This is a genomic window from Psychrobacter sp. UBA3962, from assembly GCF_002385225.1.
GTDB lineage: Bacteria > Pseudomonadota > Gammaproteobacteria > Pseudomonadales > Moraxellaceae > Psychrobacter.
In genome coordinates this window covers 1-54992 of the sequence record NZ_DGDC01000029.1, presented here as the reverse complement: position 1 = coordinate 54992, position 54992 = coordinate 1, and the positions used below count along the sequence as shown (strand labels likewise).

The following is a 54992-nucleotide window of genomic DNA, read 5'->3' as shown; positions in this document are numbered from 1 at the left end:
TGAAAAGCTAGCACGCAATTTTAAATCTATGCTTTACCTAGCTTGTACTATTATTCTCTGTAAGTTAAATGGAGGACGCGCCCTAATATAGCTCCAGATTTTTCTCAAGATTTTTTGCTGAGCGTCTTACCTAGCTATTGGCAAGAATGGATTTTACCGCTAGTGGGAGGCCCCTTCCTTCTTTTGTTCTTAGCTGAGTGGTTTTATCAGTCCAAAAGGGGCCAAGGTGATAACTTTACCCTACGACGGGCAGTTACAAACTTCAGTCTAGGCGGGTCATACTTAGGGTTTGAGCTGATAGTTCAAGCTTTGGTGGTTATACCTATATGTTTGTGGCTGTATCAATATCGTCTGTTTACTATTGAAGTAACCTGGCTAACCTTTATCCCTATCTTTATTGCCGTAGAGTTCTGTTATTACTGGTTTCATAGAGCCTCACATAGAGTAAACTGGTTCTGGTCAGCTCATGTATTGCATCATTCGGATGATCGAATGAATTTATCAACAGCGATGCGACAGAGTTTGTTGTATTCAGTCACAGGCTGGTGGGTGTTCTTTCTGCCGCTAATGTTGCTTGGCGTTCATCCAGTTTGGGTCTTTTTCTTTTATGCTTTAGATCTTATCTATCAATTCTTTATTCATACTGAAACTGTTGGAAAATTTCCTAAATGGGTTGAGTATATCTTTGATACGCCTTCTAATCATCGTGCTCATCATGGCGCCAATGGAGAATATATTGATAAGAACTATGGCGGGGTGATTATTATTTTCGACCGAATGTTTGGAACCTACGTTGAAGAGGATAGGATTAATAATCCAGTCAAGTATGGAGCGGTTGGTGAACCTAGTCACGATAATATATTTCATTTAATATTCGATGTTTTTATTCGCATGTGAAAGCGGTTTTTTAAAGCGAAAGGCTTTAAGAATAAATTAGGAGCATTTTTTAGACCGCCTTCTGCAAATTAACATTAGTATTGAAAGTGGTAAGAACCCGAGTTTGATATAACAGATGTTATGTGAATGGACTTTGATTGAACGTATTTTAAAATTCAGTTAATAAAAAATTTTCCCTAGATCGTTCAACTATCAGGTATCGTTCAACTGTTAAAGTAGTCTATGCATTGTTAGATAAGCTGATTTACCACAAACAATTAACCAAGCTCGATAGTTGTCAAAACCAGAATAAAACCCCAAATAAAACAAGCCATAAAACTTTAAACATTAACCAAAAAAAAGACTCCCCTATATTTATAGGAGAGTCTTAATTGTTATTTTGCAGGCTTAAACCAGTACTTTAGCTTAAACTGAAATTTTAGTCAGTGACTGGCTAAGCTGATGATTGCGTTAAACTTAATGTTGACCTAAATTCTAAAGGCTGGGAAACGGCTGTTGATCACACTTTCCGCTTCAATCAGATTCATAATCTCATCAGCGATGTTCTCTGAAAGCTCTAGATTAGTAGAGAAACCAACACAAGAAGAGTTAATTTCGCCCAAGACATAGACATCTTTGCCTTTGTCATCGGTGTCTAAAATAAAGTCAGCAGTCCACAATAGTGGCAACGCATAGCCGCCTAAACGAGCTTGTAACATCGGAATACTAGACTCTACTTCGTCGACCATTTCCTGCCATTGCTCAGGCTTATCATAGCGATAAGTGGCGCCAGAGAATAGGGTGGCAGAAAATGCATCAGCAGCCTCATCGGGCTTTTTATGCACCACAGACACCGCTTTATCACGTAGCATTAACACCCGGATTTCGCCTTCTTTAATACGCGGTAAAAAGGGCATATCTAAAATCAGTCCGTTATCACCTTCTAGATACTGATAGCAAAATTCGATGAATTCGCCCAATGTCTTTTCTTCCACATGGTTGTCTAAGGCTTCAGTCAGCTTTAATACCGCATCTTCTGGAATCTCGGCCACGTCTTTATATTTTTTAGGGTCTTTTAATTGAACGCGCCAAATGCCTTCACCGGTAGAGCCACGGTTTTGTTTTAGTACTCGTTCCCCTTTGGCCAATGTGGTTGGGAACTGGTTTTTTAGCTCATCATACTCATAGTAGCAGTAGACGTCTACAGGAACTAACGCCGTGCCTTTTAGGCGTTCCACCACGTTTTTGGCACCATAGTTAATCATGACGTCAGGATGAGGTAAGCCTTTAACGCCTTGGTGTACCAATTCACGTAGCATCTGGAAGTAACCTGTTTCATCTTTTAGATTACCTGGATTGATACGGCTCACATACGCATCGGCTTTATCGATGGTATAACGGTAGATTTCACCCCGATTTTCATCACTATAAAAAATAACCTCAGCGGTCCAGCCCCGAGCTTTCAAGGATTCAATAATAGGGTAGGTGTCGCGGCGATAGCCATATTTGCTCTTATCAGAGCCACCACGAGCTTCAAAAATAACAACGTGTTTTTTCATACTAAAATCTCTGTTAATGCCAATAATTATCTAGGGTTAATAAGCGAATTGCTGATTAATGAGTGAGTCAATAAATAGGTAACTGTATAACTGTGGCTAAGAATGGAATCTATAAGGTATTAAATAAGGGACTAAGGTCATCAAGGTAATACTTAGAGGGGGATGGTTCGAGGTTTGTTTTTTGGAAGGCGCAAGTCTATAGAAGAGTGAAGTAGAAAACAATACAGAAAACTAACTTTTTTAGATTTTTTTCACAGTAAGTTTCTGTGATGCCCCTAATTATGACCTTAGTAACACCAGCGCCCTCAGTGATATCAGCAGTGGTTAAACAATAATAAAATATTATGAACTTATGATGACAAAAAAAGAGGGCCAGCACGCTATAAATAGGGGCGTTGTCTGGTTAAGGGGTTTTACCAAAACAACTTCAGTTAAGGCGCTTACTATTTAACTGTTATGCTGAATATAGCTACTGACTAACTCATTAAATTCACGGGCTTTACCAATATGAGGCCAATGTCCCGCTTGGCTATAGAAGTGGGCATCTGCACTAGGCATGACATTTAATAGCTCCAAGCTACGTGATAAGGGAACCACTTTGTCATTCACCCCATGGATTAGCAATACTGGCAGGGTAAGCTTGGCTAGGCCCTCGAAGTCCAGTGCAAAATGAACACGGTCTCGATCTCGTGCTGCCAATAAGGTAGGCCTTAATCCGCCGGCTTGCTCTTTTAGAGCCGCTTGATAACGTAAGCGTACTAAAGTGTCGCACACCACCGCATCATTACAGATATTTTTTTGTAAGTCCTGTTTAATAAGAGCCTCTGAAAGGGTGCTTTGCGGTTTGGCAGTAGGGGCGGCTTTGGGCTTATCGATTTGCTTAGCCCCGCCCGTCCCGATGGATATCACGCCATAAATTCGTTCGGGATGATCTAAGGCCAGTTGTAAGGCTATCCACCCTCCCAATGAGCTGCCCATTAGCCAAGCTTTCTCAATATTCAAAGCATCCATCAAACGTAAAGTGTGATCACCCCATTGCTTGATGCCATAGGTGCTGTCCGGGTCAATCACCGTTTCGCCATAGCCGATAGAGTCAAAAGCGATAGCACGATAACTCTGACTAAGATGAGGCATATTTTGCCACCAAGTCATGGCTGCTGAAGTGCCTGATCCTGAGCCATGCAGTAGCAGTACAGGTAGGCCCTCGCCTTGATCATAATAGTGGGTGATCTCTTGTGACGCGGTTTGAATCCATTTATCTTCAAGATTAAAAAACTCGTCAGTTTTTAACTTTGGAGGAGATAAGGTCATTGAGTGTCTCGGCTTTTATAGCTATGCGACAAAAGCCCTATTTTAGCTTAATTTGTAACGCTTGAGGCACCTTTTTTATTCATATGCCTTGTTTACCACTGGTTCAGACTAGGTCTGACGACTAAATAAATGGTGTTAAATAAATTACGTAAGCTAATGAATGCAGAAAGCTAAGGTTGTTAAACTAACCCCTTATAAGTGACCGATAATCACCACTAAATCAAAAATATTAGGAATAAAATGCAGCGACGTAAATTCATTAAGTCCATGGGCCTTGGGCTGGGAGCGGTCAGTACTTCAGCTGCCATGAGCGGCTGCCAGACTTTGGCTGGTAATAATTATCAACCCCTCTCCGCTGACACCCCTGTCAAAAAGGCAGGACACTTTAATAATATTGTTGTTGGCAGTGGCTATGGGGGCGCCGTTTGTGCTTTACGTCTAAGTGAGCAAGGTCACCCAGTATTAATTTTGGAAATGGGTAAGCGCTGGGATAGAACTCCTAATCACAATACCTTTTGTAAAATGATCACTGCCGATGAGCGCTCTAGTTGGTTTAAAAACTGGCCAAGTGCTCCGATTCCGATTCCAAGAAGAATAAAAAAATACCCAGGTGTTTTAGATTTGGTTGAGTATGACGAGATAAAGGTATTTGCGGGTCGTGCCTATGGCGGTGGCTCTATCGTCAATGGGGCGATTGCCATTCAGCCAAGACGCTCACATTTTGAACAAACCTTTCCTTGGATTGACAGTGAAGAGATGTACAACACCTTTTTTCCACGAGCCTTAAAACAATTGAAGGTCAGTCAAATCCCAGAAGATTTCTTTAATAATTCGGAACATTATGAGTTTACTCGGGCCGCTGAACGTCAAGCCGATAAAGCAGGACTAAAAACTGAATTTTTTGGCAACAGCTATGATTTTGATTATATGCAGCAAGAAGCCAAGGGTGAGGTGTATCCGTCAGCCCTGGGCGGTGAAGTTATCTATGGTAATAATGCCGGCAAGTATTCGCTAGATTTGACCTATCTAAAAGATGCGGAAGCTACTGGCAATGTGACGGTTAAAACCCTGCGTAAAGTGAATGCTATTAAGCAATTAGACGACGGTAAGCTCGAGCTTGATGTGCACGTAATTAATGAAGAGGGCGGTGTTGATACCATTGAGTATTACAGCTGCGACAAGCTGTTTTTAAATGCCGGCAGTACCGGAACCTCAGAGTTACTATTAAAAAGCCAAGCGGCAGGTACATTGAATAATCTCAATGAGCATATAGGGCAGCATTGGGGGCCCAATGGCAATATCATGACCGGGCGTAACTTCGTGTATGCTGCCGGTGAAGCCCAGTCTACCATTCCGGTGAAGGGAATTAATCTATGGGATGGGGATAGAGGCGGCTCAAAATATAAGATATTTGCTGAGATTGCTCCATTGCCCTTAGGACTTGAGACTTGGACCACTTTGTATTTGGCCATTACTGATAACCCTGAGCGCGGCAATTACTATTATGACAAGGCCTCAGGTACGGTGAAGTTAAATTGGAAGCGCTCACAAAATGAGTATTCGGTTAATGCCGCTAAAGAACTCATTGAAAAGTTAGCCAAAGCCAATGGTGGCCGTCTCTCAAGCTTACTGTTTACCAAAGGCTACGGTGATAACTTCTGCTATCACCCCTTAGGCGGTTGTGTGCTCGGCAAAGCCACGGATGAGTTTGGACGGGTCAAAGGTCATGAAAATATTTATGTCCAAGACAGCGCTTTGATCCCAGGCAGTGCTGGCGTCAACCCTTATGTCTTCATTACTGGGCTTGCTGAGCGTAATATGAGCTATATTTTGCAGCAGGATTTTGAGTTATAAATTTGATAGATCTCTGATTTTTAGATGGTAAACTAAACATTCAGTTAATCTAATCTAGAGTATTAAAGGATTATTAAAGGATTAAAGATATGTTGAAGAAAACCATAATAACTGGACTAAGTATTGGCGTTCTAAGCGCGTGTGCCACCCTCAGTATGGATGAAAAAAAAGACGGCAAAATTAAGTATTATGAAACAGATGGCTCAATGCAAGAGCTGGTATTTGGTAAATACGCTTATACTATTGGCAAGCAACTGAATGAAAACGATGTGGCAGGTTATTTTGTCAATAAGCACACCGGGCGAGAACATAACATATTTAAATATAGTGATGAAAAATCTTTTAGTTTAATTAATCTGAATGGTGACAAGCCTGAAAATATTTCCGTAGTAAACAAAGAGACATTCAATACTTTAGGGAATTGTAATAAAATTAAGTTTTACGAGTTTGGCAAAGGAATTATCGAATCTGCAATATATCAGTCGAATAATGGGTTATGTAATGATTTTCAAAAGCCACAAGGCATTAAAGTTGATTTTGTGACCAATTATTATCCAGATATTAATCAAATGCCAAATGATTTTTTTACAACGTTTGCTAGTGCGAAAATAAGCGCTACGGCAAATAATGAATTACTGAAAAAAAGCTATACTATCACTACTAACGACCCGAAAATTAAGGCCGAAATAGAAACAGCATCCAAGGGCAAAAGAGATAAAGAGCTAGAGGCCGATGTTGCAAAATTAAGAAGCTTTATAAATCATATGTGTCAGAGCAGATAATGTAAAAAACCTAGAAAAGTAACTACTCTTTGAGTTTTCATTTTTGCTAACTGATAGCAGGCAAGTATTTTAAGATATCAAACAAACGATGGAAACTGTAGTTATAAATAGGATTTGCTATGAAACTAAGAATATTAAAATCAGAAGTAACCAACCCCTGGTTTAACCTCGCTACCGAAGACTGGATATTCCAAGAGCTAGACTCTGATACCCACATTCTGTTCTTATGGCGTAACGCGGAGACCGTGGTCATCGGCCGCTCCCAAAACCCGTGGGTGGAATGTAAAACCGATAAAATGGAACAAGATGGGGTTTATTTAGCGCGCCGTCAAAGTGGTGGTGGGGCGGTATTCCATGATTTAGGCAACACCAACTTCACTTTTTTATCGCCCAAAGAAGACTATAACCAAGATGCCAACTTCCAAATCATCGTTAATGCTCTAAAAAAACTGGGTATAGAGGCGACTCAATCGGGTCGTAATGATATGCAAGTGGGTGAGCGTAAGATATCAGGCAGTGCCTTTAAGCATGCAATTGACCGTAGCTTCCATCACGGCACCTTACTGGTTAATGCCAATATGCAAAAGCTGGGCGATTATCTAAATCCACACCCTCTGAAGCTACAAGCCAAAGGCATTAAGTCGGTCCGCTCGCGCGTGGCAAACTTAGTGGACTTTAATGACACAGTTACTCATGAGAGCTTGTCGGAAGCCATTATCGAAGCTTTTTGTGAGTATTACGGGCAAACGGTAGAGGTTGAGGAATTAGATGAGGCCTCCTTAAAAAGCGAGCCTCATCTCAACAAATATTATGAGCAGATGGCGGATTGGGACTGGCGTTTTGGTAAGACTCCGGCCTTCTCACACCACATTGAAACTCGCTTTGATTGGGGCATCGTTGATCTGCATTTAGATGTACAGCAAGCGGTGATTACCGAGGTGGTTATCTTCTCTGATGCGTTAAATGTTGAGCTGATTGATGAGTTAAAGCAGACCTTAACGGATACGAAGTACACCATCGCTGAGGTGCAAGCCAAGCTACAAGCACTGAAGAGAGAACGGACTGATTTGGCCGATCAGGTAGCTGACTTTGAGCAATGGTTGGTCGGTCAGATGACAACCTAGGTCAAGCTGTTATCGGATAGCAGTGATTGTCAATGTAGATCAATAAAATAAGCAAGGAGGGTTTAATGAAAGCGGTCTTATTGGATGAGGAGAGATTTGCTCAAGGCATTGAGTTAACCACGCCTGAAAAGCTTGGTGAGCTGATTCGTTATCGTGGCACTCTACAAGACAATTCGGTGATTATTGAACGTTGCCAAGATGCGGATATCATGATTGTGGGTAGCTTAAGAATTGAGCGTGAAGTGATCCAGTCTTTACCCCATCTAAAGCTAATTCATCTGACCTCTGTGGGCACAAACCAAGTGGATATTGAAGCCTGTGATGATAACGGTGTTAAAGTGTTGAACTCGCCTAGCTTTGCGACTGCAACGGTGGCCGAACATACCTTTATGCTGTTGCTCAATGCCATGAGGGCAGGGGTTAACTATCACAATAAAGTGATGGATGGTAGTTGGAAGCAAAAAGGCAGAGCAGGGGTTATACAGGCTGAAATTGTCGATTTAGAAGGTTTGACTTTAGGTCTGATTGGGCTGGGGGACATTGGTAAACGAGTTTCTAAGATTGCAGAAGCTTATGGCATGAAAGTGCTTTGGGCCGAGCGTAAAGGCAGAAAACCACGTAATAATGACTATACTGATTTTGATACAGTTTTGGCGCAGTCAGATGTCCTTAGCTTACATTGCCCCTTAACTAAAGAGACTAAGCACCTTATTGATGAAGAGGCTATTGCCAAAATGGCTAGAAATCCAGTGGTGGTTAATGTGGCCCGCGGGCAAGTCGTCGACACTCAAGCGATGGCGCAAGCCATTAAAGGTGGGAAGGTTTCAGGTTTTGCCACTGATGTGTTTGAGCAAGAGCCTGCTGATGAGAGCGACCCTATTGTAAAACTGGCGAAACAATCTCACCCCCGTGTCATTTTAAGTCCGCATCTGGGTGCAGGCAGTAGAGCTTCTCAAGTGAAATTATGGCAAGTATTAACTCAGCAAATTAATGAATTTGTTAGCCAAAATTAGCTGCTGCGCTTTGATGGATATTGAAGACTGATAATCATAAAAGGTAGGGTTGATTTTGGGATGTTTGCTAATCATCAACGTAGATTTACACTAGCTAACTTAAAAAAGGGTCAGTCATCTTGTAGTATAGATTGAAATAATAAGGTAGAGAGATTTTAAATCTTCCTGTGTTAAATAATAAGTTAAATAATAAAAATTTATAACAGCTATATTTACCTGATTATTTTATAACTACTAAATATAACCAAATTGTATAGCTAGAAGGAGTGTCATTTTGTTTGATATCAAATCATTATTAACCCGTACGGTTGAAAAAGAGTTGCTGGATGTGGACGATTATATTTTTATCCCTGAGCGTTACGACTTAGAAGTTGATGATGGCATACTAACCTGTGTCCTAAACAGCGATGGCCGCGTAGATATTTTCTTCCAAAAACATGGTATTACCGATGTACGTTCTGCTGCGCGTAAGCATGCTTACACTGGTTTTGACAGAGAGCTTAACCTTGGTATTTATGATGATGTCATTGAAGATTTGATTAAAGATGTTAATAAAATCTTAGAAGGTAAATCTCGTTTTTTTAAACAAGAAAGAGAATTGCCAGCGACTCCGGCCTTAGGTTTGCAGTCTTATGCAGACAGTGATCATCATTAATTGGCCAGACGATTATTGATCTAAAGGTATTATCCAACGAAAGCTTTTTATACCTGTTGGCAGAAACTAAAAACTGGGCCCATGGCCCAGTTTTTTTGTCTAAAAAATAACTATAATCTCTTAGAAATCTATAAATAAAAAGCTCATAAATAACAGGTCGATAAATAGTTTGAAGGGTTAGAGAGTTTCATCAAGATATAAATATGCATTCTTGATTTGGCTAACTTTAATAAAAAGCTTCAATAAAAAAGGCACAGCCATAAAAACTGTACCTCTTATTAAACTATTAAAGATAATACTATCTACGCTTTGCTAAAAACCAGATCCTTGGGCAAACGTGACTTAGGTAAGGTGGCATTAATGTCGTTATCATTACGATAACCCAGCGCCACCAATCCTACCGTGGTATAGCCTTTCTCATTTAATCCGAACTCTTCATCAAGCGCCTGAATATCTACCCCTTCCATAGGCACCGCATCAATACCTAGCAGTCCTGCACCAAGCAACAATGCTCCCATACTTAAATACACTTGCTTACCCATCCAATGTGCTTCATTGAGCTTATTATAGCGATGGATATCTAAAAACATTTTACGGCCTTGGTGCATTTGCGTTTTATACTCTTCCTTAGCAAAACGACCGTCTTTATCTTCTTGCTCAAGAATCGTTTCTAAATACGCATCATCGGCATACACACGTGTCGCAAACAGCACCACATGTGAGCAATCAAGAAGTTTATTCTTGTTCATCTCAAATATATCTTGCGTACCCTTAGTCATGCGCCGTTTACCGGCGTCATCATCAGCAATAATATAATACCAAGGTTGAATGTTTACGCTAGAGGCTTGCAGATGCAGAATGTCTTTTAACTGCGAAAAATCTTCGTCAGAAATTCGCTTGTTGGCATCAAATTCCTTAGTACTATAGCGCCAGTTCATGGCTTCAGAAATAGTTTTCATAGATAGAATGTCCGTTTATAAGTTTTAATTTATTTGTCTATTTATTTGCTAGTTTATATGGTCAAGGCTTGGTGTTTTAATTGTCTTAATCAATCTTGACGAAAAACAATATTGATATATTTCAATATTTTAGAAAAATTATAGAGTATAAATCAGACTATAATGTTGATAAACCTAACTGATTAAGTAGCGTTTCAGTATATTAGTGTGATGAAATTTTTAAGCAAGATGGTCTGTTAACCCCCTTCTTTTCATAACAGCTGTCTTATAACTTGTACGCTAACTAAACCATCCCTCGAACCCTCGCCATAATTCCACGTCCAATAACCAGTCGTACATAACTCACTGCAATAAGTAGTAACACAGCTACCAACATCAAAGCACCAATACCGAAGCTGTCCCAAGGAATGCTAAAGCGTAAGTTAAACCAGTGCACAATGACCAAATAAGCAGCACCACTAGCCAATACCACGGCGAACACGCCTGCACTAATCCCCAATAAGCCAATCTCAAGCATATTAATCTTATATAAATCGCTGGTTTGCATGCCCAGTAAACGGAATGAGGCACTGTCACGTAAGCGATCTTGCGACGTCGATAATAGGGACGTAATCAGCACCATAATGCCGGTAATAATGGCGAGTAGGGTAAACACCTGCACCAATCGACTCATCTGACTCACAAAGCCCTGAACTTGCTTGGCAATAGCGCCACCGTCAATGGTAGTAATGGCAGGGAATTGACGGGCAAGGTCAGTCTGTAATTGTGGAATGCTATCGGCAGCGACTTTGGTAGTCGCAAACTGAATTTGCGGCGCGTCTTTCAATACCTCTGGCTCAAATAAGAAATAAAAGAAAGGACTAGGGCCACTCTCATAACGCTCGCGAATACTGGTAATCTGACCGACGATTTCAATACCTTGAATATTAAAGCGCACTTGGTCGCCCATACCCACATTAAGTAACTCAGCAGCGATATCTAATATCGATAACGGCACGACTGATTCTGAGGGTTCATTCGATTTTGAGTCATCGATTGGACCGTATAATTGATCCTTAGTGACTGATTCTTTAACAAACTCGGTATCCATTACCTTGTCTGCATAGCTTAAATTAAATACCCGAGTCGGATCATCTTGAGTGCCGCCAACAGGTTCAATCTCGCTAGCAGGGACGCCATTGGCCTCAGTAACACGGGCACGTACCACGGGGAAGTAAGTAATAGGCTGTTTAACCACAGCCTCTAGCCCCTTATGTTGGTCGCTTTGAATGTCTAATAAAAATAAATTAGGCGCATCTTTAGGATAAGCCTGCACAAACTGCGTGTTGAGGCTATGATTGAGCAAAGTAATCATGGTCAATACCGCCACTGATAAGGCTAGGGTGACAAAAAACAGTCCCGATTGATTGCCTTTGCGAGACAGGTTATGCACGGCGGTACGGGCCATCCAACCGGTCTTTCTACCAAAAAGTCCTTTGCTGGCAAGTTTGGCCAATAGCCATAACCAACCTCGACCGATTAGCCAAAAGCCAGCAGCCAATAACAGCATAGCGCCCAGTACTTTTAGCCCGGTCAATAAAGAGCTAAATTCGTAAGCCATCAAACCAAAGCTTGCCAGCAGCACCAAGCCGTACCAATAAAGAGGCGGATGTTGGCGATGATTGTCTGTGGCTTGCTTTAAGACTGCCGAAGGCTTGGTATGGGTCACTGCATAGAGGCTATGCTGTACTACCAACAAGGTAATGACCAAAGCCACCACACTGATTTTAAGAAAGCTTAACCACTGAATAGACAGGGTAATATGTGGCGGTAAAATGGCAGTAAGATACTGAGCACCTACCTTTAACATACCTAAACTGAGTACGCCTGAAGCCAAACAGGCCAATATCGCCATGGCAATAAATAACTGGTAATAACTGCGCTTGATAGAACTAACTGACTCACCTAGCGCACGACGTATGGCATTGGGGTTTTGTTGTAAGCTAACAAAGGCCTTGACCACACTCAACAGCGCTACTGCCGATAAAAACAGCACCGCTATTACCAATAACTTAAGAAACATCAGCACATTATCAGATACTTGAGTCACTGAAGTATCTGTCTCGTCAGCGTCTGTGAGTTCAATCTCTGGCTGCGAGGCAGTGATTTTCTGTAGTTCAGCTCGCTGCTTGGCCATTAGCTCAGGGCTACCCGCCAGCTCAATGCGGTAATCAACCCGGCTGCGCTGTCCCATCAAGTTGGTAGCGGCCAAGTCAGTATCAGACATCAGCACTCGGGCGCCGAAGCCAAACGCAGTCAAAGGGCGGTCCGGCTCAGCGATCAGTTCATCGGCAATGGTAAAGACCGCATCACCGATTTTGACCTTATCACCAATTTTTAAATTCAGCCCAGTCAGTACTTGAGCCTCGACCACCACTTGCTGTGGCTTCAATTTTTGCCACAGCGGTTGCCCCGAGGCCAGCTCAACCTCACCATATAAAGGATACTGCTTTGAAACTGCTTTGATTCGGGCCAGTAGGGTAGCGTCGTTTGACTTTGGCTGTTTATTGATTGTTTTATTAGACCCTCTATCCGCTGCCACGCTGGATACCATCGCATTAAACTGATAGTCGTAAACCACACCTTCTGGTTGTGTCTGTTTCGCCTCGTCTGTCTCTGACTCTAAAGGTTTTAATATCTGTAATAGCTCAGGTGTCCATGCCTCTTTGCTGCTCAATATTAAGTCACCACCCACCAACGCGCGCTGATTATCAGAGACATAATCGCGTACCGACTGTTGAATAGAGTCGAGTGTTAAGTAAGTCGATAACGACAACACCATCGCCAATAAGAACAGCAACGGATATATCCAGTGGCGCCACCAACTACGCTGTAAGGATTTACTACCTAAATTTGAATAAGAGGTTGGACGAGTAGGAGAGGTATTTGTGGTCATAGTGGTACAACGACTTGTCTTTTATTGATAAGGTCTAGAGATATCAGGGGGCGTCTAGAAGGGAGGAGAATGATGGTATACCGTTTCACAGTTTATGTCAGTGGCTTTATTTTAGCTAATAAATAGTTAAGGTTAATTAAATGTGTCCATTTGTTGAGTTAAATTCTAAAGTTTTGTTTGAGAATAAGGTACATTCAACAAGTTTTTTATTTTTGACTCATCTACTAGGTTTAAAGGCCAGTAAATAAAAAGATAGAGCGATGTGCTATTTCATAAAAGCACTATCAAAATCGGCTACCAAGCTATTGGCTTGCCTGCCCAATCAACAAAGCAGCCGGTATCCTCTACCGTTAATTGGCTTAATACTGTCAGTAAATTATCGGCACATTGTTGAGGCTGAAAAAGCTTTTCATCAGGCACATTGGTCTGGAAAGGTTTGGATAAAGGGGTATCTACTGTACCCGGCTGCATTACAGCCACGCAGACATTTTTTAGCGACCGTTGCCATTCGATAGAAAGTGTTTTCATCCCCATATTTAACGCTGCTTTACTCATGCGGTAGCTGTACCATCCCCCTAGCTTATTGTCACTGATGCTACCGACTCGTGCTGAAATAGTGGCATAAATAGCAGGGTCTGTTTCGCTCGGGTCGCCTGCTTTTAACCTTGCTTGTAATAACGGCTTTATGTGTTTCGCAATCAATAAGCTGGGTAGGGCGTTGACTTTCATATTGTCGATAAAGAACTCTGGATCAAGTTGCCTGACTGCTTTTTCGGGTTGATGACTTATGTTGTGTAGCAGTCCAACCGCATTGATGACCCAGTCGATATGATCAACGTGTTCGCTAATTTGCTCGATGGCTTGTTCTATACTCGGCTCAGAAGTCACATCCATCGCCAACCAGACAACTTTATCTCTAGTATCAGTATTTTTAGTATCGGTAGATTTAGTATTAGGGTCTTTGATGTCAGGGTAGTTGGTGATGGGTTGACGACGATGATAAGTGGCAAATATTTGCTCAACCTTATTATCCTCAAGCATTCGTTCTAGCAACGCTTTACCTATACCACTGGTGCCACCGATGAGTAAGACTTTTTTATTAGGTTTCATGGGGCTCCATTGGTAGGGTTGCTAAGCCTCTTCATAAGATTGTATTCTTGCTTTTATAACTGCAAGGTTAAGAACGGCCTGCTTAGTTCGTGATCGTACCATCATGAATGATAATAACTTGATCGGCATGTTCCGTTAACGCAGGGTCGTGAGTAACCACAACCAAAGCCGTGCCAGACTGCTGCTGTAACTCAAGCAATAAGTTCATGACTTGCTGCGCATTTTGCTCATCCAAATTACCAGTGGGTTCATCAGCGAAGATTATTTTGGGACGAGCCACCAAGGCCCGAGCCAGTGCAGTACGCTGTTGTTCACCCCCAGAGAGTTGATGCGGTAAGCTATCACGGCGATGGGTCAAGCCAACAGCCACCAACAGTTGTTCAACTCTATCTGGATCAGGCTGGCGAGCAATATCCAACGGGAAAGCGATGTTCTCAGCCACAGTCAACGTTGGCAACAGATGAAACGATTGAAACACAAAGCCCATATCCTGCTGCCGCTTTTGAGCCAACTCATCTTCAGACAGTTTGGTTAAGTTCTGACCATCAAGCCATACTTCACCACTATCGGGATAATCAAGCCCTGCGAGCAGCCCAAGTAAGGTCGACTTACCTGAGCCTGACTTACCCATAATCACTGCAAATTCACCAGCCCCAATGGACACATCGACATCCTTGATAATGTCAGTTTTGGTATCGCCAATCATTACGCTTTTGCTAAGATTTTTGGCATGTAATAAAGGCAATGAATTGGAAGGGGTAGAGGACATAAGTAGGGTCTCGTCTGGCTTATAAAGGGTTGGTTAACTGGGTTTTATACAGGGCTACGATCGATTATGACGGTAACTTAAGGCTAAGGTTTAGGGTCGTGGTCATAAGTTTTACCTTGGCGATAAGGGGTTTTATTAACCTCATCAATTTCCTGCTGTAACTCTCTAAATCTAATTTTTAGTTCCTCTGGCATTTTTTGGGGTAGCTCATTAAGTTTTTTCAACTTGAACGACAGATATAGGCTAAAGATACCGGTAGTAATAAAGGCCAAGCCGGTCCAAATAATGATGGTCATACCCGCAAAGGTAGGTCTCCATACCATAAGCACACCGAAGATTAAGCCAATAACCCCTAAGGCCATTAACCTGGCCCAGTCACTAATCCCATAGTCTTTTAAGTCTAAAGAGAAGCTAATGGCACTAATGGCCCGGAATATAATTAGGAAGCCCACATAGAAGCTTAAGGTTAGCATTGAAACTTCTGGATTGGCCAGTAATAAGCCGCCGACTACCGTAGTTAAAGTACCAAAGGCAAGCATCCAGCCCCAGTTATCCATTTCATTTTTATTGGCCAATGAGAAGCTGATTTCTGAAATACCGGCAAATAAAAACGATAAGCTAAATAAGATAGAGAGGGCCACATAAGAGGTAGCAGGAGCCGCGAAGGTATAAATACCCACAGCAATGAATATCGAGCCCACAATGGCTGGGATGTACCAATGTTTAATGGTTTCGGTAAAGGTTTTAAATATACTTTTTCTCATAATTATTCTCTTATATTTATTATCGAAAGGCTCATTTAGAATCTAGATTATTGTAGTGACTTTTATTAAAAGTTATTCAAGGTTATTTACTATCTGCCTTTGCTTCGGTTTCAGTAACCTTTTCAATAACAGGGGTTAATACCGGCAAAATATTGTTATTAACTATCTTGGTATAGCCTTCAGCGGTCGGATGGATAACATCGGATTGATTGAGCTCAGCCACCCCGCCTACGCCTTCCAAAAAGAAAGGGATAAAGGCAATATCATACTCTTCAGCCAATTTTGGGTAGATAGCAGAGAAGGCTTTCACATAATCGTCGCCTAAATTATCATAAATCTGCATGCCACCCAGTACCACCACACTGCCTTCGCTTTGAAGACGTTCTATCGCTGTACGTAAGTTATTCTCTACTGTCGCCACTTCAATGCCACGCATGGCGTCGTTGGCGCCCGTGGTCAAAATAGTGATGTTAGGCTTGGTCTTTAATACCCAATCTAGGCGGTTAACAAGTCCAGTACTGGTCTCGCCGCTTAATCCTGAATTGATGACTTTGGCATTAACATAGCCAGCTTGCTGTAACGCGGTCTGTAATTGAGCGGGATAAGCTTCATTTTCGGCTACGCCCAAGCCTTCGGTGAGGGAGTCGCCGAGCGCTAGAATAGTAATAGGCTGTTCAATGCGCTGTGCTGCAGAACCTGCGACTGAATCAGTTTGAGCAGCCGTAGTTGGCTGAGCTGGGGTCTCTGAGGCCGCTACTGGGTCAGTTTTTTGGTCAGTGCTGTCGACTTTTTCTGAGTTAGGTTGGCACCCCATGAGCACTAGGCCTGTGAACAAACTTAGTGCCAAGGGTTTCAGTATAGACTTTGAGAGAGGAGGGGACATAGAAAAACCTTGCTGTATAAATTGATTTAACTTATACCTCTATAGTAGCAAGCTTATCGGTTGTTTACTGTCCCAGATTGGTTAAATAAGTGTTATTAATAACAAGCATTATCAGTAAGGGCTATTCGGCCTAAGTGGCCCAAGCCCACGCCTCATTTAAGCTTGATTGTCATAAAGCTCACGCACCACTTCACCAATTACTTTAATGCCGGCCTCCAAGGTCTCATCGCTGGCGGCAATACTCATGCGGATACATTGATGGGCATGAGGATAGTCCGTCGTGTCTAGGCCCGGATAGAAGTGCTCACTAGGCACAATTAAAGTTGCCTTCTGTTTTAAGCGGTCATATAGCTCGGTGGTGCTAATCGGTAAGTCTTTGAACCATACCCATAGGAAAATTGCCCCTTCTGGCTTATGAACCAAGACCGGATAATCCCCCATTTCTTCTTTGATATGAGCAATGGCTTTTTTTGCTTTTTTGGCATAAAAAGGCTGAATGGTATCGTCACACAGCTCTTTTAAGCGGTCGTCTTCAAGCAGAGGGCCGGCAATGGCAGCACCAAAACGAGTGGGGGCAAGGTTGACCACCGCATTCATGGCACTTACTGTTTTCACCACCTCTGGTGCGGCGATGATGATACCCGTACGGGCACCTGGAAGACCTATTTTTGATAGGCTAAAGCACAGCACCGTATTTCCGTCCCAGTTTAAATTAACATCGGGATAAATAATGTTTGGGAACGGCTCGCCATAAGCGTTATCGATAATTAATGGAACGTCATACTGTTTGGCAATAGCAGATAAGTGTGCCATTTCTTCATCAGTTAAAACGTTGCCAGTAGGGTTGGTAGGGCGTGAACAGCAGATGGCGCCAATCTCACCCTTTTTTAGGGCCGGCAAGTTTTCTAAAGCCTCAAAGTCTACTTTGTATTTAAAGAAGCCTGATTCGCCTTCGTGTTCAACCTCTTCAATTTCAGGTTTAATGGCAATAAAATGTTTGCCATCAATGTGGACGTCGCTATAACCAATATACTCGGGTGCTAACGGCAGCAAAATTGATTTGGTGCTAATCTCGCCATCTTGCTCTTCGAACTGTCCCCCGAACAGGTTAAACAGATAGAAAAAAGCGTTTTGCGAGCCATTGGTTAACACGATATTTTCTGTGCTTAAATTCCAGTCGTAATGACGGTTAAAAAAAGCCACCAACGCATCGATAAACTTAGCGTCGCCTTGAGGGTTTGAGTAGTTGCCCACCGATTCAATGGCGCCGCCGTCAATTCCACCTTGTTCTAATGATTTATAAACTTCAAAATAAGCCTCATTCACTTTATCAATGCGAGCTGGGTTGCCACCGCCTAACATATTAACTGGCGTTGGGCTTTTTAAGGCATCGCCCAAATCATCCATCAACTGTGAGATGGCACTGGTTTTGGTGAATTGTTGACCATATTTTGAAAATTTCATAGAAATACCCTTTTGGTAATTTTTAACAAAAATCAGAAAAGTTAAATCAAAAAAGTAGCTTTAATAAAGAGCTTTTAAAGATAGATTAAGAGTAGTTCCTAAGCAGGCTTACCGTCAATCATTATAGGGCGACTGGCGAGCCAGGCAATAATTACGTTAATGATGGTCAATATCAATATAAATAATAACGGTCCGTCCCAGTTCCCTGATAGCTCATAAAGCCAGCCTGCCCCAAAGGGTCCGGCAAACGCGACCAAATAAGCGATGGTTTGCGCCATACCAGACAGTTTACTGGCTTGGTTTGGGGTATAAGTGCGTAATGAGAATAGCATGATACATAGGGTAAAAATCGCCGCACAGCCGAGTCCCATAATGGCGGTCCACATCATAGGCATAAGCGATGGCAGGTAAGATACTCCGAGAAGCCCGATGACATTTAATACCGTTGCGCCGATGGCCACGGTCTGTAGTTTGACCCCTCTTTTACTAATGAGCCAAGTCATACCAATAATGGCAATGGGGGCCATAAATTGGAAAACGGAAGCCATACTACCGGCGGCTACTTCAGACAGTCCTTTACTGATCCAAATGGAGGGCAAAAAGGCGGCGATGGTATAAAACAGTAACGACTGTAATCCCATAAATACCGCCAACTGCCAAGCCAAAGGGGACTTCCAGATTGAAGCGGCTTCTTGCGCTGCTTCATCCTCGGTTAATGTCGCTACTGGCATTTTATTTGAAGAGCCTAGCTTTAGCCTTAAGATAATCCACGCCACAAGAGCGGCGATACCTAGGGAGGCCCACCCGCCCAGGGCCCACTGCCAACCCACACGTTCGGATAAAGGATAAACCAGCCCTGAGACCAATCCTGCCATCACCGACATGGTCAAACTAAACATACTGGTGACCAAGGCAATATTGCCTGGGGTATGTTGTTTAATAATCGGTGCCACCAGGGTATTGGCGAAACCAATGGCCAATGATAATAAAATAGTGCCAATAAGGAAGCCATGCCAGCTAATCCAAGTAGAGCGCATAATAATACCAGCGGTCAATACTATGACGACTGCAATAAGCGTGTTCTCAAGTCCAAAGCGCTTGCCGATAGCGGGGGAGACCAGTGCCCCTAAGGCAAACATCAGCATCGGAATGGCCCCAAGCCAGCCAATGTGGGCGGCAGTCAAATCTAATGCCTCTTGAACCACCGGTGCAATTGAGCCTAGAGCGACAATGGGGGAGCGCATGTTACTGGCCATCAATAAAATGGCAATCAGCACCAGCCAAAATACTGCCCGTGGGGTTTTGGTGACAGAAGCTGGTGTCTGAGAATCGGCGGAGGAAGTAGAATTGGACATACTAAAGGACTTAACCATAATAAAAAGGGAGAAGTAGATTCAAATAAAAAAACCACCGCCTAAGCGATGGTTTTACTATAACAGAAATGTATCAGAGAGCCTAAATAAGAAACAGAATTTAATATAACCTCTTTTTTTAGGATCAATGATTGGTTTGATACAGCGGACTTGGGGTTTTTTGAATATAAATGACCGGCTAAAAAACAGCACAGTAGTTTATAAAGCAGATTTCCCTAAATCAGCGGCTTTCTTACGATCAAACGCTTTTTCATCATTGATTTGTTCACACAAGTTGGGGTCATTGCCACAAAACTGGCAGGTTTCATCGCCCATCAAGTTGGCCACACGGCCGCATGAGCCACGTAACGGTTCTTTTTTTACCATATAGCCGATACCCATCATCAAGAAGAATAGGACGAAGACTCCAAAGGTAATAAGCAACATAGGAAGCAATTGAGCGAGCATAATAACCTCACTTAGGTTTTGAAGCTTGTGTTCTAAAACAGATAGTTTTACCCCATCTTCATCTAACCACAAGCTGAATTTGTAATCGAACTTTTGATACCTATTCTACCATATTTGCTATCAATAGGCGGGTGCACGAGGTATTAATGCTGTAAAAAAGGGCAACCGCGAACGGCTGCCCTTTTAGTATTTCCGGCTTTCAATTATCAACTACATCACATGAATAGCAATATAAGTGGCCGCACCAGCCAAGTAACCGATTAAGGCCAACCCACTAATGCGTTTTAAATACCAAACAAATGGCAGTTTCTCCATACCCATAGCTGCTACACCAGCGGCTGAGCCGATAATTAAGCAGCTACCGCCAGTACCCGCACAGTATGCTAAGAAGTGCCAGAAGGCGCCATCTTGTAAGAATTGGCTTTGACGCGCAAGCTGATCACCTGAGAGACCTACCAATGAGGCGTCTGTTAATAGCGGATACATTTTCATGGCACCCGCCACTAAGGGCACGTTATCTACTAAAGAGGACAGCAAGCCAATCATTACGTTGATGACATAAAGGTTGCCAAAGGTAGTGTCTAACCATAAGGCCACATCAGTTAGGTGCCCTGCTGTTGCCAGACCTGCCACCGCCAACAAAATCCCTAAGAAGAATAAAATACTGGGGATATCTACCCGGGTCAGTACCCCGACCACTGTCATATGCTCTTTGACATACCAGTCATGGTGACGGTGCATAATTTCAGTATAGACCCACAAAATCCCTAAGCCAAATAGAATGCCCATATAGGGAGGCAACTGAGTAATGGTCTTAAAAATAGGCACAAAGGCTAAAGCAGATAACCCAAGCACCAAGACACTAACACGCATTTTATTGGTAATGGAGCTTTGGGCAATGGCCGCAATTTGACCTTTAGGTAAGCTCTCTGGAGAGGTGGTCGGCACGGACTCCATATACATTGCCTGAGCATTTAGCGTATCGTCACTGTCAGCCACAGGACCTAAATAGTTACTGCTTGAGGCCTGTACCACGGGTTTTGGATCCTTAGGACGAAACACTTCTTTGCCCTTAAAGAAGAAACTTAATACCGCTAAAGGTACCGCAGCAGCAATTAAGCTTGGCACAATTAAGTCAACAATAATATTGCTGGCAGTAACTTGGTTGCCAATCCATAGCATGGTGGTGGTCACGTCTCCAATGGGTGACCAAGCGCCCCCGGCATTGGCACAGATAACGACCATGCCCACATACCACCAGCGCATCTCTTTATCTGCCACCAACTTACGTAACAAAGACACCATTACGATGGTGGTGGTTAAGTTATCAAGCAAGGCTGAGAAAAAGAAGGTTAAGATGCCGATGGTCCACAGCAGAGTCACTGCGCTTGTGGTCTTAATTCGGCTAGTAATGGCATAAAAGCCATCGTGAGCGTCAATCAGCTCTACGATAACCATTGCGCCCATTAGGAAGAATAGAATTTCAGCTATTTCAGCGAGATGATGTCGCAGTTCGGAATTGAGAAACTGGCTTACCCCTAAATTCTCAGAGTTGGCCAGCTGTTCTACTAGAAGAGTGTCTGCCCCGAAAACCAAAAGGGTCCAGACTAAAATCGCGGTAAGCAGGGCAGAAGCTGCTTTATCAACATGAATGTTGTGCTCTAGAGCAATCGCTAAATAACCTATAACAAAGACTAACGCCATCAATGAGTAAATCATTGCCGATCGATCCTTAGTGTTAAAACACGTTGCTACTTACTAAAAATTAATCTACCTATTGTAACCAACTCAGACGGGGTAAGACAGGTTCTAAAATGACTGGTCAAATTAGATTGAAGAGTGTCAGTTTTCTTGCTATTTTCAAGGTGTAAACTATTGAAAAATAAATGATTATTTAAAATTAAACTTTTTGTATATGATTAACTAAAACTTAATAAAAATGGAGCTTTATTAATAAATAAAGCCCCACATTTATATTAGCCGTTAAATTTAATAACAGTTTAGATAAAAGAAGTAAAAACCCTTGTTATTGGGTGTTACCGGCTCTTAAAGCTTTCATTGCTGGCGTCTCAACTATTTGCCAATAAGCTAGAGGGTCTGCTTTGTGACGAGCCAAATCTTTTACAGAGGGGACCTCATCATGAATTTTGCCATCTTTAGGGATTACGAATAATACCGCTAGATTTTTATCAGTAGCAGTGGCTAGCGCTTGCTCATAAGTCATGGCGGTCAAAGCGGTGGCCCAAGCGTCCGCCAAAGACACCGAGTCAGCAACTACGGTCACAGAAGGAGCGCCACCTGCGATAGGTTGGCCTGTGGTCGGATCTATGGTGTGGCTATAACGGCGACCATTGAAGATGATAGAGTTGCGATAATTACCAGAAGTGGCCAAACGTAGCTTATTGGGGGATCTGGGCTGACGAATGGCGGCCAAGGTTAAACGCTCAGTTACCGTACTATCAATAACTGGCGCATCAATGGCTATTTGCCAAGGCTGGGCTTTTTGATTGACCCCTGAAGTTGAAACTTCACCGCCAATTTCCACCATATAATTATTAATCTTATAGTCTTTATGCAGTACTTCAGCAATGACATCTACCCCATAGCCTTTGGCCACAGCAGAGAAATCCAGCTCGACATTGTCTTTATCTTTGGTCAAGGTAGTGCCCGAAAGGTTAATACCTTCAAAGTCTAAAAGCGATTTAGCGGCTTGTATCTCATCCGGGCTAGGTGGGTTTTGTAATCTTTCAGCCGTCATCACACTGCCAAAGCCCCAGAGGTTAATGAGCGGCATTACTGTGGGGTCAAATGCCCCAGCTGACTGCTGATAAACTTGCTTAGAATCTTGTAGAACCTGAATAAAATCAGGATCGACTTGGATCGACTCACCTGCCTTTAATCGATTAAATTTGGAAATAGTTGAGTCTTCCATATAAGTCGACATACTGATATTAATCTGTTGTAGACGCTTATCTATCGCCTGTTTGATGGCTTCCTCATCAACATCCTTGGGCTTTTGAAAGCTAATGTGGTAGCTGGTCCCCATGGTTTCGCCTTGTATGTAGTCATAAGTTGGCGACTGTTGGCAACCACTAAGCAGCAATGAGCTGGTTATTGCCCCAGTAAGCAACAGTTTGGTTGTGAGGCCGTGGCGAGAGGGGATAGGAGAGTTATTGGTAGCAGATAGGTAAGTCATAAGAGTCGTTTTATTAAAAAAAGAAAGAGAGGCTGATATAAATTAAAATCTATATCAGCGAGTAGAGGCGCTATTTTAACGCCATTATTGCCATTTTTGTGGGGCTTTATTAGGTTACTTTCACGCCGCGAATGATTTTATAAAGCTTAGAGGGTGAGAGGCGATTCATCAAGGTGGCCAGTTTTTCTTTTTGTCCTGCGACGATAATGTACTCTTCACCGCCAGCAAGGGCTTTTACAGTCTGCTTGGCAAAAGCTTTGGCGGTGAGTCCTTTATCGGTGGCCTCATCCATGGTGCCTTGAGTACTGCCATCCCCAGTAAGCGCATTAATTGATACCTGAGTTTGGATAAAGCCTGGAAAGATGGTGGCCACAGTAATCTGTTTATCACTGAGCTCTGCACGCAAACTATTGGCCCACATGTGAATGGCCGCTTTGGCTGCCCCATAAGCCCCGCGATACTGAGTGCCCAGCAGACCGGCCACACTGGAGACCATCACAATTTTACCGCCACCTTTGGCGATCATATCGGGTAATACCAATCGGGTCAGCCGAGTCTGAGCAAAGTAATCAATTTCCATTAATTTACGCTCGACCTCTTCTGTGGTGTCCATGATTAATGAGCGCTGACTGACACCAGCATTGTTAATCAGCCAATCAATTTTGACAGCTTGCCCTTGTGCAGCTAATTGTGATTTGGCCAATAAATAAGCCTCTTTGGTTTGCTGCTCATCTAAGATATCAAAGTCGACAATGACATGGGTGTGGCTGTTTTTGCACTGAGATTTGACCGCTTCTAACTTATCACGATTTCTGCCACTTAATATTAAAGTGGCCCCTTGCTTGGCAAACTGCAAAGCCAAGGCTTCACCAAGTCCACTGGAGGCCCCGGTTATCCAAATGGTTAAAGTTTTAAAGTTGGTTTTCATAAGCATCCTTTCTTATATTATGGGGTAAGGGGGGAGTAGGGGTTGAGGGCTGTTTTTTATAGCAAATAGCCATAAAAAAAGAGCCTCAGTTGAGGCTCTTAATTTATCACATATTTAGGGTATATTTTTTACTTCAGCTATTGAGAGTAGCTATTAACCACCGAAGTCATCTAATAAGATGTTTTCATCTTCAACGCCTAGGTTATGAAGCATATCGATAACCGCTGCGTTCATGACAGGAGGCCCACACATGTAGTACTCACAGTCTTCTGGGTTTGGATGGTCTTTTAGATACTCTTCATACAATACGTTATGAATGAATCCAGTGTAACCGTCCCAGTTGTCTTCCGGCTGTGGATCAGATAAGGCTACGTGCCATTCGAAGTTATCGAACTGATCTTGTAGCATGTCATAATCTTCAACGTAGAACATTTCACGAACTGAGCGCGCACCATACCAGAAGCTGATTTTACGATCTGAGTGTAGACGCTTAAGCTGATCGAAGATGTGAGAGCGCATCGGCGCCATACCGGCACCACCCCCGATGAAGACCATTTCCGCTTTGGTGTCTTTGGCGAAGAACTCACCATAGGGACCGGATACGGTTACTTTATCACCTGGCTTCAAGCTAAACACATACGATGACATCTTACCTGGTGGAATCCCTTTAGGACCACGAGGTGGAGGGCTTGCGATACGAATGTTAAACTTGATGATGCCTTTCTCATCAGGATAGTTGGCCATTGAGTAAGCACGAATCACTTCTTCGTCTACTTTTGACACGTAGTCAAACATGCCGAACTGTTCCCAGTCACCACGATATTCTTCAGCAATATCGAAGTCTTTGTAGTGTACTTCATGCGGTGGCGCTTCAATCTGTACATAACCCCCGGCACGGAAGTTCACTTCTTCACCATCGGGAATCTTCAATACCAACTCTTTAATGAAAGTGGCCACGTTATCGTTTGAGATAACTTCACATTCCCATTTTTGTACATCGAAGAACTCAGGATCGATTTCGATTTTCATGTCTTGCTTAACCGCAACCTGACAAGCCAAACGCATGTTGTCGCGGATTTCACCCTGGGTAAAATGACCTTCTTCAGTCGGTAAGATTGACCCACCGCCTTCGATCACTTTACAGCGACACTGGGCACAGGTGCCACCGCCACCACAAGCTGAAGATAAGAAGATACCTTCGCTTGCTAGGGTTTGTAGTAGTTTGCCACCGGCTGGGGTTACCACGTCATTGTCAGGATTGTCATTAATACGAATGGTGACATCCCCTGAGCTGACCAATCGTGAGCGGGCGATCAAAATAATCGCCACTAAGCTCATGATAATCAGGGTAAACATGGCGACGCCGCCAATGGCGGTACCAAATAACTCCATGATTTTTGTCCTTATTTAAATATTCAAATCGCTTGTTATCTATTAATAGGGCTTAGTAAGTCGATTAAATTGACATACCACCGAATGACATAAATCCAAGCGACATCAATCCGACAGTAATAAAGGTAATACCTAAGCCACGTAGTGGGGCAGGCACGTCTGAATACTTTAGCTTCTCACGAATACCCGCTAGTAGCGCAATGGCAAGGGCCCAACCAAAACCAGCACCCACACCATAAGTTAATGACTCAGTGAAGTTGTAGTCACGCTCAACCATAAACAGTACACCACCCATGATGGCACAGTTTACAGTGATTAGCGGTAAGAACACCCCAAGTGCGTTATATAGCGCTGGCACGAACTTATCTAAGAACATCTCAAGAATCTGAACCGTTGCCGCAATCAAGGCGATGTAGCTCAGTAAGCCTAAGAAGCTCAAATCAATATCTGGGAAACCGGCCCAAGCCAAGGCACCATCTTTTAGGATGAATTGGAATAATAAGTTGTTTAGTGGCACGGTGATACTCATCACCACAACTACCGCCACACCAAGGCCGATGGCCGTCGATACTTTTTTCGACACGGCCAAGAAGGTACACATGCCTAAGAAATAGGCAAGCGCCATGTTTTCAATGAAAACAGACGTTATAAATAAACTAACATAATGTCCCATTAGCGACCTCCTCCATGAGCCATGCCTTTAGACTGAGGCTTCATAACAAATTCAGCTTCTTCTACTTGCTCTGGCTTCCAGATACGAATAACGGTAATGAATAGAGCAATAATAAAGAACGCTGATGGGGGCAGTAGTAATAAGCCATTTGGCACATACCAGCCGCCATTGGTTACTGGATTCAATAAGGTGAAGCCTAAGATGCTACCGTTACCCAATAGCTCACGGATTACCGCCACGAATAGTAGAACCGCTGAGTAGCCTAAACCGTTACCAATACCATCTAAGAAACTTGGTACAGGTGGGTTACTCATAGCAAAGGCTTCAGCACGACCCATAACAATACAGTTGGTGATAATCAAACCAACGAATACTGAAAGCGATTTACTAACGTCATAAGCCACTGCTTTAAGAATCTGATCCACCACGATTACTAAGGAAGCAATCACCGTCATCTGTACAATAATACGGATGCTTGAGGGAATACGATTACGAATAATTGAGATAAAAAAGCTTGAAAACGCGGTTACTAAGGTCAGTGCAATACACATAACCAAAGCGTTTTGCACGCTTGTTGTTACCGCCAACGCCGAACAAATACCCAAAATCTGTAGAGCGATCGGGTTATTGTCAAAAATCGGCGTGGTTAAGATTTTTTTAGTATCTGTTGCCATGTTATGCCTCCTCGCCCGTAGTGGTTTGAGTTTGAGCGTTAGCTGCGCTATCAGGAGTGCCACCACGTAAGTTATCTAAGAATGGCTTGTATCCACGTTCGCTAAGCCAGAACTGGATAAGGTTGCGAACACCAACACTGGTCAGGGTTGCCCCACTGATACCATCGACCCAGTTTTCGCGGCTTTGACCAGCTTTAGTTACCCCAGTAGCCACCTCACCATTTTCGTCATACGCATGGATACCTTCCCACTGCGCACGCCATTTTGGCTCTTCAATACGAGCGCCTAGACCTGGTGTTTCTTTGTGATCGTACCAACTGATACCTTTAACAGTATTTAAGTCACCCTCTAGGGTTAAGAAGCCATACATGGTACCCCACAGGCCGTAGCCATGAACAGGAAGTACCATTAATTCAGGCTTACCGTTGGCATCATTTTTTACATAAACTTTGGCAAATTTAGGGACCGCGCCAATACTGGCAGGGTCATCATTACCTAAGTCTGTGCTCAAAGCTTTGTTTTTAGATGCTTGGTTGGCATCATAGTTATTAATGTCTGCGATACCCGCTTTTGATAAGTCGGCTTCCGTAGCGTACTCACCTTTTTCTAAATCAACTAGTTTGACGTCGAAATCGGCAAAGCGTTTTTCAACATCTTCATTGGTGTCTTTGGCTGGGTCAAACATACCGGCAGCCACTAAAATGTTTTTGTTACGGTCAAGCAGTTGGTTTTCAACTTGAGCTGGCTTTAAGCCTACTGCAACGGCGGATACCATTACAGAACAGACCAAACATAAGACCAGCGCCACCGTAATGGTGGTCATATTTGAGTTTGAACTTTTCTTAGTCTGCTGGGACATGACGCATCCTCCGAGCCGTTTGACGTTTGATGTTTGCTTGAGTGACAAAGTAGTCAAATAATGGCGCAAACAAGTTAGCAAATAAGATCGCTAGCATAATACCTTCTGGGAAGGCGGGGTTGATGACGCGAATTAATACGGTCATGAAACCAATTAAAATACCATAAGCCCAGCGGCCTTTATTGGTATGAGCAGCTGACACAGGGTCTGTTGCCATAAATACCGCACCAAAAGCAAAGCCACCCAATACTAAGTGCCAATACCAAGGTAGGCTCATCATTAGGTTGTCGGCTGAGCCAATGGCATTAAATACCATTGAAGTGGCGACTAGACCTACCACACAACCGGCGATAATGCGCCAAGAAGCGATACGAGTCCAAATCAGAACCACCATACCCAATAAGATAGCTAGGGTAGAAACTTCACCGATACTGCCTTGCATATTACCTAAGAAAGCATCCATCCAAGTGATGGCTGAACCGTAAGCATCCACAAACTTATCAGGAGTCACGCCAATGGCCGCTAGACCTAAAGGAGTCGCCCCTGAGAAACCGTCTACTGCAGTCCAAACGGTATCGCCTGACATATAAGCTGGGTAGGCGAAGTATAAGAACGCACGACCGGATAGGGCAGGGTTTAAGAAGTTTTTACCAGTACCACCGAACACTTCTTTCGCCACAACAACACCGAAGCTGATGCCTAGCGCTACTTGCCATAAAGGAATGTCGGGTGGTAAACACAGAGCGAATAGCACAGAAGTTACGAAGAAACCTTCATTCACTTCGTGGCCACGCACTACTGCGAAAATGATTTCCCAAGCGATACCTACCGCGAAAGTCACGATATAGATAGGTAAGAACTGCATGGCCCCATAGACAAAGGCGGCCCAAATGCTATTGGGATCGTAGCCTACCATATTGGTAATCGCCGTACGCCAGCCTTCAGGCTCAAGACCCAATTGTTGAATGGCAGTTAAGGCTTGGAAACCCACGTTGTACATCCCCCAGAACATCGCAGGGAAGGTACATAGCCACACCATAATCATGATGCGTTTTAAGTCAATACCATCACGAACGTGAGACGCTGAGTGAGTGGTGGTACCAGGCTGACGTAAGAATGTATCGAACATTTCGAACACAGCGTAGTATTTTTCGTATTTGCCGCCTTTGGTAAAGTTAGGCTCCATGCGGTCAAACATATTATGTAAGAATTTCATCAGCGTTAGCCCTCCTGCTCGATGCGAGTTAAGTTATCACGCAAGATATCGCCGAACTCGTATTTACCTGGTGAAACGAAAGTACATAAAGCTAAATCTTCTTCATCAAGCTCTAAAGCACCAAGATCTACTGCTGAAATAATGTCTTCAACAATTAGCGCACGGAGTAATTGGGTTGGCAAATAGTCTTGTGGCATAACTTCTTCAAAGACACCGATTGGCACCATGGCACGAGGAGAGCCATTGCTTGTGGTGGTGAAGTTGTACTTTTTACCCTTAAAGAACTGCGAGATATAAATAGGCAGTTTTGAGAAACGGTTAGCACCTGGACTAAAGAAGTGGAATGCTGGACGCTCATAACCTTCTTGTAGAACGCTCACTTGGTTGTGGAAGCGGCCTAAATAAGCGGTAGTGGCAATGGTTTTGCGACCCGATAATACCGAACCGGTAATAATACGGTTATCACCGCTATTTAATTGACCTTGAGTCAGCTCGGTTAGATCTGCTCCACGCTCAGTTACTACTAAGTGTGGGTTTTTCACACTAGGACCGGCCAAGCTGATCAAGCGGCGAGTATATAGGCGACCTGTGGTAAATAGCTTACCAATCGCAATCACGTCTTGAAAACCTACGGTCCAAACAGTGACTTCACGGCTTACTGGGTGTAAGAAGTGAATGTGAGTACCGGCATTGCCTGCAGGGTGTTTGCCTGCGAAAGCATGATATTCAGTGCTGTTACCCGCTGCAGTCTTAGCAACTTTGGCTAAGTTGGCACTGCCATGGTGACAAACATAAGTTTTTGGGGATAAGGTGGAAAGTACTGCAAGTCCGTCATCAAAGGCCTGTTGCTCTTGTTGAATCAGCAACATAGGGTCATACGCCAAAGGATTGGTATCCATAGCGGTGACGAAAATGGCTTGTGGACGAGAGCCCACTTCTGGACTACGGCTGTATGGACGAGTACGGAAAGCGGTCCATTCACCAGATTTGATTAATTGCGCTTCAACAGCTTCAGAATCAAGCCCAGCCAGTTCATTAGAGGCATATTGCTGAAACGTGACCTCATTAGCATCGGCGCCGGCATTGGGATCAATCTCAATAACCATGCTTTCGAATACTCGGCGTTCGCCACGATTAATGGCGACGACTTTACCTGAGGCAGGTGCAGTATAAATCACCCCAACACGTTTTTTATCTTCAAAAACGGGTTGGCCTTTAGTGACTATATCACCTTCTTTAACGTTCATTGTGGGCTTCATACCGACATAGTCGTAGCCTACTAGTGCAACGTGCTTTGGAGAATGCTGGGTGATTTCACTGCTGGGTGCGCCAGCAATGGGCAAATCAAGCCCCTTTTTGATGGTAATCATAAGCGAACTTATTCCATAAGCGAAGAAATGCCAGACGTCCTGTCGGTAGTGAATAAGCCACGAACGGTACGGTGACCGCGAGAGACTCTTGCTGGGATAAGAGGGTTTAGCGCAGTACAACGAAAATGCACTTCAGACTATAAACTCGCAAAATTTAGAATAAATGAGAACGAGTAGTGAGACCTGTGCTAATCTCTTAACATAGAAGACAGTGGCGACTGGCTACCAAAATACATATACAATATAACCTAGGATTATACGTTAAATTACCCTAAAATTGCCAGTATGTTTCCGAATTTAAGCCATTTTAGGGCATAAATGTAAATTGTGATTTTTATTTGATAGCTCTCTATTTATTTTAAAAGCTTTTTATACTATAGGTCTTTGATATGCATAATCAGTCCAAATCTCCCTCGAATAACTCTTTAGACAATTTAAATAAATCAGTGGCACCTCTACTTATCCCTGCTATCGACTTAAAAGACGGCAAATGTGTGCGCCTAAAACAAGGTCGTATGGAAGATGACACAGTGTTCTCTGATGATCCGGTGGCCATGGCAACGCGTTGGGTTAATGAAGGGGCACGCCGTTTACATTTAGTGGACCTTAATGGTGCCTTTGATGGGGTGCCAGTGCATAAGAATGTGGTGATGGAAATTGCTAAGGCGCATCCTACTCTACCGGTACAGCTGGGTGGGGGTGTTCGCAGCTTACAGACCATTGAGCATTATCTAGCTGCAGGTCTAACCTATATCATTATTGGTACCAAAGCTGTGGAAAATCCAGAGTTCGTCGAAGAGGCTTGTCGTGAGTTTGCGGGTCATATTATCGTCGGTATTGATGCCAAAGATGGTCTGGTAGCTACTCATGGCTGGGCCAATGTGACAGACGTTAAGGCCGTTGATTTGGCGAAGCGTTTTGCTGATGCTGGCGTGTCGTCTATCGTTTATACTGATATCGCCCGTGACGGTATGATGCAAGGGGTGAACGTCGAGCAGACGGTTAATTTGGCTCGTGAGGGTGGTCTACCGGTTATCGCTTCAGGTGGTGTGACCAATATGAAAGACATCGAGCTGTTAAAGCCTTATGGCGACTGTCTAGAAGGCATCATTACTGGTCGCGCTATTTATGAAGGCACTCTAGATTTGGCTGAAGCACAGGCCTATTTAGACCAATAGTCAGCCCTGCTATTTGGTTTAGAACGCAATATTGGTTTAGAACGTAATAAAGAATAAAGCAAAACAGGATAAGCATGTCGCTCTTTTTTAAGCTGCCTAAAACCAAAACCGAACTTGAAGCTAATAAGCCACTCGAAGCTAAAAGAGCCGAAAGCCATAACGTCTGGTTAGGCTTGATAATGCTAATAATAACTAGTGGCTTATTTTCTCTACCGGCACAAGCTTTAATCAGTGCTACCCCTGAGGCGCAAGCTCAGGATGATGAAGCAGTATCTGCAGCTGCTGAGCAAAATCAAGATGAAGGGGCTGCTGATAGCGGCGAGGATGCCGAAACTGAAGCCCAAGACACAGAACAGGCCACCTCCGAGCCTGTTAATGTGCCTGCAGCGGGTAATCTGACCGATAAAGATACGGTCATTGCGACCAAACCTGATCAGGTTAACGATCAGGATATCAAACAGCGCATTAGTGGAATTTACTCTGAGATTGAAGGACTTAAAGCGCTCAATGTCAGCGTCAATCAAGGCGTGGTCAGCTTATCTGGTGAAGTGCCTAATGAAAAGAAGGCACAGCAGGCCATTAGTTTGGCCAATAGGGTTAGCGATGTGGTGGCTGTCGAAGACCGCATTAGCCGCACCCTAGATGTCCAAGACAACGTCACTCCGGTGATCAGTGCCTTAAAACAGCAGTTCCGAGGCTTTATTCATGCTTTGCCCTTATTGCTGGTCGCCATTGTGGTGTTCTCTATCGTAGTCTGGTTTGGGTCTTGGCTGGCTCGCCGGGAGTCTTTGTGGCAGCGCATTACCCCAAACCCCTTCATTGCTGAGCTACTTGCCCAAACGGTTAAAATCCTATTTATCGTTATAGGTTTATTACTCGGCCTGAGCTTTATGGGGGCCGAAGCAATAATCGGAACGCTTTTAGGGGGTGCTGGGGTTATTGGTATCGCGGTGGGTTTTGCGGTCAAAGATACCATTGAGAACTATATTGCTTCGCTGATGTTAAGTATTCGCCAGCCTTTTCAGGCCAAAGACTTTGTGAATATTAATGGTGAGGAAGGAATTGTGGTGCGCTTAACCAGCCGGGCCACTATTTTAATGACCTCGGATGGCAATCAGTTGCGTATTCCCAACTCCGAGGTTTTCAAAGCCACTATTTTAAACTACACCAAAAATCCTGAGCGTCGATTTACCTTTCAATTGGCCATGGATGCCAACGATGATCCTTTAGCGGCTATTAAAGTAGGGATTCAAGCAGTTCGAGACTTAGAGTTTGTGCTAGAGGATCCCAAATCAGCTTGTATCATTACTGAGGTCAGTGACTCAAATATTATTCTTGAGTTCCAAGTCTGGGTGGACCAAACCCATACCGATATTACCAAGGCGCGTAGTATTGCCATTAGAGAGGCGAAGCATGCGATGGAAAATAAGGGCTTTAGCTTGCCTGAACCCACTTATCGCATGCACTTTGATGGTGAGGTAGAACAAGCCCTTGTTAAATATCTTGCGGCTTGGGAGCAACAGAAGTCCCAAGGGGCTACCCACAATCCTCATTTGATTAAAGAGCTGACAGAAGAGGTGTTGGCCAGCACGCAAAAGCGCAAAGCAGACACTTTAGAAAAGGAACAAGCCAAACAACGTGCCCGAGCCATTTTGGGTAATGAGCAGGCAGAGGAGGTGCTCGATGCCCGACCTGATCCTAAGCTTATGCAAAAAGTAGAGGAAGAGATTCAGGATAACAGTGGGGACAAAGATTTATTGGATTGCAATAGCCCGCAGGAGTAACGGTAAGGCTCTTTTGTTATAGGTTTGATGTTATGGCTTTGAGACATTGACTGATTGCAGGCTAAACTTGATACCCTGGTAGTGTGCTAGACTAGAATGAAAGTTATCGTATGTCTTATTAAAACAAGGAGTGTGTCATGTCATCTAATCCAAACCTTCCTAAAACCCAATCTGCCATTGTCATCACTGAGTTTGGTGAGTCTGAAGTATTTCAGTTTGTCAATGACGCTGCCGTGCCCACAGTCGGTGAGGGCCAAGTATTGGTAAAGCTGGCTTATGCAGGTATTAACCCTGTGGATTATAAAACTCGCCAAGGGCTGGGCTGGGGGGCTGAAAACATTAAAAACAAGCAGTTTGCCGAGAATAAGCCTGCGATACTGGGCTTTGATATGGCAGGAGAGGTGATTTTTAGTAACGTAGCAGAGTTTGAAGTGGGTGATAAAGTGGCTGCCTTGAATTTTAACGGAGGCTGCTATGCCCAGTACAATACGGTAGAGGCTGAGCTGCTTACTAAAGTGCCTGAAGGGGTGGGTTTAGAAATAGCCGGGGCTTTGCCTTGTGTCGGAACCACGGCCAAACAGTTGGTTGATTTTGCTGAAATAAAAGCCGGCGAGCATGTGGTAATGAGTGCACCAGCAGGCGGTGTGGGTCATTTGGCCTTGCAACTATTGATGCGCAAGGTAGAAGAGCTCGGTATTAAGCTGACCCTAATTTGCTCAGCTGAAAAATATCAAAAAATTGAAAGCTTGATCGATTCTAGCCAGCTAGAAGGTTGGATTGATTACACCAAAGAGGACCAGTTTCCTGAATTAAACGCTGATGTTTTATTAGACTTGGTCGGGGGTGAGGCGGGTGAAAAGGCGTTAACCGTAGTTAAAACGGGTGGGCGTGTGGTGGTATTGCCTTCAATTTGGGCCCAAAAGCTAAAAGAAGCCGGTGCCGATAAAAAGTTACAAGTCGAGGGGTTTATAGCGAAGCCAAATGCTGAAGATTTAGCAGAGGTATTACGACTAATCGCAGCGGATAAGTTGCAGCTTGAAATTCAAGCCACGTATCCTTTGGAAGATACTGCTGAGGCACACAAAGCTTTAGAAAAAGGCGATAGCTTTGGCAAAATTGTGCTGGAGATATAAGGTTACGGATATAGAGTACGAAAGGTAAGACTGATTCGACCTTGTTGTACGGATTTAGTTTTAGTGACGGTATGCTTCCAATATTGCTGAGTATCGCCGCGCATTACAATTAGCTGACCTGATTCAAGATGAAGCTCAACTTTATGTTGAGCTTTTTTGTGCTTCAATACAAATTTACGGGTAGCACCCAACGACAGCGAGGCAATAATGGGTTGGTGGCCGAGTTCAGGCTCATCATCGGCATGATAACCCATACCGTCTGCCCCAGTAGGGTAGTAGTTTAGCAGGCAAGTGTTGAAACAAACCTCCACCCCAATTTCAGCTAACTTATGCTCAACCAGACGTTTCACGTGAAACACTGAGTGATGCCAAGGCGTAATAGCACGACTGTGCCCCGAGTAGCTATAAGCCAAAGAGCCATTAGCTTCACTGTCTCCCATCCACACAATCTGACGGGTAGTAATATGAGTCTTACCAAATAAAGTCACTCTATCTGACTGCCAAGGTAGCTCGGTTAACAGCTGCTCATATAAAGCCTGATCATCTCCTAAGACGATTCCTAAGTCATTCACTATACCGTCAAAAGGCAACAGGTTATCGCAAGGCTGTGGGGCAAACAAATCCATAGCAGTAATCCCATAATAGAAAGCCAAGGTAGGTAAGGTACGGTGCAGCTTTCCTGCTGTCTAGCCAAGCGGTTTAAAACGATAAGTCAATAAGCTTGATGATGAGCTACTTAATCCGAGATTGCTCAAAATTGGCTATAACTTCCGCACAAGCTTTAGGAGCTTCTAAGGGCAGAAGGTGGCCATAGTCCGACAAAACAATTTTGTTCTGGAGAGGTACCACTTCTTTCCAACTTTGGCGCACTTTATAGCTATTAAAGATAGAAGGTTTAGCCAATATCAAATAATAAGGCAGCTTTTTCTTATTTAGCTTTTTTAGAGCAGGTGTTACATAAGGGGTGCCAAAGTAGCTGGCAAGTTCTTGTTTGGGTTTAAATAACAAACTAAAACCGGAATCCCCTTCTTCTTTGGGTATCAAGCTATTTTCAGCAAAAGTCTTTAAGTGCTCATCGCTAATACGTTTGTAGGCCCGGTTTTGGCGTAAGCTTTGATAATAAGCCTCGACGCTGCTCCAGTCAGCAGGTTTGGCCTTTGTACTCTTAAAAGGCTCTTGAGTTTGCAACGCCAATCGCGGAATTCGATTAAATAGCAAAGACTGCTTTTTAGTAAAGGTGACGGGGTCAATCAAGTACAGGGCAGAGAATAAGTCCGGTCTTTTGGCAGCGGCCATGGCAGTGGCAGTGGCACCCTGCGAATGACCAATACCGATGACAGGTCCTGTTTGCGTCTGCTCCAAGAATTCGATTAACCAGTCCGCATCCTGTTCCCGAGTCATAATCTTTTCGGTAGGTAGATCTGGCCAATAGCCACGCATCGCTAAGCTGGTCACCTTAAACTGTTGGCTAAGCTCACTAATTAAGGGCTGATAAACTCCAGTAACGAAGCCATTACCGCCATAAAAATGAGCAGTAGGCTTTTCAGCTTTGTCGCTAGCAGACTGCGGTGACTCTGAGTCTGGAAACTCATAGTAACGGGCCTGCTTATCTCCTAATAGAATACTTTTTTCGTATTGCTGAAACGTGTTAACTTGAGCTTCGTTCATCGACTGATCACATCCTCTTTCAATTAAACCAATAGACCGGCCTTAAAGTTATTCTACTATGTCTAGATCATCTTCCCCTAAGAAGCCACCACTTTGACGCTCCCACAGTCCTGCATAAACGCCATTTTCAGCCAGCAATTCTTCATGGCTACCTTGTTCAATAATACGCCCTTTATCCATAACTACCAAGCGATCTAGAGCAGCAATAGTAGACAGTCTATGAGCAATGGCGATAACGGTTTTGCCAGTCATCATGCTGTTTAAACTTTCGGTAATGGCGTGCTCTACTTCAGAGTCTAGGGCACTGGTGGCCTCATCTAACAGCAAGATGGGCGCATTTTTTAGCATAACTCGAGCGATAGCAATACGTTGACGTTGGCCACCTGAGAGTTTCACCCCACGCTCACCCACTTGGGTATCAAGACCGGTATTGCCTTTGGCATCATGTAGCTCTTGGATAAACTCCCAAGCTTGTGCCTCTTTACAGGCAGCAATAATCTCTTCATCAGTGGCGGTAGGACGGCCATAAGCAATATTTTCACGAACTGTACGGTGTAGTAAGGAGGTGTCCTGAGTAACCATGCCGATTTGGCGGCGTAAGCTCTCTTGGGTGACTTCGTGTATGGCCTGATTATCGATAGTAATACGCCCGGAATCCACATCAAAAAAGCGCAGTAATAAATTCACCAAAGTTGATTTACCAGCCCCAGAGCGGCCCACTAAACCTATTTTCTCACCAGGCTTGATGTCTAAATTAAAGTTATCTAGCAGTTTGACATAGTTTGGATTAGGCAGGCTGTCCGCCGAAGAGGAGGGCAAGCCATCTTTGTTCTCCATATCGTCTTCAGTGGCCACTTTAAGCCGCATAGGGGCTTCAGCATTGCCTTCATATCCAAAGTCTACATTTTCAAACTTGATATGACCTTCCTTGATAACCAATTCTTTGGCATCTGGCGCATCCACTACTTTTTGTGGGGTAGACAAAGTACGAATACCATCTTGGACTGTACCGATACTTTCAAACAAGCTTGCCATCTGCCACATAATCCAATGGGTCATACTGTTTAGACGAAGCGCCATGGCAGTGGCCATTGCCAGTGCGCCAACCCCCACATCCCCTCGTTGCCACAGATACAAACCAATGGCTGCGGTACTGCCGATCAAGGTCACACTTACCAAGTGGTTGACGAACTCCAGCACGCTCACCCAGCGCATTTGAGCATGCACAGTTGCCAAAAACTGCTTCATCGCTGATTTGGCATAGCCAAGCTCTCGTTGAGAGTGGCTAAACAGCTTCACCGTCATGATATTGGCATAGGCATCAGTAATACGACCGGTCATGAGCGCCCGAGCATTGGCCTGGGTACTGGCAGTCTGACGCAGCTTGGGTAAAAAGTACCACAAGGTTGCTCCAAACATCACCAACCACAGCGCAAAAGGAATAAGCAATAAGCTGTCGAGTTGAAACAGGATAATGCCACTGGTGACAAAGAATACCAGCACATAAGTCATCATATCGACGACCGTAATGACGGTATCTCTGACGGCCAGAGCAGTCTGCATCACCTTGGCTGAAACCCGTCCAGAAAACTCGTTTTGATAAAACTCCATGGACTGACCCAGCATGCGCTTATGAAAACGCCAGCGCATCTGCATCGGGAACACCCCTTGGATCACCTGGAAGTGAACCAAGGAGGCTAAACCCACCCAAAATGGGCTCAATATCAGTACAGCAAACATCAGCTTTAAGGTCGCACTTTTTTCGGCCCAAAGTGTGGCTGGAGTATAGCTTCCCATCCAATCAACGAGGTCTCCAATCCAAGCATACAGTAACGCTTCATAGACCCCAATGCCGGCGGTTAGTACCATAAATAGTACCAACCATTTGCGAAGGCCATAAGTGCACGCCCAAAGGAATTTAAACAAGCCCTCTTTGGGAAGCGGGATTTTGTTTTCTGGGAAGGCGGATAGCCGAGTCTCGAAAAAATTGAAAAGCTTATTCATAGGCAGTTATTACTAATTATAGTTATTTTAGGTCTCAGAATTACTGAGCTTTATTGTCAGTATAGATAGGTAGTGTTTCTATTGTATTGTTGCTATTAAAGTAAGATAAAAAAGACGGTCATCCCGCTTATCGAACTTTATGTAATTGTTTCAACAAAACCATGACTTATAATGTAATATATTGTTACATTTAATTTAAGGAAAATATTTCATGAGTTATCTTGTCATTGCCGTGCTTTGTAGCGTAGCGGTTTCGATACTACTAAAAATTTTACGCCAGCACGACATAGACATCCGCCAAACCATAATGGCAGGGTACCCAGTGGCCTTTTTATTAACCTGGGCGTTCTTAAAGCCAGACTTGAGTAAAGTGGCGGACTTAAATACAGCTTGGGGTATTATACTGCTATTAGGTATCTTGTTGCCGTTGGTGTTTGTTATTTTAGGTCGGGCTATTGAATCGATGGGTATTATTGCAACCGATGCGGCCCAACGTCTATCGCTGATTATCCCTATTGTGGCAGCATTTGCTTTATTTGGTGAAGTGCTCACTTTACAGCGCACTTGGGGCATATTTCTGGGCTTTATGGCGCTAGTGGCTCTGCTTTATCGCAGGCCTGAAAAAGCCAATGCTAATAACTCTATTTATGCTAGAACCGACACGGGTGAAAAAAGGGGCTTGGCCAAAATACCGGTAGGGTCTTGGCTGCTTGGGGTCTGGGTAGGTTACGGCGTCATTGATATTTTATTTAAGCAGGTGGCTAAGCAAGGGACTGCTTTCCCTTTGACCCTGTTTATGACCTTTGGACTCGCTGGACTGTTGTTGTTGGTTTATCTCATCATAAATAAAACTCGGTGGGAGAGTAAAGCGCTGCTGTCAGGTGTGGTGCTAGGTATGTTAAATATGGGCAACATCTATGCTTATATCAAGGCACACCAGACTCTGGCAGACTCCCCAAGTGTGGTATTTACCGGTATGAACGTTGGGGTGATTGCGGTAGCGACTTTGGTCGGGGTGTTTGCCTTCAAGGAATCACTAAGCAAGTTCAATATGCTCGGTATTGTGCTTGCGATAGCTTGTGTGTTTGTTTTATTCTGGAGTTAAATAAAGTCAGTGATTTTTACGGTGACAAAAAAACCTCCTTCTTTATAAAGAAGGAGGTTTTTATTATGGTCTATCCTTTAAGCCATTACTGCTTAGCAATAAAGTCACTCACTTGCTCACTTAAGATTTCCCATAACTTTTCTTGAGCGGCTTGACTGCCCCAAGCATTGTGAGGGCTAAAGATGACTCTGGGGTGATCGGCCAATTGTAATAAAGGATCGTCTTTAGTGGTCGGCTCTTGCTCGAAGACATCGGTGGCATAACCCATAATTTGATTACTTTTTACCGCATCGGCCAAGGCTTTTGAATCCACCACACCGCCACGAGCCACGTTAACGATTAATGGTTTCTTGCTCATTTTAGCCAAGGTATCTTGGTTAATTAGGTGCTGGGTATGCTCGGTTAATGGACAATGCAGGCTAATAACATCGGAAGTTTCTAATACTGTGTCAAAGTCGGTGTAGTCCTCATTACGGGGCTCTTTCCCCTGGTGCTCTGCCCACAATACTTTCATACCAAAGGCCTTGGCAATTTCAGTCACGCGCTTACCAATGGTACCCACCCCGATAACTCCTAAGGTTTTGTCCTCTAAATCAATCAAGGGCACGTCCATTAAGCAGAAGCTGCCTGCCTGCTCCCAACTGCCGTCACTGACTTTATCATGATAATAAACCCCAGCCCGTAGCGCGGCTAACATCAGCATAAAGGTGTGTTCTGGCACACTTTTAACGGCATAACCTGCGACATTATAAAGCTCGACATTGTGGGCCTTACAAGCTTCTGCATCAACGTTATTCATCCCAGTGGCCGTCAGCTGTATCAGCTTTAAGTCGGGCAGGGATGAGATGATATCGGCATTGAGTTTTACTTTATTAGAAAAAATAATATCAGCGTCTTTGCAGCGCTCAATGATTAGCTGGTCATTTTGCTCGGTATCCTCATAGACCACATAATCAGTAACCCCGTTAGGAGCGGGTAAATCTACCTCATCCAAAAAAGTCCCTCTATCCAAAAATACGGCTTTCATAAATTTCTCCTAATTATTTTACGGTTGCTTGAAAGGGGTTTAGGCCTACTTCCTTGATTATTGTTACAATAAAGTCAGCTCAATACTGCACATGCTACCACTGTCGTGCATAGTTCCAAAACTAAGGGCTAAAAAAGCCCTATATTTACAAAGATTATGCGAGTATTTTTTATAAGGGCAGTGATTAGTTGTTAAAATAGCAAAAAATTCGATAGGAAAAGGTGTTTTCAAAGATTAGGTGTAGAATTTGCTAACTTTGACCTCATTAACGTAGATAGGGCTAATAATCCTTTATAATAAGCACCATTTGACAGCGGTTTATTTGCTGTTGCTTGTGATTGATTATCAAGCGAAACCCCACATTTTAATAAAAGAATTGACTGATTTATGACAATAGCTGCTTTAATCCCCGAATTCGCCGTTGGTCAACGTTATTTATCTGATACTGAAGCTGAGCTGGGCCTAGGTGTGGTGATAGATGTTGATGACCGCTGTGTGCATATCTTATTTGCTCAAAGCGAAGAGACCCGGGTGTATGCCAAAAACTCGGCACCTTTATCTCGAGTAACCTTTAAGGTGGGTGACGAGATTACCGACCAAGAAGGTAACACCCACATTGTTACTGGGGTTGATGAGGTAATGGGGGTGGTTAAGTATCATGTGGAAGGTCATCCGCGTGGCATCATGGAAACCCGCTTGGCCGCTAATATTACTTTGGCCAAGCCGCTAGAAAGATTACTAGCTGGACGGGTTGAACGTGGAGACTGGTATGAGCTGCGTCAAGATATCCTACGTATGCAGTCAGCCTTGGCAGGTCATCCGTTAAAAGGCTTGATGGGCGCTCGCGTTGATATCATTCCGCATCAACTATATATCGCTCATGAAGTGGGTAAGCGTATCGCCCCGCGAGTATTGTTGGCCGATGAAGTGGGTTTAGGTAAAACCATTGAAGCCGGTCTTATTATTCATCAGCAGCTGCTTACTGGTAAAGCACAGCGCGTATTAATCTTGGTCCCTGACAGCTTGCAGTATCAGTGGATGGTCGAAATGCGTCGCCGCTTTAACCTAAATTTTGCCCTATTTGATTTGGTACGTACGGCGGCTATTAAAGAGCATAATCCCGATCAAAACGTATTCGCCACTGAGCAGTGCATCATCGCCAGCTTAGATTTATTGCTAGACCACCATGACTTATATGAGCAGGCGATGGAAGCCGGCTTTGACTTATTGGTGGTGGATGAGGCGCATCACTTACATTGGGATCCAGAGCAAGGCGGTAATGATAAGTATGAGCTGGTAGCTGACTTCGCTCATGAAACCCCAGGGGTGTTGTTATTAACGGCGACGCCAGAACAGTTGGGTGTGGAAAGCCACTTTGCCCGCCTGCGTCTGCTTGATTCAGACCGCTTCGATGATTTAGATGATTTTATTGACGGTCAGGCGGCGTTCTCTGATACTGCGGCAGTAGCCGAAGTATTGATGGATCAGAAGCCTTTGACTGAAGGGCAAATTAAAGCCCTGACTCATTTATTGGGCTTTAGTGATCCTGATGAGCTGGCCACCATTAATGAAGACGATAAATTACGTACTTATGCTCTAAACCAGTTATTAGACCGCCATGGTACTGGCCGTGTGTTATTCCGTAACACCCGTGATAGTGTGCAAGGTTTCCATGGTCGTACCAGTCACCCGCACCCTCTGCCTTGCCCAGAAAGCTGGATAGGCAGCTATCAGACCTGTGGTAAATTGCGCGAGCAACTGTGGGGTGAAGAAAACCAGCCCGATGGCAGCTGGCTAGAAGATGACCCGCGTGTGCCGTGGTTAATTAAGCTGTTAAAAGAAGAGTTAAAGCAGAAAAAAGTACTGCTTATTGCTCGCAGTGGAGCGACGGTAGAAAGTTTAGAAGCGGTATTGCGTCTACACGCCGGCATTAAGACCGCTATCTTCACCGAGCAAATGAGTCTGCTTGAGCGTGACCAAGCGGCGGCATTCTTTGCGGATGAAGCAGGTGCCCAAATTCTATTGTGTTCAGAAATTGGCTCCGAAGGTCGTAACTTCCAGTTTGCCAGTCATTTAGTACTGTGGGACTTGCCGGCCAACCCAGATACTTTAGAGCAGCGTATTGGTCGCCTAGACCGTATCGGTCAAACCCAAAAGATTACTCTGCACGTACCTTACGTGCAAGGTACGGCTCAAGAGCGTATGTATCAGTGGTATGATTCTGCGCTTAATATCTTCAATCATATATCACCGACCGCACAAACAGTACAAGAGCAGTTCATCGTTGACTTAAAACCTTTGCTGGAAGGCGAAGACAATGAACAAAACCGTCAAGCCTTAAGTGACTTAATTGCTGAAGCAGCGAGTGTCCGTCAAGAGTTAGAGGCAGAATTACAGTCGGGTCGTGACCGTCTGCTTGAGTACAACTCTTGTCGACCAAGAGTTGCTTCCCGTATTGCTGATGCGATGAGCGACTTTGATGCCAATAACTTATTGCCGTCCTTCTTAGATCGTTTCTTCTCTTCAGTGAACTTAGATCATAGCGTGCAGCGTGATGGTTCTTGGGTTGTTCATCCACCAGAAGCCGAAAACAGTCAGCATACCGATGTCGACAATCTGCCTATCTCTGAAGATGGCATGACCTTAACCTTCAAACGCAGCCAAGCTTTAGTGCGTGAGGATATGGACTTTATTACTCACGAGCATCCGTTAATGCTGGCCATTTATGATATGGCCAACTCGGGCACTTTTGGTAATACCACAGTGGCTATGCTTAAGAGCAACACCGTTCCAGAGGGTATGCTGTTATTGGAGGTGAACTTTAGGGTGGCCACCATTGCTCCGAAAGTCCTGAATTTAGGGGCGACTTTACCGACTCAAAACTTAAGAGTGTTCTTAGGAGAGCAGGGCGGTGACCTATCCGAGCGCATCACTGCGGATATGATTATGCCGCACATTGAGCGTTTGGATAAAAACCGTTCGCGTCAGGTAGTTAAAGTGCGCAATAAAGTGATTGAATCACGCTACTATGACGCTGAAGCCATTGCCCAAAGTAAGCTAGAGGCAATTAGTGCCCAAGCACTGGCTCGTTTTAGTCAAATTTGGGAGCGTGAAATCAGCCGCCTAAAACAGCTACAACAAGTGAACCCGAACGTGCGTGATGAAGAGATTGAACGTCTTGAGTCGCTAAAAGCTCAAGGGGAGCAGGCGTTAAGCAACTTGTCTCTGGTGCCGGATAGTATTCGTGTATTAGTGGCCGTTAAGCCTTAAGTGGCTAGGCAGTAAGTAGTAATAGCCCTGACTTTTTAGCTTTAAAAAAAGCCCTCCTTAGCGTTAAGGAGGGCTTTTAGTTTTTTGGCTTATGCGGTACTCTAAGCGGATTAAAAACTGATTTTATTGAGGCAAAAGTTCATGACCCCAGCCATTAATTTAGCCAAGAAATTAAAACTAGATTACCAAATTCATGAATATGAGCATGATCCTAGTGCCGAGTCTTATGGCCTGGAAGCTGCCGATAAACTAGGTCTGCCTGCTGAACAGGTTTTCAAAACGTTAGTGGTAGAAACCGATGCCAAAAAGCTGGCGGTTGCGGTTTTACCCGTTATTGATACCTTAAACTTTAAAAAAATGGCCAAAGCTTTGGGCTGTAAAAAAGTGCAAATGGCCAGTCCTAAGGTAGTTGAGCGAAGTAGTGGCTATGTCTTAGGTGGGGTAAGTCCTTTGGGTCAAAAAAAGCGATTGCCTACGGTCATTCATGACTCTGCTCAATCATTAGCTACCATTCATGTCAGCGGGGGTAGGCGAGGACTTGAGATTGAATTGCCACCGCAGCAATTGGCAAATAGCCTTAATGCCAAGTTTGCAGATATTATTGATTAAACCCACCTAGCTTTTTAATACCAATTTTCAATACTAAAGTAGAGTAAAACTATGCCACACGTTATCGTTCAAGCCACGCCCAATGTCACCATCAAAAAACCTGAAAGCTTATTAAAAAAGCTAAATAGCACCCTATGGGAAACGGGCCACTTTGGCTCACCCCAAGCGATTAAGGCCAGATTTGTAGACCTAGAAACATTCTTGGTCGGGGTAGAAGATGATGAGCAGGCTGAAGGATTCGTTTATATTCAATTAAGGCTGATGCCAGGACGCAGCCAGGAGATTCGAGATGACTTGGCTGAGAAGCTACACACTTGCTTAAAGCAAGAGCTAGTAGAGCAGCAGTCAGGGCGAGTGTCCGTGCAGTACTGCGTTGAAGTGGTTGAGCTTACGGCGGCTTATAAAAAAGAGAAGATATAAGATTAGCCAGTAATAGGTCACTTCAATAAAGCCCCACACAGCTAGGTGTATAGGGCTTTATTTTTAACAGTGAGAGCCTAGGATTTAATAGAGAATCTCGTCACTAGCAAAAATCGCTACGCCTTTTTCTGAGCACAAATGGCCACATAATCGCCACGGTCATAACCCTCAACAACTTCTTGTACTTTGTCATTGGCAAACATAGGATGAGTCAGTAAGGTTTGTGCGTATTCAAAATTAGTTAAGCCCGCTTCTTGCATCAGCTCAATCTTTTCATCAGAGGTACGCCAGTTTGCAGTGCGGACCAGCTCAATAGGATACGGGTCTTTGGGTGAGATATGGGCCAATAGCTGATGATCCCAAGTATCGACTGCACTGGCTAAGTTGTATAAGCTGGCAAATCCACTTTCTTTAGGCACATCAATAAGAATCAGCTTACCGCCTGGCTTTAGGGCGTCATGGGCTTTGTTGATACATAGGGCTAGGTCGCTGATATAGCTAACACTACCGTTGAACATGATAATGTCGAATTTATTAGACTCAATTTCAGCGTCTTCTGCGGTATTGACATCTACGGTTAACCCTCGTTTTTCTGCAATTTGTGCCATATCTTTAGAGGGCTCGATACCGTGCTTGATATGAATGTCATAGTCTTTTGCCAGTAGCATTTCAAACAGCCCACTGCCACAACCCACAGACAAAATAGTACTGTTTTTGTCCAAAAAATGAGCAACCAGCTTTAGTTCACTAAGTAGTAAATTCTCATTGTCCATAAACCAGCTGTCATACGCATTGGCATGCTCGTCAAATACCGCCATGATTTTCTCCTTGTTTTACATAGATTTATTATTGATAGGTTTTTAAGTTAAGGGAACTTTTTGGCAATTAAGATAAATCTAAAGCCATCTGCCAAAAGTTAACCTCCATACGAGAGGCTGTGTTAAATAGCTTTTGTAATTTGGGGTGCTGAGCTGAGCTGACCTCAGCAAATAATTGATTAATAAAGGCTTCATTTTGGGCAGTCACTTTTTGAAACTCTTCACTAGCAAAGACGTCAATCCAGGGCTGGTAAGGGTTATTGTCAACGAAGCCTTCTGCTTTAAGGCGCTGACCAATCTCCCCATATCCCATTAGACAAGGGGCAATGGCCGCATAGAGCTCAACCAATGAACCGGACATGGCGGCATCTAACAAATAGCGGGTGTAGGCAATGGTCGCTGCAGATTCTGTGGTATTTTCGACTTCCTCAATAGAGATCCCCCATTGCTGACAAAACTCTAAGTACATACCAATTTCTAGATCAAGCATGGCATTGATACCGGCTTGTCCCACTCGCATTTGAGCCAGAGTGTCACTCTTGTAGACACTCAGTGCCATGACTCGGGTGTAGTGCAGAAGATAGAGGTAGTCTTGTTTTAGATAGTGTTGAAAGCTTTGTTTGGGTAAGGTTCCTGCTGCCACCTGATTGACAAACTCATGATGGATATAATCTTGCCAAGTCGGGCAGTTATCGCGTAGTGTTTGAAAGTCCATAATGCTCACTTTTATCAAAGATAGGTCACTAAAAACCATATGACCAAAAATTTAGCCGTGTCTTGATAACCTGAGGAATGTTTGGACTGACCGCTTGGAGAGGAAGCACAGAATTAGAATAGAGCAATACCAAAAGCCATTAAAGGACTACGCCTTAATGGATTAAGTGTATTCTGGGAATGAGCTCACTAAGATCACGCTTGTTTCCTACGTCAGTACTAACTGCATCAGGTTCTCGGGTATTTCTCAGCTAAGGCTAAATCTTTGGCTTGATATGAATAATCAAGAGATGGGCCATAGCACCCCGACAAGGTCATTGGGATAATTAAAATAAAGGTACAGGGATAAAGACGTTTACGAGACTGATTTCCCGTCCCCATAATCGGGCTCTTATCCGTTGCTACTCACTATCATAGGACAACGGACGGCTTCAATGCAAGGCAAGCCCGTTTTTATCATCGATAAGCCAGGATAGGGCACTGAAAATCAATCGAAGCTGTCCACAAAAAAACTACCCATAAAAAAACCGCCCTAATAAATAGAGCGGTTTTTTTGATTTAATCTATGGGCTAAAAAGCGAATAGATTAGTCTAAGAAAGCAAAGTGCTCAATGTCCATATCAGTCATAGATGAGCTTGGCGCTACCATACTTTCAGCATGACCTGAAGTGCGTGGTAAAATCTTATCAAAGTAGAATTCAGCAGTCTGAATCTTAGCTTTGTAGAATTCTGGCGCTTCAACACCACCTTTTTCTAGCTTTTCATAAGCTACTGCCGCCATACGTGCCCAGTGATAAGCCATCATCACATAACCTGAGTACATTAAGTAGTCAACAGAAGCGGCTGAGATAATTTCACGGTCTTTACGCGCGCTTAGCATTAGACGTACAGTTAGGGTGTTCCACTCAGCACATAACTTAGTTAGCGCCCAAACGAATTTACGCATGTTTTTGTCTAGAGCGTAATCACCACACCACTTCATGATACCTGAAGTGTAATCACGGATGATCTTACCTTTTGATTGCAAGATAACTTTACGGCCTAGAAGGTCAAGAGCCTGTACGCCTGTGGTTCCTTCATAAAGAGTAGCAATACGAGCGTCACGAGCGATCAACTCCATGCCCCACTCTTTGATGTAACCATGACCACCATAAACTTGCTGGCCTTCTTTCGCCGCTTCAATACCCAGCTCAGTTAAGAAGCCTTTTAGAATTGGGGTATAGAAACCTAGCTTATCATCCCACTTTTCAAATTCTTCATCATTGCCTTCAGCAATACCTTGAGACATCTTATCCGCATAACGAGCAGCATGATAAATCATTGAGCGGCCGCCTTCAGCGAACGACTTCATGGTTAACAGCATACGACGTACATCAGCATGGTTAATAATAGCGTCAGCTACTTTTTCTGGCTCTTTAACGCCTGATAAAGTACGCATTGAACGACGCTCTTTGGCATACGGTAGGGCATTTTGGAAAGCAAGCTCACAGTGAGCAAGACCCTGGATACCAGTACCGATACGGGCAGTGTTCATGAAAGTGAACATAGCTTTTAGACCACGATGCGGTTCACCAATTAGGTAACCTGTTGCGTCGTCGAAGTTTAGAACACAAGTGGCCGATGAGGCGATACCCATTTTGTGCTCGATTGAACCACAGCTTACGCCGTTACGCTCACCTGCTTCACCTTCTTCATTGACATTGAACTTAGGTACGATGAATAGTGAGATACCACGAGTACCTTCAGGTGCATTTGGAAGACGGGCTAGAACGATGTGGATAATGTTATCAGTTAGGTCATGCTCACCACTTGAGATGAAGATTTTAGTACCATTTAGCTTATAGGTGCCGTCTTCTTGTGGCACTGCTCTGGTTTTTACTTGACCTAAGTCAGTACCCGCTTGTGGCTCAGTTAGACACATAGTACCTGACCAAGTACCTTCTACTAGTTTAGGAAGGTAAGTGTCTTTTTGCTCTTCTGTACCGTACTGCATTAAGGTGTTGATACAACCAGTAGTTAGACCTGGATACATTGCCCATGGCCAGTTAGCGGTACCAATCATTTCAGCCTTAATAAGGTTTAATGACATTGGTAAGTTCATACCGCCGTACTCTTCTGGGTACGAAATACCTTGCCAGCCACCTTCTACGAACTGATCGTAAGCGTCTTTAAAACCCTTAGGAGTGGTCACTACGCCATCTTTGAATTGACAGCCTTCAGCATCTGCTGGCTGATATAAGGGGCTAATAACGTTTTCCGCGAAATCAGCGATACCTTGCAGAATCATATCTACAGTTTCTGGATCCGCGTTTTCACCATTGCTTAAATCTTTATAATGCGTTTGATAATCGAAAACGTCATTTAATAAGAATTTCATGTCACGTAAGGGGGCTTTATAACTTAGCATAATAGACTCTCTTCCATTGAATAATATATTTGTCGCTGCTGCGAGGTATTGTCAACCTAGCATAATATGAATAGTATAGGAGGGTGATATGGATTTTAGTATAAGCCCAAATAATACAAAAACCTATTATTCATAACTATTATTCATAAGTGAATAAATGTTTCATAAAAATAAGTATTAATAACACCCAAAAAAAAGCACCTGCTTTGATTCATTTTTAAATTATATTAGGCTTACAATAGCGTAGTTTTTGCTAACCAACATGACCTTATAATATTAACTTAAGTCTAAAGAAGTGTTGGACTCCTGTTATTAAAATGTCACCATTTTACTTTTCTAAATGACCCTTATTTAAACACTTATCTGCTCTGCAATAATTATCTAAATAGCTTAATCAAATAATACGCTCTTCTATAAAATAAAACGTAGAACACCTATCTCATCTCACTCTTTTTCTTCTAGGGTATTTTTATTTTCCCCAAACTTTATTAAATTACAATTCTAAAAAACAACAATCTGAGTACTTTCTGTTTATGTCAACACAGCGTTTAAAAGAGCTTGCCAAACGAGAAGCTGACCATTTATTTACCTTTAAACCAAAAATTAGGCCCCTGTACGTGGGATTAGTGGCGGCTTTTACCATCGCTTCTACCATTTTTATCGCGGCTTTATTTGACCAACTACCGATAGGGGTGTTGGCCTCTTTGGGCGCTATGATATTTCTTAACCAACCGAAAGCAGGCAATGTGCGCCAGCGTCAGACTTTGCTGTTCTTTATTGGCATTATTATGGTTGGTAGCTTCAGCTTAGGGCTTATGGCTCACAATCTGCCAGCTCTTAGAGTGCCACTGTTTATCTTTATGGCCTTTTCAATGGTACTCATGGGCCGCTATCTACGTCTGCCTCCACCTGGAGGTATGTTTATTATGATGGCCTCGGTTCTAGCTATTTTTATGCCCGTAGAATGGTCGGGAATGTTGTCTAAAATTGGTATTGTCGCTACCGGGGCTATTTATGCTTGGGTAGTTTCTCTGTTCTATAATTTATGGATAGTAAGGCCGCCTGCGGAATATGTAGACCCAGGTTATGGTTATCAGTTGGGCATGGTGACAGAGAGCTTAATTGTTAGCGCCTTTGTGGTGCTGTCGCTGGAGGTGGCTTTATGGTTGGACATGCCTTACCCTTATTGGGTGCCTGTTAGCTGCTACGTTATTATGCAAGGGATGCAGCTACGCACGATGTGTATTAAGCAGTTGCATCGGATTTTGGGCACCGGCATTGGGGTGTTTGTGGCTTGGTTTTTATTGTCACTGCCTTTATCAGACATTGGGGTGGCAATCGCCATATTTATGATGTTTGTCTGGATAGAAACCATTATTACCCGCCACTATGCGCTGGCGGTGGTCATGGTCACGCCGTTAACCATCTTTATTGCTGAATATGGAAGGGGACATCCAGCGCTATCCGCTGGGGCTGCGGCGGCCTACGACGGTATTGTACAGGCCAGGTTCTTAGATACCTTGCTGGGCTGTCTAATTGCTTTACTTGGTGGGGTAGTCATGCACTCTACTGGGTTAAGAAAGCCGTTAATGGCATTAGAGGCTAAAGTATTTAGCCCCAAACCATAGCGCTTAGGGTAACTTATTATTGTATGAAGCCATTTTATTAACGCCACCGTACCGACAGAGTCAGTGCTGATCAACATCATTTATGGATCGTTACTGAGCCTCATTTAAGGCATTAAGGTCAACGCTAGCGCCAGTCCACAGTTTAAAGCTTAAGGCCGCTTGCCCAATGAGCATGCCGTAGCCGGATGAAACTTCAGCGCCTTTATCAGAAAAATGAGTTAAAAACGGCAACTCTCGACCATACATCATATCGTAAGCATAGTGGCAGTTTAAACTGTCTTTAACAGGTAGCATTTCCCCTGATAAGCCGATTGAGGTGGCATTAATAATGAGGTCAAAATCACCTTCTAATTGCTCTAAAGCACAGTAATTAGGATTAATAGCCTCGATAACTGGGCTGGCTGCACACAGTTGCTCAATCAAGACTTGGGCCTTTTCTACAGTACGATTGGCAATGGTAAGCTGTTTAATACCCGCCTCGATAAGCGGTAGAGCTACTCCGCGTGATGCGCCGCCAGCGCCCAATATCGCAACTTTAGCGCCTTTAAGCGGCCAACCTAAGCTGAGCAAGTGATTGACCAGTCCTTGACCATCGGTATTGTCGCCATAGATTTGCCCTTCTTTTAGCATAAGCGTGTTCACAGCCCCTGCCACTTTGGCATGCGCTGAAAGCTGCCCACGCTCTGCACATAACTGGTATGCTACTTGTTTAAAAGGGACAGTGACGTTAGCGCCAACACCACCCCCGTTAAAAAAAGCCTCTACTACAGCGATAAAGCTGGCAGCATCGTCGGGGCAGTACTGACGGTTATAACGAATCTGCAACTGCGCTTGTTCGGCAAATTGCTGATGAATCTCAGGAGATTTGCTGTGGGCAATCGGATTACCGATAACGATAAAGTGCTGAAGGTTAGACGGACTCATAAGATACTCTGTATTTTTAGCTGTCTTATTAAGACAAAGTGGGTTGGCCGGTATAATTTAATCCTGAAGCTCAATTAAAATACAATGAGCTTAGACCGCTGTTTTGGGGTTTATTACCTATAATTTAGTATAAAAAGATGAGTATAACAAACCCACTATGCTTGGGAGAGTCGTCTGTAAGGTTTGTCTTGGGCTTCATGCTTTTTCCACTATGCAATGCGTGGCGATTTGGATAAACTAGACATTCATTTTTAGAGAGAGTGAGGGCTTTATTGTAAAGTCTTCATTAAAGAGTTACCGAGGTGGGTAACGGTCCAGGAAATAAGTAAAAAGGTGTGCGTGAATGATCTTCAGCAAGTCCAAAAACTCTAGCCAACCCTTTACTACAGGCTCAATGCTCTCAAAGCTAGGGGCATTAGGGCTAGCTACCTGTTTGTTATTTACAGGCTGCAGCAAGGCCGACGAAACCGTGACTCCAGTGGGGACCTCTTCAGAAACGGAAGCCTCAAAACAACAAGCCCTGTCTAATAATGATGCTATGGCCAGTCATGAGGCAGACACTCGTGTGGACCCAAACGTCAACAAGAAGCCTGAGGGTAAGCCGGTGAGCTACGATGTACAGAGTTGGAAAGCCTCCAACACTCAAGATTTGAGCTTAGAGGATGTGGATGCCTTAAAAAAACAGTTTGGTAAAGTTACCGTCACTGATGAAAAAAGTTTAGATTATGCCAGTAATATGGCCGTGAAATACCGCTTTATGAAAGGTGATGAACCCTATCTAGATATCATCGATTCGCAAGATTATCTGGAGCTTGGCTGGTATTATGCCAACCCCAATGACTCTGATAGCGAAAAGAAAATGAGCATTGATCACGCCAAAAAAGTATATAAGGTGATGACTGGACTTATGGGAGATGAGGGCAAGGATCTGGTTCAAAGCATCTTATCTGGCAAAATCGTTAAGAATAAAGTCATCAATGACACCAAGGTAGAACTGGCCAAATGTGAGTTTTATAGCTGTATGATTATTATGAATAAAAACGGCTAATCATTGTTCTAGACCCATTTAAAAGGTTAAATTAACCACCAATCAGTTATTAAGGAGAGGGGGATGTCTCATGCCATGACATGGTATCAACTCAGTGATGCCGGCATGAGCGCCCTCACACCTTCCGCGCCTTCCTACTCTTTTACTTCCTCCCTTTTGCCTAATGATAGTATCGCCCCTAACCTAAGAGCGGTGGCCTATGGGGATGGCTTCTTTAGTACTATGGGGGTGCATAAAGCACAGCTGCTTTGGCAGTCCTACCATCAAGCTCGTATCATGAGTCATTGCCAAGCTTTGCAGTTAACCCTTTCAACTCAGGTTGAGCAGCAACTGTGGCGCGAAATCCGCCAGTTTGCTACGACTATTGGCGATGGATTGATTAAAGTTATCCTTTCTCGTCCTGCCCAGAATTTGCGTGGCTATGCTTATTCAACGCAGGCAGCAGACAATGAGGCTTTAATTTGGATAGGGGTGATGCAGACAGCAGCGCTCGCAGAGCATACAGCTCAGTTTTTGAGGGGTGACTCGGATGATGGTCCGTCCTTAGGAGAGCAGGTGTTACAGCAACCTCCAATTATCGCCCAATGTTTGCAATCACAGCTGGCCAGCTTGCCTCAGCCGTTGGCGGGTCTAAAAACCTTAAATCGTTTGGATGGGGTGATGATAGCTGGTGAGTTACAGCGTCATAAGCAGCAGAATGCCGAACTTGCTGAAAGTTTGGTAGCAGATATGAGCGGCAATTGGGTGGAAGGGGTGATGAGCAACTTCTTTTATACATTAAAGCCGGAGCTGGCTGCTGAAGGTAATGACGCAGCCTCTGACGTTTGGTATACGCCGCCCATTGAGCAGTCTGGGGTGCGCGGGGTTATGCGTCAGGTTATTCTTGATAAGCTAGCAAAGCTCGGCACACCTGCCCAGCTGCGTTACTTGAGCAATGAGGATTTAAACCAACTTGAAGCCCTGTTCTTTTGTAATGCGGTGCGTGGTGTTACTCCTGTTCAGCAGTTATGGTTTCAAAATGAAAGGTTTCAGTTATCTTTAGCGCCTTTCCAATACAATATAAAATAGCTCAATGACGAGACAAAACAGCCTAGATAGTTATTCCCCATTGAATATCTGAGCATACAGTGCTAAATTCTAGCAAACTTTTACCTCGTGAGTGGCTATGAGCGATTCAAATTCAAAAAAACCAAGCAATAATCCCAATAAACCGACCGCTACTGAGGCTGAAACAGTGCACCCAACGGACGTCTCCTTGGTGTGCGACGACCCCTCTCGTCATAAAAAACAGCCCCCAAAACCTACCTCAAAACGTGGCTATCAGTTGCTATTGGTATTTGGTTTAATACTGCTGTTTTTGTTGGCCATGGCGTATCAGACCTTGTTTGGTCACTCTAATCAAGCCGCTGGTGACTTGGTTGTGGAAGAAGGTCAAAGCTATTATGGCTTCTTACCTCAGTTCCAACGCGATGTCCCCATGTTCTCTGCCAGCTTAGCCAAGCTGTATATCAAGGCAACTGTGGATGCGCCTCTGCATGCTGGTACTTATGAAGTGCCGAAAAATGCCAGCTTTAAACAGCTGATGGATGCTTTCAAAGAAGGTCAAAAAGTAGACATGGTTACTATCCAGATTATTGAGGGTAAAACCGCTGCTGACTTGTACAAAGCAATTACCAAGACTGAAGGGGTAGTGTTAGAGGTATTAGAGTCAAATGGCAAGCCTAAGGCCGATTTTAAGCAGCTATTGGGTATTGATGCGTTCACTCCAGAAGGCGAGTTTTCTAGCAACTTAGAAGGCTGGTTTACTCCAGATACCTATTACTATGCCAGAGGCATTACTGACAAACAGATTCTAAATGACCTTTATAAGCGTCAACAACAAGCTTTGGATAAGGCGTGGGAGAATCGTGCTGCGGATCTGCCCTATAAAACCCCTTATGAGGCGTTAATTATGGCCTCTATTATCGAAAAAGAAACCAGTGTTGAAAGTGAGCGCGAATTGGTGTCGGCAGTATTTGTGAATCGTCTAAACATGGGGATGCGTCTTCAAACTGATCCGACGATCATCTACGGTATGGGTGAGCGTTATGATGGCAATATTCGCCGTACCGATATCAATGAGAAGACCGCTTATAATACCTATCAAATTGATGGCTTACCACCGACTCCAATTGCACTGCCTTCTCCAGAATCTATTGAGGCGGCTATGCACCCAGCCGATAGTGATGCTTTGTATTTCGTGGCCACGGGTACAGGTGGGCATAAATTTACCAAGACCCTCGCGGACCACAATCGTGCAGTACAAGAGTACTTACAAGTTATGCGTGAACAAAGAAAAGCTGATAACCCATAAATAAAGAGAGTCGAGTCTTATGTCGCAGACAGTCAATGAAGCTAAATTTATCAGCTTTGAAGGTACTGAAGGGGTGGGTAAAACCACGGCCATCAATAGCCTATGCCAACGTTTAACGGACGCCGGTATTGAGTATGTGCAGACTCGAGAGCCAGGCGGCAGTCCGTTTGCCGAGCAGCTTCGTGAGCTATTATTGGATACCAAGACGGATATCACTGATGACACTGAGATGTTATTAATGTTCGCGGCTCGTAGTGACCACTTGGCAAAAGTTATCTTGCCGGCGCTAGAGGCAGGGAAGTGGGTAATTTGCGATCGCTTTGTAGACTCTACTGTGGCCTATCAGGGCTATGGTAGAGGCTTTGGAAACTCAGTTATGTTGCAGAAGATTGAGGGGCTTATCAGTCAATTTGTGCCTCGTTTGCCAGACTTAACTTTGTGGCTCGATTTACCGGTCGCAGAGGGCATGCAGAGGGCAGGTAAGCGCAGTGCTGCTGATCGCTTTGAACAACAGAAAATGGCTTTTTTTGAAAGGGTGTATCAAGGTTTTAGTGAGCAATATCAAGCTCATCCTCAGCGTATCCAGCGTATTGATGCCCAAGGTGAGGCAGAGGAGGTTGCAGCTAGAGTTTGGCAGGCCGTTGCTCAAAAGCTATAGCCACTAAGGGTATAGTTATCATAGAGGTTGTATTGTAGTATGTCTCGTCCTGAAATAC

The 54992-nt window shown here is 43.9% G+C and carries 46 protein-coding genes and 1 riboswitch; of the genes, 18 read left to right on the top strand and 28 right to left on the bottom strand.

What is annotated here, in order from left to right; all coding sequences use genetic code 11:
• The first annotated feature begins 162 nt into the window (after positions 1 to 162).
• The gene (locus tag B3S92_RS07465; protein WP_349678948.1) at positions 163 to 897 is read left to right on the top strand and encodes a sterol desaturase family protein; all 735 of its coding nucleotides are present in this window, start codon (positions 163 to 165) and stop codon (positions 895 to 897) included.
• 467 nt (positions 898 to 1364) lie between these two features.
• Here B3S92_RS07465 and B3S92_RS07460 read toward each other — a convergent pair whose 3' ends face one another.
• Positions 1365 to 2435, bottom strand: a complete 1071-nt coding sequence (locus tag B3S92_RS07460; RefSeq protein ID WP_296204444.1) for a Cj0069 family protein — start codon at positions 2433 to 2435, stop codon at positions 1365 to 1367.
• 447 nt (positions 2436 to 2882) lie between these two features.
• On the bottom strand, positions 2883 to 3746 hold the full coding sequence (locus tag B3S92_RS07455) for an alpha/beta fold hydrolase (RefSeq protein ID WP_296204442.1): 864 nt from the start codon (positions 3744 to 3746) through the stop codon (positions 2883 to 2885).
• A gap of 240 nt (positions 3747 to 3986) precedes the next feature.
• Between B3S92_RS07455 and B3S92_RS07450 the strand changes: the two genes are divergently transcribed.
• The 5 genes from B3S92_RS07450 (at position 3987) to B3S92_RS07430 (ending at position 9174) form a co-directional block, all read left to right on the top strand.
• Positions 3987 to 5600, top strand: a complete 1614-nt coding sequence (locus tag B3S92_RS07450; RefSeq protein ID WP_296204439.1) for a GMC oxidoreductase — start codon at positions 3987 to 3989, stop codon at positions 5598 to 5600.
• Between the two features lie 89 nt (positions 5601 to 5689).
• A complete protein-coding gene (locus B3S92_RS07445; RefSeq protein WP_296204432.1) occupies positions 5690 to 6382 on the top strand; it encodes a hypothetical protein in 693 nt (230 codons plus the stop codon).
• A gap of 119 nt (positions 6383 to 6501) precedes the next feature.
• Positions 6502 to 7506: a lipoate--protein ligase gene (locus tag B3S92_RS07440; RefSeq protein WP_296204430.1), complete on the top strand. Its 1005-nt coding sequence runs from the start codon at positions 6502 to 6504 to the stop codon at positions 7504 to 7506.
• A 65-nt stretch (positions 7507 to 7571) separates the two neighbouring features.
• Positions 7572 to 8519 carry an NAD(P)-dependent oxidoreductase gene (locus B3S92_RS07435; protein WP_296204427.1) on the top strand — a complete coding sequence of 316 codons (948 nt, stop codon included), beginning with the start codon at positions 7572 to 7574 and terminating at the stop codon, positions 8517 to 8519.
• A 274-nt stretch (positions 8520 to 8793) separates the two neighbouring features.
• A complete protein-coding gene (locus tag B3S92_RS07430) occupies positions 8794 to 9174 on the top strand; it encodes a hypothetical protein (RefSeq protein ID WP_296204424.1) in 381 nt (126 codons plus the stop codon).
• Between the two features lie 302 nt (positions 9175 to 9476).
• On the opposite strand, the gene nfsB is transcribed toward B3S92_RS07430, so the two are convergent.
• The 18 genes from nfsB to B3S92_RS07340 form a co-directional block, all read right to left on the bottom strand.
• Positions 9477 to 10133 (bottom strand): oxygen-insensitive NAD(P)H nitroreductase, encoded by a 657-nt coding sequence (gene nfsB, locus B3S92_RS07425; RefSeq protein WP_296204421.1) that lies wholly within the window; start codon positions 10131 to 10133, stop codon positions 9477 to 9479.
• Positions 10134 to 10416: 283 nt separating this feature from the next.
• Complete coding sequence (locus B3S92_RS07420) at positions 10417 to 13068, bottom strand: ABC transporter permease (protein ID WP_296204419.1); 2652 nt, start codon at positions 13066 to 13068, stop codon at positions 10417 to 10419.
• Between the two features lie 294 nt (positions 13069 to 13362).
• Positions 13363 to 14178 carry an SDR family NAD(P)-dependent oxidoreductase gene (locus tag B3S92_RS07415; RefSeq protein WP_296204417.1) on the bottom strand — a complete coding sequence of 272 codons (816 nt, stop codon included), beginning with the start codon at positions 14176 to 14178 and terminating at the stop codon, positions 13363 to 13365.
• A gap of 82 nt (positions 14179 to 14260) precedes the next feature.
• On the bottom strand, positions 14261 to 14947 hold the full coding sequence (locus tag B3S92_RS07410; protein WP_296204415.1) for an ABC transporter ATP-binding protein: 687 nt from the start codon (positions 14945 to 14947) through the stop codon (positions 14261 to 14263).
• A gap of 83 nt (positions 14948 to 15030) precedes the next feature.
• Positions 15031 to 15711: an HdeD family acid-resistance protein gene (locus B3S92_RS07405; RefSeq protein ID WP_296204412.1), complete on the bottom strand. Its 681-nt coding sequence runs from the start codon at positions 15709 to 15711 to the stop codon at positions 15031 to 15033.
• Between the two features lie 82 nt (positions 15712 to 15793).
• Positions 15794 to 16594 (bottom strand): arylesterase, encoded by an 801-nt coding sequence (locus B3S92_RS07400; RefSeq protein ID WP_296204409.1) that lies wholly within the window; start codon positions 16592 to 16594, stop codon positions 15794 to 15796.
• Positions 16595 to 16750: 156 nt separating this feature from the next.
• Complete coding sequence (locus tag B3S92_RS07395; protein WP_296204408.1) at positions 16751 to 18058, bottom strand: valine--pyruvate transaminase; 1308 nt, start codon at positions 18056 to 18058, stop codon at positions 16751 to 16753.
• Between the two features lie 98 nt (positions 18059 to 18156).
• On the bottom strand, positions 18157 to 19413 hold the full coding sequence (locus B3S92_RS07390) for a CynX/NimT family MFS transporter (protein ID WP_296204405.1): 1257 nt from the start codon (positions 19411 to 19413) through the stop codon (positions 18157 to 18159).
• Positions 19414 to 19629: 216 nt separating this feature from the next.
• Positions 19630 to 19878: a (Na+)-NQR maturation NqrM gene (gene nqrM, locus B3S92_RS07385; protein ID WP_296204402.1), complete on the bottom strand. Its 249-nt coding sequence runs from the start codon at positions 19876 to 19878 to the stop codon at positions 19630 to 19632.
• 210 nt (positions 19879 to 20088) lie between these two features.
• Positions 20089 to 21597: a sodium:proton antiporter NhaD gene (nhaD, locus tag B3S92_RS07380; protein WP_296204398.1), complete on the bottom strand. Its 1509-nt coding sequence runs from the start codon at positions 21595 to 21597 to the stop codon at positions 20089 to 20091.
• A gap of 307 nt (positions 21598 to 21904) precedes the next feature.
• Positions 21905 to 23074 (bottom strand): FAD:protein FMN transferase, encoded by a 1170-nt coding sequence (locus B3S92_RS07375; RefSeq protein ID WP_296204396.1) that lies wholly within the window; start codon positions 23072 to 23074, stop codon positions 21905 to 21907.
• 109 nt (positions 23075 to 23183) lie between these two features.
• A complete protein-coding gene (locus B3S92_RS07370; protein WP_296204393.1) occupies positions 23184 to 24002 on the bottom strand; it encodes an SDR family NAD(P)-dependent oxidoreductase in 819 nt (272 codons plus the stop codon).
• A 153-nt stretch (positions 24003 to 24155) separates the two neighbouring features.
• Entirely contained in the window at positions 24156 to 25394 is a 1239-nt protein-coding gene (nqrF, locus tag B3S92_RS07365) for an NADH:ubiquinone reductase (Na(+)-transporting) subunit F (RefSeq protein ID WP_077450081.1), read from the bottom strand.
• A gap of 64 nt (positions 25395 to 25458) precedes the next feature.
• Positions 25459 to 26067 (bottom strand): NADH:ubiquinone reductase (Na(+)-transporting) subunit E, encoded by a 609-nt coding sequence (gene nqrE / locus B3S92_RS07360; RefSeq protein WP_077450080.1) that lies wholly within the window; start codon positions 26065 to 26067, stop codon positions 25459 to 25461.
• A complete protein-coding gene (locus B3S92_RS07355; protein ID WP_077450079.1) occupies positions 26067 to 26741 on the bottom strand; it encodes an NADH:ubiquinone reductase (Na(+)-transporting) subunit D in 675 nt (224 codons plus the stop codon). The genes nqrE and B3S92_RS07355 overlap by 1 nt, the downstream gene beginning before the upstream one ends.
• A 1-nt stretch (position 26742) precedes the next feature.
• Positions 26743 to 27600: a Na(+)-translocating NADH-quinone reductase subunit C gene (locus B3S92_RS07350; protein WP_296204389.1), complete on the bottom strand. Its 858-nt coding sequence runs from the start codon at positions 27598 to 27600 to the stop codon at positions 26743 to 26745.
• On the bottom strand, positions 27584 to 28816 hold the full coding sequence (locus B3S92_RS07345) for an NADH:ubiquinone reductase (Na(+)-transporting) subunit B (protein ID WP_077450077.1): 1233 nt from the start codon (positions 28814 to 28816) through the stop codon (positions 27584 to 27586). The genes B3S92_RS07350 and B3S92_RS07345 overlap by 17 nt, the downstream gene beginning before the upstream one ends.
• Positions 28817 to 28821: 5 nt before the next feature.
• Positions 28822 to 30186 carry a Na(+)-translocating NADH-quinone reductase subunit A gene (locus tag B3S92_RS07340; protein ID WP_296204386.1) on the bottom strand — a complete coding sequence of 455 codons (1365 nt, stop codon included), beginning with the start codon at positions 30184 to 30186 and terminating at the stop codon, positions 28822 to 28824.
• A gap of 389 nt (positions 30187 to 30575) precedes the next feature.
• On the opposite strand from B3S92_RS07340, the gene hisA reads away from it, so the two are divergent.
• The 3 genes from hisA to B3S92_RS07325 all read left to right on the top strand — a co-directional run bounded on the left by hisA (position 30576) and on the right by B3S92_RS07325 (position 34281).
• Positions 30576 to 31364 (top strand): 1-(5-phosphoribosyl)-5-[(5-phosphoribosylamino)methylideneamino]imidazole-4-carboxamide isomerase, encoded by a 789-nt coding sequence (gene hisA, locus B3S92_RS07335; protein ID WP_296204384.1) that lies wholly within the window; start codon positions 30576 to 30578, stop codon positions 31362 to 31364.
• A gap of 179 nt (positions 31365 to 31543) precedes the next feature.
• Positions 31544 to 33148 carry a mechanosensitive ion channel domain-containing protein gene (locus tag B3S92_RS07330; RefSeq protein ID WP_296204382.1) on the top strand — a complete coding sequence of 535 codons (1605 nt, stop codon included), beginning with the start codon at positions 31544 to 31546 and terminating at the stop codon, positions 33146 to 33148.
• A gap of 137 nt (positions 33149 to 33285) precedes the next feature.
• A complete protein-coding gene (locus tag B3S92_RS07325) occupies positions 33286 to 34281 on the top strand; it encodes an NADP-dependent oxidoreductase (protein WP_296204380.1) in 996 nt (331 codons plus the stop codon).
• Positions 34282 to 34283: 2 nt separating this feature from the next.
• Here B3S92_RS07325 and B3S92_RS07320 read toward each other — a convergent pair whose 3' ends face one another.
• The 3 genes from B3S92_RS07320 to B3S92_RS07310 all read right to left on the bottom strand — a co-directional run bounded on the left by B3S92_RS07320 (position 34284) and on the right by B3S92_RS07310 (position 37953).
• A complete protein-coding gene (locus B3S92_RS07320) occupies positions 34284 to 34907 on the bottom strand; it encodes an alpha-ketoglutarate-dependent dioxygenase AlkB family protein (protein ID WP_296204379.1) in 624 nt (207 codons plus the stop codon).
• A 106-nt stretch (positions 34908 to 35013) separates the two neighbouring features.
• Complete coding sequence (locus B3S92_RS07315; protein ID WP_296204378.1) at positions 35014 to 35949, bottom strand: alpha/beta hydrolase; 936 nt, start codon at positions 35947 to 35949, stop codon at positions 35014 to 35016.
• Positions 35950 to 35997: 48 nt separating this feature from the next.
• Positions 35998 to 37953 carry an ABC transporter ATP-binding protein gene (locus tag B3S92_RS07310; RefSeq protein WP_296204376.1) on the bottom strand — a complete coding sequence of 652 codons (1956 nt, stop codon included), beginning with the start codon at positions 37951 to 37953 and terminating at the stop codon, positions 35998 to 36000.
• Positions 37954 to 38164: 211 nt separating this feature from the next.
• Here B3S92_RS07310 and B3S92_RS07305 point away from each other — a divergent pair, with 211 nt between their 5' ends.
• Positions 38165 to 39058: an EamA/RhaT family transporter gene (locus B3S92_RS07305; RefSeq protein ID WP_296204375.1), complete on the top strand. Its 894-nt coding sequence runs from the start codon at positions 38165 to 38167 to the stop codon at positions 39056 to 39058.
• An 85-nt stretch (positions 39059 to 39143) separates the two neighbouring features.
• Here the strand turns inward: B3S92_RS07305 and B3S92_RS07300 are convergent, their stop codons facing one another.
• Positions 39144 to 40085: a D-2-hydroxyacid dehydrogenase gene (locus B3S92_RS07300; protein WP_296204372.1), complete on the bottom strand. Its 942-nt coding sequence runs from the start codon at positions 40083 to 40085 to the stop codon at positions 39144 to 39146.
• 387 nt (positions 40086 to 40472) lie between these two features.
• Between B3S92_RS07300 and rapA the strand changes: the two genes are divergently transcribed.
• From rapA to B3S92_RS07285, 3 genes are all read left to right on the top strand, one after another.
• On the top strand, positions 40473 to 43355 hold the full coding sequence (rapA, locus tag B3S92_RS07295) for an RNA polymerase-associated protein RapA (protein ID WP_296204369.1): 2883 nt from the start codon (positions 40473 to 40475) through the stop codon (positions 43353 to 43355).
• A gap of 141 nt (positions 43356 to 43496) precedes the next feature.
• Positions 43497 to 43964 (top strand): Cys-tRNA(Pro) deacylase, encoded by a 468-nt coding sequence (gene ybaK / locus B3S92_RS07290; RefSeq protein ID WP_296204367.1) that lies wholly within the window; start codon positions 43497 to 43499, stop codon positions 43962 to 43964.
• Between the two features lie 51 nt (positions 43965 to 44015).
• Positions 44016 to 44384: a 5-carboxymethyl-2-hydroxymuconate Delta-isomerase gene (locus B3S92_RS07285; RefSeq protein ID WP_296204365.1), complete on the top strand. Its 369-nt coding sequence runs from the start codon at positions 44016 to 44018 to the stop codon at positions 44382 to 44384.
• 116 nt (positions 44385 to 44500) lie between these two features.
• Here the strand turns inward: B3S92_RS07285 and B3S92_RS07280 are convergent, their stop codons facing one another.
• The 3 genes from B3S92_RS07280 to B3S92_RS07270 all read right to left on the bottom strand — a co-directional run bounded on the left by B3S92_RS07280 (position 44501) and on the right by B3S92_RS07270 (position 48323).
• Positions 44501 to 45202, bottom strand: a complete 702-nt coding sequence (locus tag B3S92_RS07280; RefSeq protein ID WP_296204363.1) for a class I SAM-dependent DNA methyltransferase — start codon at positions 45200 to 45202, stop codon at positions 44501 to 44503.
• A gap of 67 nt (positions 45203 to 45269) precedes the next feature.
• A complete protein-coding gene (gene tenA, locus B3S92_RS07275) occupies positions 45270 to 45917 on the bottom strand; it encodes a thiaminase II (protein ID WP_296204361.1) in 648 nt (215 codons plus the stop codon).
• A gap of 187 nt (positions 45918 to 46104) precedes the next feature.
• Positions 46105 to 46234: riboswitch (TPP riboswitch) on the bottom strand.
• 268 nt (positions 46235 to 46502) lie between these two features.
• Entirely contained in the window at positions 46503 to 48323 is a 1821-nt protein-coding gene (locus B3S92_RS07270) for an acyl-CoA dehydrogenase C-terminal domain-containing protein (RefSeq protein ID WP_296204359.1), read from the bottom strand.
• A gap of 533 nt (positions 48324 to 48856) precedes the next feature.
• Between B3S92_RS07270 and B3S92_RS07265 the strand changes: the two genes are divergently transcribed.
• Entirely contained in the window at positions 48857 to 49951 is a 1095-nt protein-coding gene (locus B3S92_RS07265) for an FUSC family protein (protein WP_296204357.1), read from the top strand.
• 90 nt (positions 49952 to 50041) lie between these two features.
• Here the strand turns inward: B3S92_RS07265 and aroE are convergent, their stop codons facing one another.
• Positions 50042 to 50875 carry a shikimate dehydrogenase gene (gene aroE / locus B3S92_RS07260; protein WP_296204356.1) on the bottom strand — a complete coding sequence of 278 codons (834 nt, stop codon included), beginning with the start codon at positions 50873 to 50875 and terminating at the stop codon, positions 50042 to 50044.
• Between the two features lie 343 nt (positions 50876 to 51218).
• Here aroE and B3S92_RS07255 point away from each other — a divergent pair, with 343 nt between their 5' ends.
• The 4 genes from B3S92_RS07255 to tmk all read left to right on the top strand — a co-directional run bounded on the left by B3S92_RS07255 (position 51219) and on the right by tmk (position 54934).
• Positions 51219 to 51923: a hypothetical protein gene (locus tag B3S92_RS07255; protein WP_296204354.1), complete on the top strand. Its 705-nt coding sequence runs from the start codon at positions 51219 to 51221 to the stop codon at positions 51921 to 51923.
• A gap of 63 nt (positions 51924 to 51986) precedes the next feature.
• Entirely contained in the window at positions 51987 to 52991 is a 1005-nt protein-coding gene (locus tag B3S92_RS07250; protein WP_296204352.1) for an aminotransferase class IV, read from the top strand.
• Between the two features lie 97 nt (positions 52992 to 53088).
• Positions 53089 to 54276: an endolytic transglycosylase MltG gene (gene mltG, locus B3S92_RS07245; protein ID WP_077451100.1), complete on the top strand. Its 1188-nt coding sequence runs from the start codon at positions 53089 to 53091 to the stop codon at positions 54274 to 54276.
• A 19-nt stretch (positions 54277 to 54295) separates the two neighbouring features.
• Positions 54296 to 54934, top strand: a complete 639-nt coding sequence (gene tmk, locus B3S92_RS07240; RefSeq protein ID WP_077451099.1) for a dTMP kinase — start codon at positions 54296 to 54298, stop codon at positions 54932 to 54934.
• Positions 54935 to 54992 lie beyond the last annotated feature (58 nt).

Coding starts and splice junctions, on each gene's coding strand:
- B3S92_RS07310 (WP_296204376.1), bottom strand. CDS start 37,953: ATGAATAAGCTTTTCAATTTTTTCGAGACTCGGCTATCCGCCTTCCCA.
- nqrE (WP_077450080.1), bottom strand. CDS start 26,067: ATGGGACATTATGTTAGTTTATTTATAACGTCTGTTTTCATTGAAAAC.
- B3S92_RS07415 (WP_296204417.1), bottom strand. CDS start 14,178: ATGAAACCTAATAAAAAAGTCTTACTCATCGGTGGCACCAGTGGTATA.
- B3S92_RS07445 (WP_296204432.1), top strand. CDS start 5,690: ATGTTGAAGAAAACCATAATAACTGGACTAAGTATTGGCGTTCTAAGC.
- B3S92_RS07300 (WP_296204372.1), bottom strand. CDS start 40,085: ATGAAAGCCGTATTTTTGGATAGAGGGACTTTTTTGGATGAGGTAGAT.
- aroE (WP_296204356.1), bottom strand. CDS start 50,875: ATGAGTCCGTCTAACCTTCAGCACTTTATCGTTATCGGTAATCCGATT.
- B3S92_RS07405 (WP_296204412.1), bottom strand. CDS start 15,711: ATGAGAAAAAGTATATTTAAAACCTTTACCGAAACCATTAAACATTGG.
- tmk (WP_077451099.1), top strand. CDS start 54,296: ATGTCGCAGACAGTCAATGAAGCTAAATTTATCAGCTTTGAAGGTACT.
- B3S92_RS07250 (WP_296204352.1), top strand. CDS start 51,987: ATGTCTCATGCCATGACATGGTATCAACTCAGTGATGCCGGCATGAGC.
- nfsB (WP_296204421.1), bottom strand. CDS start 10,133: ATGAAAACTATTTCTGAAGCCATGAACTGGCGCTATAGTACTAAGGAA.
- B3S92_RS07305 (WP_296204375.1), top strand. CDS start 38,165: ATGAGTTATCTTGTCATTGCCGTGCTTTGTAGCGTAGCGGTTTCGATA.
- B3S92_RS07370 (WP_296204393.1), bottom strand. CDS start 24,002: ATGAAAACCAACTTTAAAACTTTAACCATTTGGATAACCGGGGCCTCC.
- B3S92_RS07320 (WP_296204379.1), bottom strand. CDS start 34,907: ATGGATTTGTTTGCCCCACAGCCTTGCGATAACCTGTTGCCTTTTGAC.
- B3S92_RS07265 (WP_296204357.1), top strand. CDS start 48,857: ATGTCAACACAGCGTTTAAAAGAGCTTGCCAAACGAGAAGCTGACCAT.
- nhaD (WP_296204398.1), bottom strand. CDS start 21,597: ATGATTTACTCATTGATGGCGTTAGTCTTTGTTATAGGTTATTTAGCG.
- B3S92_RS07355 (WP_077450079.1), bottom strand. CDS start 26,741: ATGGCAACAGATACTAAAAAAATCTTAACCACGCCGATTTTTGACAAT.
- B3S92_RS07270 (WP_296204359.1), bottom strand. CDS start 48,323: ATGCTAAGTTATAAAGCCCCCTTACGTGACATGAAATTCTTATTAAAT.
- B3S92_RS07330 (WP_296204382.1), top strand. CDS start 31,544: ATGCTAATAATAACTAGTGGCTTATTTTCTCTACCGGCACAAGCTTTA.
- B3S92_RS07255 (WP_296204354.1), top strand. CDS start 51,219: ATGATCTTCAGCAAGTCCAAAAACTCTAGCCAACCCTTTACTACAGGC.
- B3S92_RS07340 (WP_296204386.1), bottom strand. CDS start 30,186: ATGATTACCATCAAAAAGGGGCTTGATTTGCCCATTGCTGGCGCACCC.
- B3S92_RS07325 (WP_296204380.1), top strand. CDS start 33,286: ATGTCATCTAATCCAAACCTTCCTAAAACCCAATCTGCCATTGTCATC.
- rapA (WP_296204369.1), top strand. CDS start 40,473: ATGACAATAGCTGCTTTAATCCCCGAATTCGCCGTTGGTCAACGTTAT.
- B3S92_RS07455 (WP_296204442.1), bottom strand. CDS start 3,746: ATGACCTTATCTCCTCCAAAGTTAAAAACTGACGAGTTTTTTAATCTT.
- B3S92_RS07345 (WP_077450077.1), bottom strand. CDS start 28,816: ATGAAATTCTTACATAATATGTTTGACCGCATGGAGCCTAACTTTACC.
- B3S92_RS07285 (WP_296204365.1), top strand. CDS start 44,016: ATGCCACACGTTATCGTTCAAGCCACGCCCAATGTCACCATCAAAAAA.
- B3S92_RS07450 (WP_296204439.1), top strand. CDS start 3,987: ATGCAGCGACGTAAATTCATTAAGTCCATGGGCCTTGGGCTGGGAGCG.
- B3S92_RS07410 (WP_296204415.1), bottom strand. CDS start 14,947: ATGTCCTCTACCCCTTCCAATTCATTGCCTTTATTACATGCCAAAAAT.
- tenA (WP_296204361.1), bottom strand. CDS start 45,917: ATGGACTTTCAAACACTACGCGATAACTGCCCGACTTGGCAAGATTAT.
- B3S92_RS07440 (WP_296204430.1), top strand. CDS start 6,502: ATGAAACTAAGAATATTAAAATCAGAAGTAACCAACCCCTGGTTTAAC.
- B3S92_RS07395 (WP_296204408.1), bottom strand. CDS start 18,058: ATGAAATTTTCAAAATATGGTCAACAATTCACCAAAACCAGTGCCATC.
- B3S92_RS07390 (WP_296204405.1), bottom strand. CDS start 19,413: ATGTCCAATTCTACTTCCTCCGCCGATTCTCAGACACCAGCTTCTGTC.
- B3S92_RS07350 (WP_296204389.1), bottom strand. CDS start 27,600: ATGTCCCAGCAGACTAAGAAAAGTTCAAACTCAAATATGACCACCATT.
- hisA (WP_296204384.1), top strand. CDS start 30,576: ATGCATAATCAGTCCAAATCTCCCTCGAATAACTCTTTAGACAATTTA.
- nqrM (WP_296204402.1), bottom strand. CDS start 19,878: ATGCTCGCTCAATTGCTTCCTATGTTGCTTATTACCTTTGGAGTCTTC.
- nqrF (WP_077450081.1), bottom strand. CDS start 25,394: ATGGAGTTATTTGGTACCGCCATTGGCGGCGTCGCCATGTTTACCCTG.
- B3S92_RS07400 (WP_296204409.1), bottom strand. CDS start 16,594: ATGTCCCCTCCTCTCTCAAAGTCTATACTGAAACCCTTGGCACTAAGT.
- mltG (WP_077451100.1), top strand. CDS start 53,089: ATGAGCGATTCAAATTCAAAAAAACCAAGCAATAATCCCAATAAACCG.
- B3S92_RS07280 (WP_296204363.1), bottom strand. CDS start 45,202: ATGGCGGTATTTGACGAGCATGCCAATGCGTATGACAGCTGGTTTATG.
- ybaK (WP_296204367.1), top strand. CDS start 43,497: ATGACCCCAGCCATTAATTTAGCCAAGAAATTAAAACTAGATTACCAA.
- B3S92_RS07375 (WP_296204396.1), bottom strand. CDS start 23,074: ATGACTTACCTATCTGCTACCAATAACTCTCCTATCCCCTCTCGCCAC.
- B3S92_RS07420 (WP_296204419.1), bottom strand. CDS start 13,068: ATGACCACAAATACCTCTCCTACTCGTCCAACCTCTTATTCAAATTTA.
- B3S92_RS07435 (WP_296204427.1), top strand. CDS start 7,572: ATGAAAGCGGTCTTATTGGATGAGGAGAGATTTGCTCAAGGCATTGAG.
- B3S92_RS07460 (WP_296204444.1), bottom strand. CDS start 2,435: ATGAAAAAACACGTTGTTATTTTTGAAGCTCGTGGTGGCTCTGATAAG.
- B3S92_RS07315 (WP_296204378.1), bottom strand. CDS start 35,949: ATGAACGAAGCTCAAGTTAACACGTTTCAGCAATACGAAAAAAGTATT.